Below are 55,806 nucleotides of genomic sequence, written 5' to 3' on the forward strand. Positions count from 1 at the left end.
CTCTTGCCAGAACCGGCTGGAATTCCCCAGGTGACGTGGTCGGTGCCCAATCCGTCGAGATTCGGCGGCGTGACGCTGATGGTCGGCCAGGTGCCGGAAGTGTTTACCGTGGTCATGCTGATGATCATGCACCGGGTCGGCGGCGGCGGTAATCCGCTGGACGGGGGACCGGAATTTTCTGGTATCGCCCTGCGACAGTGTGCCGTAGCGGCTATTCCCCGCGTGCTTCCGGGTGACGGGCTTACCCGTTCGGATCACTTCCCGCACAAATGCGTGGTGAACCGGTCGTCAGCATGTGTTGACGCCGCCATGCCGTCAGGCCGTGAGCAGGAGTGATTCCGATGTTCCGAGGTGACCATCCCGGACTCGACCAGGCGATCGGCCGCGCGGTCGGGCTCGAGGTGCGGCACGGTGATCCGGTCAAGCGCTACCGGCGGACCACGGGGCGTGCGGTGACGTCGTCGGCGGCCGGCCTGATCACCGGATAGCGGACCGAGGGGCCGGACCGCGCCCGGCCGATCCGGCACGCCGCGGCGGGCGGGTGTGGACGTGTCGGCGGATAACCGTTCGATGAGCACCGATAACATCTTCGGCAATAGCATCGCCCAGCCGAACCAGCCAGCCGAGGAGTCACCGTGTCCCAGCCGCGCCCCGCAGCCGCACTCGCCCCACCGCGCGTGGTGGTGCCGGCCGGGACCACCGCGGGCACGGCGGTCCGGGAGGCGGGCCTGCCGGGCAAGGGGCCGGACGCCGTCGTGGTGGTCCGGGACGCCGAAGGGCACCTGCGCGACCTGTCCTGGACGCCCCGGGTGGACGTCGAGGTGGAGGCGGTGGCCGCCGACACGCCGGACGGCCGCAGCGTCATCCGGCACTCTGCCGCGCACGTGCTCGCCCAAGCGGTCCAGCAGCAGTTCCCGGAGGCCAAGCTGGGCATCGGCCCGCCGGTCAAGGACGGGTTCTACTACGACTTCCAGGTCGAGAAGCCGTTCACGCCCGAGGACCTGCAGGCGCTGGAGAAGCGCATGAAGCAGATCATCAAGGGCGCGCAGCGGTTCGACCGGCGGGTGGTCGAGTCCGTCGACGCCGCCAAGCGGGAACTCGCGAACGAGCCGTTCAAGCTCGAACTGGTCGACCTCAAGAGCGACGTGGACACGGCCGAGGTCATGGAGGTCGGCGGCGGCGAGCTGACCATCTACGACAACCTGGACCCGCGTTCCGGCGAGCAGGTCTGGGGCGACCTGTGCCGCGGCCCGCACGTGCCCACGACCAAGCACATCCCGGCGTTCAAGCTGACCCGGGTGGCCGCGGCCTACTGGCGCGGCAACGAGAACAACCCGCAGCTCCAGCGCATCTACGGCACGGCGTGGGAGTCGCAGGAGGCGCTGGACGCCTACCTCGAACTGCTCGCCGAGGCCGAGCGCCGCGACCACCGCAAGCTGGGCGTCGAGCTGGACCTGTTCAGCTTCCCCGACGAGCTGGGCTCCGGGCTGGCCGTGTTCCACCCCAAGGGCGGCGTGATCCGCCGGGAGCTGGAGGACTACTCGCGCCGCCGGCACGAGGAGTCGGACTACGAGTTCGTCAACACGCCGCACATCAGCAAGAGCGGCCTGTTCCACACGTCCGGCCACCTGCCCTACTACGCCGACACGATGTTCCCGCCGATCGAGTTCGAGGGCGAGGACTACTACCTCAAGGCGATGAACTGCCCGATGCACAACCTGATCTTCAGGTCGCGCGGGCGGTCCTACCGCGAGCTGCCGTTGCGGCTGTTCGAGTTCGGCACGGTCTACCGGTACGAGAAGTCCGGCGTGGTGCACGGCCTCACCCGGGTGCGCGGCCTGACGATGGACGACTCGCACATCTACTGCACCAAGGAGCAGATGCCGGGCGAGCTGCGGTCGCTGCTCAAGTTCGTGCTCGACCTGCTCGCCGACTACGGCCTGAGCGACTTCTACCTGGAGCTGTCCACCCGCGACGACTCGCCCAAGTTCATCGGCGACCCGCAGGAGTGGGAGGAGGCCACCGAGACGCTGCGGCAGGCGGCCGAGGACTCCGGGCTCGAACTCGTGCCCGACCCCGGCGGCGCGGCCTACTACGGCCCGAAGATCTCCGTGCAGGCCAAGGACGCCATCGGCCGGTCGTGGCAGATGTCGACCATCCAGCTCGACTTCAACCAGCCCAAGCGGTTCGAGCTGGAGTACACCGCGCCGGACGGCTCCCGGCAGCGGCCGATCATGATCCACCGGGCGCTGTTCGGGTCCATCGAGCGGTTCTTCGGCGTGCTCACCGAGCACTACGCGGGCGCGTTCCCGGCGTGGCTGGCCCCGGTGCAGGTGGTCGGCATCCCGATCGCCGACGAGCACGTCGAGCACCTCCGGGAGGTGGCGGCGGCGCTGCGCGAGCACAAGATCCGGGTCGAGGTGGACGCCTCGGACGACCGGATGCAGAAGAAGATCCGCAACCACACCACGCAGAAGGTGCCGTTCATGCTGCTCGCGGGCGGCAAGGACGTCGAGTCCGGCGCGGTGTCGTTCCGGTTCCGGGACGGCACGCAGGTCAACGGCGTGCCGGTGGCCCGCGCGGTCGAGACGATCGTCGACTGGGTGACCCGCCGCGAGAACGCCTCGCCCACGGCGGAACTCGTCCAGTGACGCCCCGGTACGAGGAGCAGGACGGGGTCGGGGTCCACGACGCGTTGCAGCGGCTGTGGACCCCGCACCGCCTCTCGTACGTGCGCGGCGAGGGGAAGGCGGTCGGGGACGAGCCGGAGGGCTGCCCGTTCTGCCGGGTGTTCGGGCTGGACGACGACGAGGGCCTGATCCTGGCCCGCGGCGAGTCGGTGTTCGCGGTGCTCAACCTGTACCCGTACAACCCCGGCCACCTGATGGTGCTGCCCTACCGGCACGTGCCCGACTACACCGACCTCACGCCCGCCGAGACGGTCGAGTTCGCCGGGTTCACCCAGCGGGCCATGCGGGTGATCCGGGCGGTCGCGAGCCCGCACGGGTTCAACATCGGCATGAACCAGGGCGTCGTCGCGGGGGCGGGCATCGCGGCGCACCTGCACCAGCACGTCGTGCCCCGGTGGGGCGGCGACGCGAACTTCATGCCGGTGATCGGCCACACGAAGGTGCTGCCGCAGTTGCTGGGGGAGACCCGCCAGTTGCTCGCGGACGCCTGGGCGGAAATGGGCTGACCGGAACGGCCGGGTGCGATTCGCCCGCCTGCACGTGCATCGGGCCGTGCACCCCGGATACGTGCAGCGTGCGTGGGTTAGATCACCACACGGGCGGCACATGCACTGCCAGTATTCCCTGTGTGGCCGATCGTCACGGAGGGACTTCATCGATAACGTGCGTTTCATGACCGCACCTGAGCGTTCGCGGCTGGCCCGAGAACGGCTCTCGCGCGAGTTACGCAGGCTGCGCACGGAGGCCAAGATGACCGGCACGGCCACCGCGCGGGCGACCGGGATGAGCCAGTCCAAGTTGTCGAAGATCGAGAACGGCATGCTCCTCCCGTCCGTGACCGACGTGGAGCGCCTGGTGGCCGAGTTGTCGGCGACCAGGGAGACCAGGGTCGAGCTGGTCGAGTTGGCCCGTCAGCTACACGCCGAGGCGGAGACCCGCCGGGTGGTGCTGCACCGGGGGGCCCACCGGCACCAGCAGACCGTGGCGCGAATAGAGGCCCGTGCGACGACGAGCCGTTTTTTTCAGAACGCCGGGGTTCCGGCTTTATTGCAGAGTGAGAACTACTTACGAGTGGTGCTGAATGCCACTCCGGCGCACGAGCAGGACACCGCGATCGCGACACAGCGCAGCCGGCGGGCCCGGATGGACGACCTGGGCAAGCGGTTCGTGTTCCTGCTCGCCGAGGGCGCATTGCGGTGGCGCATGGGGTCGGCCGATCTCATGTGCGAGCAGATCGACCACCTGGTCCAGATCATGCGGAGACCGAACGTGCAACTGGGTGTCGTGCCGTGGACCGCGGACGCGAACCTGGTGGCGCTGCACGGCTTCCAGGTCTACGACGAGCGGGTGGTGACGCTGAGCGTGCTGACCGGCAACGCGACGATCACCGATCCGCACGACGTGCGGGAGTACTTGGCGCTGTTCGGCCGGCTGGAGCGGCTCGCCATGCGCGGTGAGCAGTTGGAGGACCTGTTGGAGGGGATCTCCAGGGACCACCGCAAGCTCGGCTGAGCTGGGTCGTTAGGCTGCCGGAGACCCAGTCGTCCCCCGCCGGTAGGTGCAGTCCCCGCCCCATGCTGAACATCTTCGCCCGCGCGTCGGTATCGCGCGTCACCGATCCGATCGGGGCGTGGCTGCTGCGCCGCGGCCTCACCCCGAACGCCGTCACGGTGCTGGGCACCGTCGGCTCCGTCGCCGCCTCGCTGTGGTTCATCCCGCGCGGGCAGTTGTTCGCCGGAGCGGCGGTGGTCACGGCGTTCGTGCTGTTCGACCTGGTCGACGGCGCGATGGCGCGTGCGCAGGGTGGCGGCACCCCGTTCGGCGCGGTGTTGGACGCGAGCTGCGACCGGATCGCGGACGGGGCGCTGTTCGCCGCGATCGCCTGGTGGTGCTTCGGCGCGGGGGAGCAGGGCCTCGCCGCCGCGACCCTCGTTTCGCTGGTCGGCGCCCAGGTCACTTCGTACGTGAAGGCGCGGGCGGAGGCGTCCGGGCTGTCCGCCGACGTGGGCGTGGCGGAACGGGCGGACCGGTTCATCGTCGCGCTGGTCGGCATCGGCCTGCACGGGCTGGGCGTGCCGTACGTCCTGCCGGTGGCGCTGTACCTGCTGGCGGCGCTCGTGGTGATCACCGTGGCGCAGCGCGTCCTGGCCGTGCGGCGTGCCGCGAAGGAGCTGTCGACATGAAGGACCGGCTGGCCGACCTCGGCTACGCGGCGGGTTGGCGGCTCGTGCGGCTGCTGCCGGAGAAGTGGGCGGTCGCGCTGTTCGACCAGGCCGCCGACTGGGCTGCCCGGCGCAACGGCGACGGCATCCAACAGCTACGGGCCAACCTGCGACGGGTCGTGCCGCGCGCCGGCGAGGCCGAGCTGGACGAGCTGGTGCGGCTGTCCGTCCGGTCGTACGCGCGGTACTGGCGGGAGGCGTTCCGGCTGCCGTCGATGGACCTCAAGGCCGTCTACGAGACGTGCGACCGGACGTTCACCGGGGTGGAGAACCTGGACGCGGCGCTGGCGGCCGGCAACGGCGCGGTGCTCGCCCTGCCGCACTCCGGCAACTGGGACATGGCGGGCGTGTGGATGGTCGGGCACGTCGGCCGGTTCACCACGGTCGCCGAGCGGCTCAAACCCGAATCGCTGTACCGGCGGTTCATCGCGTTCCGGGAGAGCCTGGGGTTCGAGGTGGTGCCGCTGACCGGTGGCGACCGGAACCCGGCCGTGGTGCTGGCCGAGCGGTTGCGCGCCAACGGGGCCATCTGCCTGCTCGCCGACCGCGACCTGACCGCCGGCGGCGTGCCGGTGACGTTCTTCGGCGAACGCACCATGATGCCCGCCGGCCCCGCGCACCTCGCCGCCACCACGGGCGCGGCGTTGCTGCCGGTCGGCTCGTGGTTCACCGAGGACGGCTGGGTGGTCCGCATCCACCCGCCGATCCGGGTCGCGGGCGTCAGCGGCGTCGGCCCGGCCACCCAGTCGCTGGCCGACGTGTTCGCCGCCGACATCGCGGCGCACCCCACCGACTGGCACATGGTCCAGCAGCTCTGGCTCGCGGACCTGCCGGAACGCCGGCGGAAGGTCCTGCAACGGGTGCTCGCCCGCAGGGGAGGCGCCGAGTGAAGGTCGGCATCGTCTGCCCGTACTCCTTCGAAGTCCCCGGAGGTGTGCAGGCGCACGTGGTCGACTTGGCGCGCGCGTTGCGTTCACTGGGGCACGAGGTGGAGGTGCTGGCCCCGGCCGACGACGACACACCCGTGCCGGAGTTCGTGACCTCCGCCGGCCGGGCCGTCGGCATCCCCTACAACGGGTCGGTGGCGCGGCTGTCGTTCGGGCCGGTGTCGTTCACGCGGGTGCGGCGGTGGATCGCCGAGCACGACTTCGACGTGCTGCACCTGCACGAGCCCACCGCGCCGTCGCTGTCCATGCTGGCGCTGATGGTGGCCGACGGGCCGATCGTGGCCACCTTCCACACGTCCACGCCGCGCTCGAAGATGCTGTCCGCGTTCCAGGTGGTGCTGCAGCCGTTCCTGGAGAAGATCACCGCCCGGATCGCGGTGTCGGCGCTGGCCCGGCGGGTGCAGGTGGAGCACCTGGGTGGGGACGCGGTGGAGATCCCCAACGGGGTGGACGTCGGGTTCTTCGCCGACGCCGAGCCGTTGGACGGGTACCCGCGCCCCGGCGGCACGGTCGGGTTCGTCGGGCGGTTCACCGAGCCGCGCAAGGGCATGCCGGTGCTGCTGGAGGCGGTGCGGTCGCTGGCGGACGTGCGGCTGCTGATCGTCGGCCGGGGTGACGAGGACGAGTTGCGCAAGGCCGCCGGGCCGGCGCTGGCGTCCCGGATGGACTTCCTGGGGATGGTCGACGACGAGACCAAGGCCCGTGCCCTGCGCAGCGTGGATGTGTACTGCGCCCCCAACACCGGCGGCGAGAGCTTCGGCATCATCCTCACCGAGGCGATGTCCGCCGGGACGGCCGTGGTGGCGAGCGACCTCGACGCGTTCCGGCGGGTGCTGGACGACGGCAAGGCCGGTGTGCTGACACCTGTGGGCGACTCGGCCGCGCTGGCGTCGGCGCTGCGGGGCCTGCTCGCCGATCCCGCGCGGCGGGCGGACTACGTGGACGCGGCACGGGAGCGGGTGATGACCTACGACTGGTCGGTGGTCGCCGGGCAGGTGTTCCGGGTGTACGAGAGCGCGATGGCCGCCGACCCCCGGCGGGTGGGGGAGGCGTGACCAGTTCCGGCGTGGCGTTGGCCTTCCTGGTGCTGCTCGGGCTGATCGTCCTGGTCGGACCGGGCATCCTCGGCACCGCGAACCGGCTCGACCGGCTGCACGTGCGCACCGACGCGGCCTGGGCGGCGTTGGACGCCGCGCTGGCCCGGCGCGCCGTGGTGACGCGGGCGGTCGCGGCGGTGTGCGGGGCTCCGGAACTGCGTTCGGCCGCCGACCGGGCGGAACGGGCCGCGCGCGGTGACCGTGAGACGGCGGAGAACGAGCTGAGCGGCCTGCTGGAGGATCTGGACCGGTCGGTGCTGGCCCCGGCGTTGGCGGCGGAGCTGTCGGACGCCGAGCAGCGGGTCGTGCTGGCGCGGCGGGTGCACAACGACGCGGTGCGCGACACGTTGGCGCTGCGGCGCTGGCGGCTGGTTCGCTGGCTGCGCCTGGCCGGTACCGCGCCGACGCCTTCGTATTTCGAGATCGCCGAGCCGCCGGCGGACGTGCCGACCCAGCGGGTGTCCGCGCGGGTGGTCCTCGCCGACCGGGACGACCGGGTGCTGTTGTTCGAGGGCTTCGACCCGGCGCGGCCAGAGGAGCTGTTCTGGTTCACCGTGGGCGGTGGGGTGGAGCCTGCCGAGGATCTGCGCGCGGCTGCGGTGCGGGAGGCGTTCGAGGAGACCGGGTTGCGGCTCGCGCCGGCGGACCTGGTGGGTCCGGTGTGGAAGCGGCGGGCGGTGTTCAGCTTCGACGGGCTGAGCTATGCGGCGGAGGAGTGGTTCTTCGTCAGCCGGACGGATCGGGCGGAGGTCGACACTTCCCGGTTCAACGATCTCGAACAGCAGACCATCCGCCGTCATCGGTGGTGGTCGGTGGACGAGCTGCGGGCCACCGAGGAGACCGTGTATCCCGTGCAGTTGGCCGAAGTGCTGCCGGAGGCGTTGACGGGGTGGGACGGCACTACGCGGTCCGTGCGGTGATGTTCGTCAGAGGATGAAGGTCGCGATCATCTGGCCCAGCAGGCGGACGTCGGCGTGGCCCCGGAACTCCAGGCGGACCTTGCCCAGTCCCGAGAACCAGAGGTCGAGTTCGGCGTCCATGTCGAAGGTGCCCGCCGTCTCGATCGAGAACGCCTGGACCCGGCTGTAGGGCAGGGACGTGAAGTCCTTCTTGCGGCCGGTCATGCCCTGCACGTTGACCGCGATCACCCGTTTGTTGGTGAACACCACGAAGTCGCGCACCGTCTTGAAGCACGACACGATCTGCTCGCCCTGGATCATGATCGGCGACACCTGCGGCGCGATGTCCTCCGGACGGCACGGCGCTAGTTTGAACACGGACGCTTTCTCGAAGTCGATCACGCATTCGACGGTAGCACCGGAACCTCGTTCCGGCCTCGGGGCTCAACCCCGGGAACTCGTCAGCGGTGGAACCGGAAGAGGTTGTCCGACGGGTCGACCACGACGTGGAGGCGGTTGCCCACCTCGTAGTGGGGCCGTCGCCGGTGGTCGGTGCTGTCGGCCTCGAACGGCGTCAGGCCGTTGCCTTCGACCCGCAGGCGGAGCTGGATACCCGAGCCATCGCCCAAGTCTACCTCCTTGATCGCGACGATCTCGGCTGTCGCCGGGATGCCGGATCGGTCCAGCCGGTCGTGTTGCGCCCTCGTCTCGGCTTTGACGGTGCGATCTCCGTTGTAGTCGGAGATGAGCACTGCGGCTGCGAGGGCGCCGATGCCGAACATGATCCAGCGCCCGTCCGTCGGGATGAACCAGGCGCCGATCATGAGCGCCGGGCCGATCAGCAGTTCGAACGCCGTGAACACGCGGCCTAGGGAGGTCAGGAAGCCCTGTTTTTGGCGGGGCCAGGCCTGTTTGCCTTCGGCTGGTTCGGGCGACATCGCATGATCCTAGGGTGCTCGGTGCTCGGGGGCCGGGGGCCGGGGAGCGACACGCGACTTGTGCAGGCCGAGGGGAGCGGTGGCTTGCGGCGTGTTGCGGCTGCGGCCGTCCCCGGCGGCCTCCAGGGTTTTTCGGTGATGTGGTCCCGTTTCGTAGTGTTCCGACTGCATCCCAGACCTGCGTAGGATGAGCGGCGGTGGCGTTGTGGTCACCCTTCTGCCGTCAAGCTGCGTAGAAACCGAACGCCAAAACGGGGGACCATCGTTCTTGGTGTTCTTGGTGTTCTTGGCGTTCTTGCGTTGGCGTTGGCGTTGGCGTGTCGGCGTTCGTGGTGCCTGCTGGTGGCGTGGCGGCGGCTCAGGCCCAGCCGGCGGCGTTCGTCGCTGTTTCGCGGGAGATGCCCGAGCCCGTGCCCGGGAAGCCGCCGAAGCGTTCCGCGTGCAAGTGGGCGAAGAAGTAGCACATGGCCTCGCACTCGGCGTCCGCCACGGCCACCCGCGGGTCGCGGGACACGGCCTCGTAGAACTCCTGCCCCAAGGCGACGATGAAGCCCCGCGCGTACAGGAAGCCGTCGTCCGAGCCGTCGGTGACCTCGTGCACGTCACGGCGGTCGATCTCGTGCAGCTTGCGCTCCACCACCCGGTCCAGAGCGGTCAGGTCCTCGCTGGACATGGTGGCGCACGTCTGCCGCAGGGACACCAGGACCCGGTCCAGGTGCTCCTCCAGCACGGCGGCCTCGTCGAAGGCCTCCTCGTCCAGGTCGCGCTTGGCCAGGGCCGCGCGCACCTCGTTCGCCTCGGGCCCCACACCGGCCCAGGCGTTCTCCAGCAGTGCCCAGAAACGGGCTTCGTCGTTCACGGAAGTCACACCGCACACGGTAGCGGGGTGGTCTGACAATCCACCCCGCTCAAGGTCGTGACCAGCGGAATCAGGTTTGGGGGATGATCTCGTTGCCGTACGCCGCGAGGGTCTTGTCCTTGTCGTCGTGCATCAGGTACAGGGCGAAGTTGTCCACGCCCAGCTCGCGCAGTTCCCGGAGCCGCTCGACGTGCGCGGACGCCGGGCCCACCAGGCAGAAACGGTCCACGATGGAGTCCGGCACGAAGTCGGTCGACCGGTTGCCCGCCTTGCCGTGGTGGGCGTAGTCGTAGCCCTCGCGGTCCTTGATGTAGTCCGTCAGCGCCTTCGGCACCGCGCCCGAGTCGCCGTACCGGGCCACCAGGTCGGCCACGTGGTTGCCGACCATGCCGCCGAACCAGCGCAGATTGTCCCGTTGGTGGGCCAGATCGTCCCCGACGTACGCAGGCGCGGCCACGCACATCGTGATGGCTTCCGGGTCACGGCCCGCCGCCACGGCCGCGTCCCGCACCGACCCGATGGTCCACCTGGCGATGTCCGGGTCGGCGGTCTGGAGGATGAAACCGTCCGCCTGTTCGCCGACGAGCTTCAGCGCGCGTGGCCCGTAGGCGGCCATCCACATCTCCAGCTTGCCGTCGCGCACCCAGGGGATGCGGACGGGTGTGCCGTGGTGGATGACCTCGCGGCCCTCGGCGAGGCCCTTCACCACGGCCATCGCCTCGCCGAGAGTGGCCAGCGAAGCCGGTTTCCGCCCGATCACGCGGCGGGCCGAGTCGCCTCGGCCGATGCCGCACACCGTGCGGTTGCCGAACATGTCGTTCAACGTCGCGAACAAGGACGCGAGGACCGACCAGTCACGGGTGCTCGGGTTGGTCACCATCGGTCCGACGATCAGGTCGTCGGTGGCGGCCAGCACCTGCGAGTAGATGACGAACGGCTCCTGCCAGAGCACGGTGGAGTCGAACGTCCACCCGTAGCGGAAACCGTTGTCCTCGGCGGCTTTCATCCCGGCGATCACGTCCCGCGCGGGCGGGTCCGTCTGCAACACCACACCGAAGTCCACGACGTGCCCCCTCAGACCAGGTACTGGTTCAGTTCGCGGGACAGGAACTTCCCGTGGCCGACCGCGCCGTGGAAGCCGTTGCCGTCCACCACGATCCGGCCGCGTGACAGCACCGTGTCCACCCGGCCGGTCAGCTCCATCCCCTCGTACGCCGAGTAGTCGACGTTCATGTGGTGCGTGGCGGCCGAGATGGTCTGTTGCGCGTTCGGGTCGTACACCACGATGTCGGCGTCCGCGCCGGGCGCGATGACACCCTTGCGCGGGTGCAGGCCGAACATCCGGGCGGGTGTCGTGGAGCTGATCTCCACCCACCGCTCCAGGCTGATCTCGCCCTTCACCACGCCCTGGTGCAGCAGGTCCATCCGGTGCTCGACACCCGGCATCCCGTTGGGGATCTTCGAGAAGTCGCCGCGGCCCAGTTCCTTCTGGTCCTTGAAGCAGAACGGGCAGTGGTCGGTCGACACCACCGACAGGTCGTTCGTGCGCAGGCCCCGCCACAGCTCCGACTGGTGCTCCTTGGGCCGCAGCGGGGGAGAGGCCACGTACTTCGAGCCCTCGAAGTCCGGCCTCGCCAGGTCCTCCAGCGACAGGTACAGGTACTGCGGGCACGTCTCGGCGAACACGTTCTGCCCGGTGTCGCGCGCCTTCGTGACCGCGTCCAGCGCCTGCGCGGCGGACAGGTGCACGATGTAGAGCGGCGAGCCGGTCACCTTCGCCAGGGTGATCGCCCGGGACGTGGCCTCGCCCTCCAGTTCGGGCGGGCGGGTCAGCCCGTGCTCCACCGGGTCGGTGCGGCCCTCGGCGAGCGCCTGGGCGACGAGTTGGTCGATCGCGATGCCGTTCTCGGCGTGCATCATGATCGTGGAGCCGGTTTCGCGCGCCTTCCGCATGGCGCGCAGGATCTCGCCGTCGGTGGCGTAGAAAACGCCGGGGTAGGCCATGAACATCTTGAACGTGTTCACGCCCGCCTCGACGCAGGATTCCATCTCCTTCAACGAAGTGTCGTTGACGTCGGACACGATCATGTGGAACCCGTAGTCGACCGCGCAGTTGCCGTCCGCCTTCGCGTGCCACTTGTCCAGGGTGGACAGCAACGAAGTTCCCTTGGCCTGCACCGCGAAATCGATGATCGTCGTGGTGCCGCCCCACGCCGCCGCCGTGGTGCCGGTGGCGAACGTGTCGGCGGAGAACGTGCCGCCGAACGGCATCTCCATGTGCGTGTGCGCGTCGATGCCGCCGGGGATCACGTACTTGCCGGTGGCGTCGACGACCTCGTCGGCGTCGAGCGGGAAACCCGGCGCCAGCAGCGCGGCGATCCGCTCGCCGTCCACCAGCACGTCGGCGGGGACGGCCCCGGTCGCGTTGACGACCAGACCGCCCTTGATCAGCAGGCTCACGGCGTCACCAGCGATTCGTACGAGTCGGGGCGGCGGTCGCGGTAGAACGCCCACAGGTCGCGCACCTCGGCCAGCCGGTCCATGTCCAAATCCCGCACGACGACCTCCTCCTCGGTGTCGGAGGCCGCCTCGCCGACCAACTGCCCACGTGGGTCCACGAAGTACGACTGACCGTAGAAGTCGTTGTCCCCCAGTGGTTCCACGCCGACCCGGTTGATCGTCCCGACGTAGTACTCGTTCGCCACGGCGGCGGCGGGCTGCTCCAGCCGCCACAGGTACTCCGACAGCCCCCGCGACGTCGCCGAGGGGTTGAACACGATCTGCGCGCCACCCAGCCCGAGCGCCCGCCAGCCCTCGGGGAAGTGCCGCTCGTAGCAGATGTACACGCCGACCTTGCCCACCGCCGTGTCGAACACCGGATACCCGAGGTTGCCGGGCCGGAAGTAGAACTTCTCCCAGAACCCCTTCACCTGCGGGATGTGGTTCTTGCGGTGCTTGCCCAGGTAGGTGCCGTCGGCGTCGATCACGGCGGCGGTGTTGAAGTACACGCCGGGCTGCTCCTGCTCGTACATCGGCACCACCAGCACGACGCCGTGCTGCTCGGCGACCTCGCACATCAGCTCGGTGGTCGGGCCGTCCGGGATGCCCTCGGTGTAGGAGTAGTAGTCCGCGTCCTGCACCTGGCAGAAGTACGGCCCGTAGAACAGCTCCTGGAGGCACACGACCTGGGCGCCCTGCGATGCGGCGGTGCGGACCGCCTCCACCGCGTTGGCGGTCATCGACTCCTTGTCGCCGGTCCACTTCTGCTGGACCAGACCCGCTCGGACGATGCTCACGCGTTCTCCCTCCGGGGCGTCAGCGCCAGGTGGACGAGCAACCCGCCGACCAGGCCGACCACCCAGTTGTAGTCGTAGAGCGGTTTGAGGAACGGGATCAAACCGTCGGCGGGGAACGGCCCGCCGTACGCGCCGCCCACCGCGAGCACGGAGCCGACGGCGGTCGCGAGGACCGCGCGCCAGTTCCAGCCCGCCCGGAACCAGTAGGCGCCGCCCCCGGACAGGTACAGGTCCGCCAGTTCCAGCTTGGCACGGCCGACGACCCAGTACCCGGCGACGAGCACACCCGCCACCGACGCCAGCAGGCCGCCGTAGAAGCCCAGCCACGCGAAGATGTAGATGCCCGGGTCGGAGATCAGCCGCCACGGTTGCAGCACGATGCCGATCACCCCGGTGATCAGGCCGCCCAGCGCGAACGTGATCCTCTTCGGGAACGCGTTGGAGAAGTCGTAGGACGGGCTCACCACGTTCGCCGCGAGGTTCGCCGAGATGGTCGCCAGCACCAGCGCCACCAGCGCGACCAGCACCACGGCGGTGTTGTCGAACCGGCTCGCCAGCTCCGCCGGATCCCAGATCGCCTCGCCGTACAGCGCCGTCGCGCCGGACGTGGTCAGGATGGCCACGATCGCGATGAACGACATCGTGGTGGGCAGGCCGAGGAGCTGGCCGAGCGCCTGCTTGCGCTGGCTGCCGCCGAACCGGGTGAAGTCCGGCATGTTCAGCGACAGCGTGGACCAGAACGCGATCATGCCCATCAGCGCCGGGAAGAACACCTTCCAGAAGTCCGCGCCCCAGCCGAGCTTCGACGGCTCGGACAGGATCGGCCCGAACCCGCCCGCCTTGACCGCCACGTACGCCAGCAGGACCAGGAACCCGACCGACACCAGCGGCGCGGTCCAGTTCTCGAACCGGCGGATCGCCTCCATGCCACGCCAGATGACCAGCATCTGCACCACCCAGAAGCCCAGGAAGCACAGCCACAGCGTCCACACCTGGCCCAGCACCACGGGCGCGTCCACCCACCCGTCGCCGGCGAGCCTGCCGACGATCACGTGCAGCGCCTTGCCGCCCACCCAGGTCTGGATGCCGAACCACGCGCACGCGATGAACGCCCGCAGCAACGCCACCAGGTTGGCTCCGCGCACCCCGTAGAAGGCGCGGGCGAACACCGGGAACGGGATGCCGTACTTGGTGCCCGCGTGGCTGTTGAGCAGCATCGGCCCCAGCACGATGAGGTTGCCCAGCGTGATGGTCGCGAACGCCTGCACCCAGTCCATCCCGAGCGCCACGAGCGAGGCGGCCAACGTGTAGCTGGGGATGTTGTGCGCCATGCCCATCCACAGCGCGAAGAAGTTGTAGGTCGACCAGGTGCGCCGCTCCAGCGGCACCGGGGCCAGCTCGGGGTTGTAGTAGGGGCTGTGCGCGATCCCGGAGTGGTCGCGGAGTTCCACGCGACCGTCAGGACCGGAGGCGACCTGCGCCGCGGAGTCGAAGGCCATCCGTCACTCCCCTGTTAAGCTCGTGAAACACCCCTCAGGTTCGGTGCTTCGGCGCGATGTCCATCCGGGCATCCTCGGGTCGCCCGGCCTGCGCTGGGCAGTGTCGAAGTGTCCACGCTTGCCATGATCAGCGCACACTGTGTCCATCGCCGACCCGTTCCGCCTGTCGGGGCTATAAGGATTTGCCCTCTACTCGGCGTTAGACCCCTCGACTGACCGTTCACAGTGACCTACCGTCGGTTGGATGAAGCTCGAACTGCGACACCTGCGGGTGGTCTGCGCGATCGCCGACGCGGGCAGCCTGTCGAAAGCGTCCTCCATGCTGGGCCTCGCGCAACCCGCGCTGACCGCTCAGCTACACCGGATCGAGGGCCTGCTCGGCGGCAAGCTGTTCGAGCGCGACCACAAGGGCGCCCGGCCCACAGTCCTCGGCGAACTGGTGCTCGAACGTGCCAGAGTCCTCCTGCCCGCGTTCTCCCGTTTGCAGGAAGACGCCTTGCGCCTGGTGGACGACGACCTGCCCACCGACCGGTACCGGGTGGGCGCGGTGAACGGGCCGATGCTCGGCGGGCTGGTGCACCGGCTCACCGAGGCGCATCCGGGGGCGCACGTCAGCACGCACGCCTCCTGGTCGAACGAGGAGCTGGCGAAGTCGGCCGCCCAGGGGCGCCTGGACTACGTGCTGGTCGGCGTCTGCGGCGACGCGCCGCCGCCGACGGAGTACGGGCTGACGTGGCAGGTGATCGCGATCGACCCGGTGTTCGTGCTGCTGCCGGAGGACCACCCGTTCACGGCGAAGGAAGAGGTGGAACTGGCGGAGCTGAAGGACATGCAGTGGGCGGTGGTGCCCGGCGACGGGTGCTTCGGCGACTGCTTCGTCGCGGCGTGCAGCCGTTCCGGCTTCACCCCGCGCACCATGTACGAGGTGGACATCAATAGCTGCATCGACCTGGCGCAGTCCGGTGACGTGGTCGCGCTGTGCCAGCCGACGTTCCGCCGCGCGCCGGGCGTGGTGGCGATGCCCATCGCGGGCGTGCCGCTGCGGTGGCGGCACCTGATCGGCTGGGATCCGGACAGCCCTGCGGCGGCGTTCGGGGCGCAGGTCCTCCGGTACGCGGGCGAGGCCTACCGCGAGACCTCCGAGCGCAACCCCCGCTACACCTCGTGGCTGCCGACCCACCCCGATTACGGCGTGGTTCAGCACCATGCGACTGTGTCATGACCACACGATGGTCCGATTGCCGTTCCATCACACGGACTTATGACCTAAGCAGTATTACCGCGATCGGCCGGGTCGACTTACTTTTCACGGGGAATCCCTGCCCTCCGTCAAGGAGAAATCCCCATGTCAAGACTGTTGAGACCGCTGGCGCTGGCCGCGGCGCTGGTGACCGCCGGCACCCTGTCAACGACCGCGCAAGCGGCGCCCGCGGACCAGGACACCCAGATCCTCGCCGCCATCCAACGCGACCTCGGCCTGACCGCCGAGCAGGCGCGGGACCGGCTCTCCGCCGACCAGACCTCCAGCGAGACGGCGCGTGACCTCCGCAAGCGCCTGAACGACCGCTTCGGCGGGGCGTGGATCGACCCGTCCGGCGCCCTCACCGTCGGCGTGACCACCAACGCGGACCTCGACCAGGTCGGCCGCGGCCGGGGCAAGCTCGTGCCGCGCAGCGAAGCCGACCTGGACGCGGTCAAGTCCACTTTGGACCGCCACGTCGCGAAGGCGCCCCGGTCGGTCCCCGGCTGGTACGTCGACCTGCCGACGAACACCGTCGTGGTCAAGTCGCAGCCGGGCAAGCTGTCCGCCGCGCGTGCCTTCGTGGCCGCCAGCGGCGTCGACGCCGCCGCGGTGCGGTACGTGCCCACGAACGAGTCGCCGCGCCCCCTGATCGACGTCATCGGCGGCAACGCCTACAACATCGGCAGCGGCAGCCGCTGCTCGGTCGGCTTCTCCGTCAACGGCGGCTTCGTGACCGCCGGGCACTGCGGCACGACCGGCGCGTCCACGTCCGGCCCGAGCGGCACGTTCCGGGGCTCCAGCTTCCCCGGCAACGACTACGCGTGGGTGCAGGTCGCGGCCGGCAACACGCCGCGCGGCCTGGTGAACAACTACTCGGGCGGCACCGTGTCGGTGGCCGGCTCGCAGGACGCGCCGGTCGGCGCGACCGTCTGCCGCTCCGGCTCCACCACGGGCTGGCACTGCGGCACCATCCAGGCCCGCAACTCGTCGGTGAGCTACCCGCAGGGCACGGTCACCGGCCTGATCCAGACCACGGTGTGCGCGGAACCCGGCGACTCGGGCGGCTCCCTGCTGGCGGGCACCCAGGCGCAGGGCGTGACCTCCGGCGGCTCGGGCAACTGCCGGACCGGCGGCACCACGTACTTCCAGCCGGTCAACGAGATCCTCCAGGCCTACGGCCTGACCCTGATCACCGGCGGTGGCGGCACCCCGAACCCGCCGACCGGCTGCGCCACCTCCGAGGTCCGCTACAACGGCTCGCTGTCCTCGGGCGGGCAGGCGTACCAGCCCAACAACAGCTACTACCAGTCCACGACGTCCGGCGCGCACGTCGGCTGCCTGGTCGGCCCGAGCGGCGCCGACTTCGACCTCTACCTGGAGAAGTGGAACGGCAGCGCCTGGGCGGTCGTGGCCAAGGGCGACAGCCCGGCCGCGAACGAGACCGTCAACTACAACGGCACCGCCGGTTACTACCGGTTCCGGGTGCACGCGTACAGCGGCTCGGGCAGCTACACGCTAGGGGTCACCAACCCCTAGTCCCTGGGGGATGAAAACCCGTCGCGGGTCCGTGCCGAGTCTCCCCGGCACGGGCCCGCGCGGGCATGCCAGACCAGTGCGGGCGACCGGACCGTTCCCTCGATCGAGGTTGAGCGACACGGAGCGTCAGTCACCCCATCGAGCGGGTGTGGTGGGGCGGGGATCGTGCCGATGTCGGAGAGGTCAGCCGTACAGGTCCCCAACCAGGTTAGGAACATCGTGTCTGCACACCGCACCCGCGGACTTCTGCGTGCCGCCGTCCTGCTCGCCGTCGGCGCGTCGCCGCTGCTGGTCGGCGCTGCTTCGGCCACCGAGCAGCCGTTGGACGTCGTGGACGGCAAGCTGCCCGACGTGCCCAAGGTCGACTCCGACGCCGCGAAGCAGGTGCCCGACCTGCTCAGCGGCAGGGCGCTGAAGCTGCCCGTCCCGCCCCTGGCCCCACTGCCCGCCGTGCCCGGACTGCCCGGGGCGTCCGAGCTGCCGACCGCGCCGCAGGCCCGCGACCTGCCGGCCGGCGTGCAGGCGCCGGCGGCCCCGGAGCTGCCGGGCGTGCTCGACCTCCAGCCGCCGAACCTGGCGAAGCCCGCCCTGCCGACCGTGTCCGAGCCGGCCGAGTCGCCGCTCCGCCTGCCGAAGCTGGGCTGACGGAGTCGCCGCTCCGCCTGCCCAAGCCGGGCTGTCGGGTCGCTGCCGGATCGTCCCAAGTCGGGCGGTCCGGCGGCGGCTCAGTTGTCGCCCATCTCCTGCACCAGGAGCGCGACGTACAGCGAGAGCACGGACTCCGGGTCCTCCAGCGACACTCCCAGCACCTGCTCGATCCGGCCAAGCTGCTGGTAGTAGGCGGTCCGCGACAGGTGGGCGGCAGCGGCGGCGGCCGACTTGTTGCCGCCCTGCTCGCAATAGCAGCGCAGCAGCTCCACCAACCGGCTGCCCTGGCTGTCGTCCCGCGTGATCAGCGGCCCGAGTTCACGGTCCGCGAACGCACGCACCCGCTCGTCCTCGCGCAGCAGGTGCAGCAGCCCGCGCAGCCGCACGTCGTCCAACCGGTGGTAGAGCTTGCTGCCCGGCGAGCGCAGCGCCGCCCCGGCGATGTGCGCGGCCTCGCCGAGGCTCCGCCGCACGTCGGACAGGGCGGACACGGTCGTCCCCACCGCGATCACGACCGGCAGCGCGTGCTGCGTCGTGGCGGCCGTCCGGTGCACCTCGCGGGCCAGCCGGCGCAGCACCCCGTCCAGGCCGGCGGCGGGCGGCAGCGACAGCAGCGCCCGCACGCTCGTGTCGTCCACGACCCCGACCAGCGCGGGCACGGTCACCCGGCGGGTCGCCAGGGCCGTCGCCTCGGCCAGGTCGCGCAGCACCTCCTGGGTCGCGAGCGCCTGCGCGGGCGCGGTGGCCGTGCCGGGCCGGATCGCGACGCCGACGAGCTGCCGCCGTTCGAGCGGCACGCCCAGCGCCGCCGCCCGCGCGGGCAGGTCCTGCGGCGGGCGGGCGAGCAGTTGGGTGAGCAGGGTGCGGTGGGTCTGGCGTTCCAGCGACTCCCGGTCCCGCGCCACCAGCCGGTGCACGGCCAGCGCCGACGCCGCGCGTTCGGCGACCACCACGTGCCGGTGCGGCGGCGGCTCGGGGGACAGCAGCACCAGCCGGCCCCAGTCGGCGCCCCGCGCGCCGACGACGGTCACCAGCCAGCCCGCCTGCTCGTGGTACGCCGTCCGCTCGGGCAGGGTCACCGCCTCCGACCGCCGGACCCAGTCCGCCAGCAGGGACGTCGGGTCCTGTCCCGCCGCGTCGTAGGCCAGCACCTCGTGCCCCAGCGTCTCCAGGACGACCGGCAGGCCGGAGGTCCGCGCCACCTCGCGCAGCACCTCGGCGGGCTCGGCCCCCGCGACGGTCAGCGCCGTGAACGTCTCGTGCACCAGCTCGGCGGCGCGCAGCTCGGCGAGCTGCGCGTCCACGATCAACGCCACGACTGCCTCGGTCACCGACACGAACCGGGTTTCGCGCGCCAGCGTCACCAGCGGCAGCTCGTGGTGCTCGGCGGCGGCCACCAGCGCGCCCGGCACCTCGTCGCTCCACCGCCGCACCAGCTCCACGACCAGCCCGGCCGCGCCCACCGACGCCAGGTCGGCGACGTACTTCGCCAGCCCCGCCGGGTCCTCGGGGAGGGCGATGCCGGTGGTCAACACCAGTTCACCGCCGCGCAGCAGGTGGGCGATGTCGGCGATCTCGGCCACGTGCACCCAGCGCACCCGGCGCTGCATGCCGGCGGCGCCCGCGATGACATGGGGCTTGGCGCGGCGGATCACCGGCAGGGCGAGGGCTTCGGCCACCGTGGGGTACATGGACACAACGTAATGGGAATTGCCGAAATGCGGTACAGGTTGTGCATGGCGGCGCGGCACGGTCCCGACCAGACTTCCGCACCAGGGACGCCCCTTGAGGAGGACGCGATGGCACTCAACGACGGCGGGTCGGGAGCGGGCGGGCACGGCGAGCTGCTGGCCCGGCACCGAGCGGTGATGCCCGACTGGCTGGCGCTGTACTACCAGCAGCCGATCGAGCTGGCGAGCGCCGGCGGGCGGCGGGTCACGGACCGTGAGGGCCGCACGTACCTGGACTTCTTCGCCGGCATCCTGACCAACGCGATCGGCTACGACGTCGCCGAGATCAGCGACGCGATCCGGGCCCAGCTCGACACCGGCGTGCTGCACAGCTCGACGCTCTACCTGATCCGGTCCCAGGTCGAGCTGGCCGAGAAGATCGCGGAGCTGTCCGGCATCCCGGACGCCAAGGTGTTCTTCACCAACTCCGGCACCGAGGCCAACGAGACCGCGCTCATGCTGGCCACCCAGTACCGCCGCAGCGACCAGGTCCTGGCGCTGCGCAACTCCTACCACGGCCGGTCGTTCGCGAGCATGGCGATCACCGGCAACCGGGGCTGGTCGGCGTCCTCGCTCAGCCCGGTGAAGGTGAGCTGGGTGCACGGCGGCTACCGGTTCCGCAGCCCCTTCAAGGACTTCTCCGACGCCGACTACATCAAGGCGTGCGTCGCGGACCTGCGCGAGGTGATCGAGACGACCACGGCGGGCGACGTGGCGTGCATGCTGGTCGAGCCGATCCAGGGCGTGGGCGGCTTCTCCACCCCGCCGGACGGGCTGTTCGCGGCCTTCAAGGAAGTCCTGGACGAGTACGGCATCCTGCTGGTCTCCGACGAGGTGCAGACCGGCTGGGGCCGCACCGGGGAGCACTTCTGGGGCATCCAGGCGCACGGCGTGACGCCGGACGCGATGACGTTCGCCAAGGGGCTGGGCAACGGCCTCGCGATCGGCGGCGTGGTCGCGCGCGGCGACCTCATGGACTGCCTGACCGCCAACTCGATCTCCACGTTCGGCGGCAACCCGGTGTCCACGGCGGGCGCGCTGGCGACGCTGGACTACCTGCTGGACAACGACTTGCAGGCGAACGCGGCGAAGATGGGCGATCGGCTGACCGACGGCCTGCGCGCCATCGCCGAGGACCGGCCGGGCGTGGGCGACGTGCGCGGCAAGGGCCTGATGGTCGGCATCGAGCTGGTCGGCCCCTCCGGCGAGCCGGACCCGAAGGCGGCGGCTGCGGTGCTGGAGGGCACCCGTGAACGCGGCCTGCTGGTCGGCAAGGGCGGCTTGTACGGCAACGTGATCCGGCTGGCGCCCCCGATGACCGTGACCGAGGACGAAGTGGAGGAAGCGTTGGGCATCCTGGGAGACGTGCTGTGAGGATCACCCACCGGATCGGCGGAAAGCCCTGGGACGGCGTCGCTTCGCGCAGCGGGGACGTCTACGACCCGGCCACCGGGCGGGTCGCGGCGCAGGTCGACTTCGCCTCGACGTCCACCGTGGACGAAGCGGTGGCCTCGGCGAAGGCCGCGTTCTCCGACTGGCACAACGTTTCCCTGGCGCGGCGGGTGACCGTGATGTTCGCGTTCCGCGAGCTGCTCAACGCGCGCAAGGACGAACTCGCCGCGATCGTGACCGCCGAGCACGGCAAGGTGCTGTCCGACGCGGCGGGCGAGGTCCAGCGAGGGCTGGAGGCGGTGGAGTTCGCCTGCGGCATCCCGCACCTGCTCAAGGGCGGCTTCAGCGAGAACGCCTCCACCAGGGTGGACGTGTACTCCATCCAGCAGCCGCTCGGCGTGGTCGGTGTCATCTCGCCGTTCAACTTCCCGGCCATGGTGCCGCTGTGGTTCGTGCCCAACGCGATCGCGTGCGGCAACACCGTGGTGCTCAAGCCGTCGGAGAAGGACCCGTCGGCGTCGGCGTTCATCGCGGACCTGTTCGCCGAGGCCGGGCTGCCGGACGGCGTGCTCAACGTGGTCCACGGTGACAAGGAGGCGGTCGACCGCATCCTGGAGCACCGCGACGTGAAGGCGGTGTCGTTCGTCGGCTCCACGCCCATCGCCCGGTACGTCTACGAGACCGGCACCCGTCACGGCAAGCGCGTGCAGGCGTTGGGCGGAGCCAAGAACCACATGGTCGTGCTGCCTGACGCGGACCTCGACCTGGCCGCCGACGCGGCCGTGTCGGCGGGCTTCGGCTCGGCGGGGGAGCGGTGCATGGCGATCTCGGTCGTGGTCGCCGTCGACCCCGTGGGCGACGAACTGGTGTCCAAGATCAAGGACCGGATCGCCCGCCTGCACGTGGGCGACGGCCGCCGCCCCGGCTGCGAGATGGGCCCGTTGGTGACCGGCGCGCACCGGGACAAGGTGCTGTCCTATGTGGACGCCGGTGTGTCCGAAGGTGCCGAGCTGGTGGTTGACGGCCGAGGTCACCCGATCGACGGCGAGGCGGAGGGTTTCTGGCTGGGCCCAACGCTTTTCGACCACGTGGGCGCCGACATGTCGATCTACCAGGACGAGATCTTCGGTCCGGTGCTGTCCGTGCTGAGGGTTTCGTCGTACGACGACGCGGTGGACGTGGTCAACGCCAACCGGTACGGCAACGGCACGGCCATCTTCACCAACGACGGCGGCGCGGCGCGGCGGTTCCAGAACGAGATCGAGGTCGGCATGGTCGGCGTCAACGTGCCGATCCCGGTCCCGGTGTCGTACTACTCGTTCGGCGGGTGGAAGGACTCCCTGTTCGGCGACTCGCACGCCTACGGACCGGAAGGCGTGCACTTCTACACCCGGACGAAAGTGGTCACCGGCCGCTGGCTCGACCCGTCCCACGGCGGAGTGAACCTGGGCTTCCCGCAGAACACCTGAGGAATGCGGTCCACCGGTTCTACGCCGACGCGTGGAACCGGTGGGACGACTACGCGAGGGCGGCCTTCTCCATGTCCGGGACGGCTTGCCGACCAGCGCGTGGGTGCCGGGAGACCCGGCGCACCCGGCCGGGTCGAGTCCGCCTCCGGATGCCGGGACCGCGCTCGGCGGGGCTCGCGGGCCCGGCACGGGGGCAGGTCAGGACGACCGGGCCGCCAACGCCTGCGGCAACGGGTCGTAGCGGCAGAAGCGCCGGGTGTACGTGCCGGTGCCGGAGGTCAGGGAGCGCAGCTCGATCGCGTATCTGAGCAGCTCCGTCGCCGGCACCTCGGCCCGGATCACGGTGTAGCCGGCGGTGTCCGCCTCGGTGCCGAGCACCCGCCCGCGCCGACCGGACAGGTCGCCCAGCACCGTACCCAGGTGGTCGTCGGGCAGCCGGATGGTCACCTCGTCCATCGGCTCCAGGAGGGCGGTCTTGCCGTTGACCGCCGCGTCCTTCAACGCCATCGACCCGGCCGTCTGGAAGGCCGCGTCGGAGGAGTCCACCGAGTGCGCCTTGCCGTCCACCAGCGTCACGCGCACGTCCACCACGGGATAGCCGGACTGGAGCCCACGCTCCAACTGCGCCCGGACACCCTTCTCGACACTGGGGATGAACTGGTTCGGAACAGCGCCACCGACGATCTTGTCCACGAACTCGAACCCGACGCCACGCGGCAACGGCTCGACGACGATGTCGCACACCGCGTACTGCCCGTGCCCGCCGGACTGCTTCACGTGCCGCCCGTGCCCCTTGGACTGCGCGGCGAACGTCTCCCGCAGCGCGACCCGGACCGGCTCGGTGTCCACCTCCGCCCCACCCGCGCGCAACCGGGCCAGGACGACGTCGGCGTGCGCCTCACCCATGCACCACAGCACGAGCTGGTGGGTCTCGGCATTGCGCTCCAACCGCAACGTGGGATCGCCCGCGACCAGCTTGCCCAGGTTGCGAGCGAGGTTGTCCTCGTCACTACGACTACGCGGCACCACCGCGACCGGCAGCAGCGGTTCCGGCATCTCCCACGGAGCCACCAGAAGAGGCTTGTCCGGCGCGGACACCGTGTCACCGGTCTCGGCAGAACCCAGCTTGGTCAACGCGCACAGATCACCCGCCACGCAGTACGGCACCTCACGCAGGTTCGCACCCAACGGCGAGTACACGTGCGCGACGCGTTCGTCCACGTCGTGGTCCTCATGTCCCCGGTCGGCCATCCCGTGGCCGGACACGTGCACCGGACGTTCCGGCCGCAACGTCCCGGAGAACACCCGCACCAACGACACCCGACCGACATACGAGTCGACGGCGGTCCGCACCACCTCCGCCACCAACGGCCCGTTCGGATCGGCGGCGAGCCGAGGATGGGGAATCCCGTCCACCCCCGTGACTTCGGGCAACAGGTGCTCCAACGGCGAGGGAAACGCCCGCGCCACCCCGTCGAGCAACTCGGGCAACCCGACGCCGGTCATCGCGCACACCGGCATCACCGGGTGGAATGAACCGCGCGCGACGGCAGTCTCCAGATCGGCGATGAGCGTGGCCTGGTCGATCTCCTCACCACCGAGGTACCGGTCCATGAGGGTCTCGTCCTCGCTCTCGGCGATGATGCCCTCGATCAACGCGTTGCGCTGGTCCTCGTACCGAGGATCGTCAGTGGTCAACAAGTTGACGAGCCCGTCGTCACCGGGCAGGTAGAGCGGAACGACCCCGGCCCCGAACGCCTCCTGGCAGGAGGCGATCTCGGTGGCCACATCAGCCCGGTGGTGATCGGTACGAGCAACGACCACGGCACGCGGCATCCCAACCGCCGCGCACTCCTCCCACAAAGCAACGGTCGTGGCGTCCACCCCTTCGGCGGCACTGACGACGAACAAGGCGGCATCAGCAGCCCGCAACCCGGCCCGCAACTCACCGACGAAGTCCGCATACCCCGGCGTGTCAATGAAGTTGATCTTCACATCCCCGTGCCGAACGGGCGCGACAGCAAGCCCGACGGACCGCTGCTGCCGCACGGCGGCAGGATCATGATCACAAACAGTGTTGCCCTCGGTAACCGACCCGGCCCGCGTGAGCACGCCGGTACTGGCAAGCAGGGCCTCGGTGAGCGTCGTCTTGCCAGACCCGGAAGGCCCGACGAGGACGACATTGCGGACCTTGGCCGGGTCATCCACAGCGACCGCGCCTGCCGAGTGGCCGTTATCGGAGCTCTTGGTTCCCATGGGGACCACCCTCCACAAGTGTTTAGTGTTCGATCTCACACCCGAAGGGCCAACGGGACAACCCCAACCCCGACACCCAACCCGGCAGGAGGAACCCAGAGGAGAACCCCCGGGACCACCCACACCGGACCCACCACACGCACCGTGACGACACCACCCACTCAGCCCGGAGGAGCAGACCCCCGAAGCCCCTCCAGGAACCGCCGCTGATCCGCCAAATACCCGTCCACGAACAACGACCGAGGCGCAACCACCGCCACCACGGCATCCCAGAACGAACCCCGAGTCATGTCATGCGCCGCATCCGGATAACGCACCACCCGCACCCCGGGAACCAACCGCAGGTACCGAGCCTCGGTATCGGCGACATCCACGTTCACATCCCGCCCCCCGAGCACAAGCAGCACCGGCACCCGAACCCGGGCAAGATCCGCCGAAGCGTCCGACAGGTGATTGGCCGACACGAACTGCCACCGATCCGCCGTCATCCCCGCATCCCGCACTACGGCATCCCCCACGGCCGTCCGGTACTCCTCGAACGAAGATCCCCGCCGCAAGTGCGACAACGTCGTCTCCCGCCGAGCCAACGCCGCAGCGACCTCCTCATCGGACGCCCCACGAGCCTCCAACGAAGCAAGCAGGTTGAACCGCCCCTGCTGATGCCAGTTCACGGCAGGCGACACGGCGATCATGAACTTCACATCCGGATGCCGAGCAACGGCCGGCACCACCCACCCGGCCTGACTGGCGCCCCACACCCCGATCCGCTCGGGATCGATCTCCGGCCGCCCCCGCGCCCAAGCCACCGCGTCCAACGTCTCCCGAACACGATCACCCATGGTCTGCCACAGCCAGTTCCCCGGCGCACCGTTGATCCCGGGCTTGTCCCACGACAGCGAGGCGTACCCGGCTCGGGCAAAGGCCTCCCACAGAGGCCGGTAGAAGGTCGAGTGAGTCGCGTCGATCGGCCCGTCACCGTGCACGAACACCACCAACCCGTGCCGAGCCCCGCTCTCCGGAAGCGCGAGCACCCCACGCAGATCCCCGATCTCCACGCGCTCCTCGCGGACCGAGTAGGAGTGCTGGTAGACGACCCACCCCCCGGAGACGACCACCAACACCAACACCGAAGCCAGCACCCGCACCCACTTCACGGCAACCTCCGAACTATCGTTCCTAGTACGAACGTAGTAGATTTGAGCACATGAACGTGGAGGTGCCCACCAGGACGGTGGTCGAAGCCCTGGTGCGGACGGACGGCAAGGTCGACGCGGCCGAGTTGTACGAGGTGGCGGACGCGCTCGGCATGTCCGACCAGCAGGTGCGCCTGTGCATAAAAAGACTGGTGGCGGAAGGGAAGTTCACCGTCGAGGGTCGAGGCCGCCGAGCCGTGCTGAGCATGACGCCACAGGCGCGGCGGGCCGCCGAACCGGACATCGAGTTCGTCCGGTTCATGTACCGCCAGGACGCGGGGGAGGCGCAGTGGGACGGCATGTGGCACCTCGTGGCGTTCGCGGTGCCGGAATCCCAACGACCCGCACGCGACGCCCTGCGGGACGCGATCGTGCGGCTGGGCGGGGCGGCGCTGCACGGCGGCCTCTACGTCTCGCCGCACGACTGGGAGGACCTGGTCGAACGCGAGGCCGTCCACCTCGGCGTGCTGCCCTCCGTCACCTTCCTGACCAGCACGGACCTGCGCATCGGACGCGAACGCGTACCCGCGGCCCTGGCCGCGCGCCTGTGGCCGCTGGACGAGATCGCCGCGCGTCACCAACGCCTGGCCGAGGTCGCGCGGGTCCGGCTGCGGCGGCTGACGGAGGGCGTGTCGCGGACCGACCTGCTGCGGATCGCGGTGGAACTGGCCGCCGAGTTCACCCGTGCCGTCGAGCCCGACCCGCTGCTCCCGCCCGTGCTGCTGCCGCAGCCGTGGATCGGCACGCAGGCCCGTGCGCTGGTCGCCCGGTGCTGGGAGGCGCTGGCCGCGCACGCCTCAGAGCTGCCCGCGCTGTTCCGCATGTACGACGACGCCGTCGACGTTCTCCGATAAGGGGGCGCGCCGCTCGAACAGGCGACCCGGCGCGGGCTGCCTGGGGTCCGCCGCGTGCAGGCACACCAAGGGTGGCGTAGGCCACTACCTGCGGTTGTGTGTCGAGTGGCCTGCTGAGAACGTGCCGGATTGGCCTGCTTGGGCGGTCCACGTGCGCCGTACCATGAGAGTGTCGTGCACTCACTCGAAAGGTTGGCCGTGACCACTTCACCCGACTCCGGTACGCCCGTCACCGGTACCGCCCGCGTCAAGCGCGGCATGGCCGAGATGCTCAAGGGCGGCGTGATCATGGACGTGGTCACCGCCGAGCAGGCCAAGATCGCCGAGGACGCGGGCGCGGTGGCCGTCATGGCGCTGGAGCGCGTGCCCGCAGACATCCGCGCGCAGGGCGGCGTGTCCCGGATGAGCGACCCGGACATGATCGAGAGCATCATCTCGGCGGTGTCGATCCCGGTCATGGCGAAGGCCCGGATCGGGCACTTCGTCGAAGCGCAGGTGCTCCAGTCCCTGGGCGTGGACTACGTCGACGAGTCCGAGGTCCTGACCCCGGCCGACTACGCCAACCACATCGACAAGTGGCAGTTCACCGTGCCGTTCGTGTGCGGCGCGACCAACCTCGGCGAGGCCCTGCGCCGCATCACCGAGGGCGCGGCGATGATCCGCTCGAAGGGCGAGGCCGGCACCGGCGACGTCTCCAACGCGACGACCCACATGCGCAAGATCCGCGCCGAACTCCGCCGCCTCCAGAACCTCCCGGCCGACGAGCTGTACGTGGCGGCGAAGGAACTGCAGGCCCCGTACGAGCTGGTCCGCGAGGTGGCGGAAGCGGGCAAGCTGCCCGTCGTGCTGTTCACGGCCGGCGGCATCGCCACCCCGGCCGACGCGGCGATGATGATGCAGCTCGGCGCCGAGGGCGTGTTCGTCGGCTCGGGCATCTTCAAGTCCGGCAACCCGGCGCAGCGCGCGGAGGCCATCGTGAAGGCGACCACCTTCCACGACGACCCGGACGTGATCGCGAAGGTGTCGCGCGGCCTGGGCGAGGCGATGGTCGGCATCAACGTCGACGAGATCCCCCAGCCGCACCGACTGGCCGAGCGCGGCTGGTAGAAGTCTGTCCACGACGGCCCCGCGGGTGAACACCCGCGGGGCCGTCGCGCTTGTCAGGACACCGGATAGACCTCGATGTCGACCTGATGGCCATTCGAGCCCGCCAGCCTCGCGTCACAGGTGACGAGCGGGACGCCGAGTTCTTCGGCGAGCGCGACGTAGAAGGCGTCGGCGGCGTGGATGGAGTGCCGCAAGCCCCATGCCCGCTCGATCAAAGGGCGGTGCGGAACCCGGTTGATGGGCGCGGCTTGGACCATGGTCAACGCGGTCGTCGCCTCATCGCGGGACAGCGCTTTCCTGGACTCCAGGCGGCGCAGCACACCCATCGCCTCGACGTCGATGAGTTCCGGCGCGGCGGCGCCGATGGCGGTGGAGAGCCTGTGGAGCAGCTCCCGGTCGGGGACTTTTCCGGCGACGACCTCGATGAGTGCCGAGCAGTCGACCACGATGCTGACGTTCACCGGGCGTCGAACTCCTCTCGGACCTCACGGAAAGCCTGGTGGACAGCCTCGCGGTCGACACCCCAACCGCGGTTGGTCGCCGACTCGACCCACTCCGCCATCGTCGGCTTGTTCGCCATCTCGATGAACACGTTGCGGAGGTAGGCGGTCAGCGACATGCCGTGCGCGTTGGCCCGGGACTGGAGGACCGCGACGACCTCGGCAGGCACGTCGCGGACGTGGACGGGCTTGGTCTCGCGTTCCTTGCTCATGGGTTCGACCCTAGGTGGTGCGGTAGCTGTTTGCATGCACCGTCTATCGGTCGATTCCCCATAAGATCGAGATCGCTCGAACGGGTGTTCTACACGTGCTCCATCACCAGCACGACCGACGTGCCCTGCTCCAACGCCGCGCACGTGTGCGGCAGATCTCCCGGGTACAACAGGTAATCCCCGGGCCCCAGCTCGATCGGCTCGTTCTGCGGCCCCGCCAGCACCCGCCCGCGACTGACGATCATGTGCTCCACGGTCCCCGCCATGTGAGGCTCCGACTCCCGGGGATTCCCCGGCTCCAGGTCCAACACGTAGATGTCCCGCCGAGCCCCGGGTGGGCAGGAGGCCAGCAGGGTCGCCGTGTAATGGGCCCGCTCGGAGTAGATCGCCGGCCCCTCGCCGGCCCGGATCACCTGCACCCGCGCCACCGGCGGATCGACCAGCCGGCTGAACGGCACCCCCAGGGCCACGCCCAACGCCCACAAGGTCTCGACGCTCGGGTTCCCGCTGCCCGCCTCCAGTTGCGACAGCGTCGACTTCGCGATGCCCGCGCGCTTGGCCAGTTCGCTCAGCGACAGCCCGACCCGCTCCCGCTCCCGCCGCAACGAAGCGGCGATGACCTCCAGTGGCGCGCCTGTGTTCGACATAACAGTCCAATCGTTCGCCTTGACGAACAGTCCCGCACTGTTCATCGTGGAAGACGATGCGTTCGATATGGCGAACTCTAGACCCCCAGCTACTGCGTGACGTCGCCGCGGTGGCTGCCGGCGCCGCGGTCAACGGCGCCTCGTTCGGCGCGATCTCCGTCGCCGCCGGCCTCCCGTGGTGGCTGCCCGTCGTCATGTCGCTGCTCGTCTTCGCCGGCGGTTCGCAGTTCATGGCGGTCGGCATCATCGCGGGTGGCGGCAGTCCGGCGGCTGCCGTGTTGGCCGGGCTGGTGCTCAACTCCCGGCACCTGCCGTTCGGGTTGGCGGTCGGCGACGTGCTCGGGCGCGGGCTGGTCGCCCGGCTGGTGGGCAGCCACCTGCTGGTCGACGAGACGGTCGCCTTCGCGTTGGCCCAGCGCGACCCGGCCAGGGCCCGCGCCGCCTACTGGTCGTGCGGCATCGCGTTGTTCGGCGCGTGGAACGTCGCCGTCGTCGCGGGGGCGTTGGTGGGACAGGCGATCGGCGACCCCGCCGCGTTCGGGCTCGACGCGGCGTTCCCGGCGGCGCTGCTCGCGTTGACGTTGCCCGCGTTGAAGGATCGTCGGACGCGGCACGCCGCGCTGCTCGGGTCGGCGATCGCGCTCGCCACGACACCGTTCCTGCCCGCCGGGCTGCCGGTGCTGCTGGCGTTGGGCGGCCTCGTGGTCGCGTTCGGCAGACAGGAGGTCCGGGCATGACGTTGACCGCCGTCCTGGTGCTGGCGGTCGGGACCTACGCGTTCCGGCTCGCCGGGCCCCTGCTGCGGGACCGGTTCACGCTGCCCGCCAAGGCCAACGAGCTGATGTCGATGTCGGCCACCGTGCTGCTGGTCGCGCTGATCGCCACGTCGTCGCTCACCAAGGGTCAGGGTTTCGCCGGGTGGGCGTTGCCGATCGGTGTCCTGGTCGGCGGGCTGGCCGCGTGGCGCAAGGCGCCGTTCGTGGTCGTGGTGATCCTCGCCGCCGCCACCACGGCCGGACTCCGGTTCCTCGGCGTCTAGACGTCCAGAACAAGGCACAACGCACACTCAGAACATCGCGTACGGGCGCAGGCGCACGGCCAGCACGCTCCGGTCGCCGCCCACGGTGGGTTCGGTGCTGCCGCGCTTGCCCGCCAGCACGTCCTTCACGAACCGCGCCACCGTGCGCGGCGGCGGCACGACCGGGACACCCAGGTGGGCCAGCACGACGGGAGGCTCGGCGGGCGCCGTCTCCACCGCGATCGACCATCCGTGCGTCTCGCTCCACAGCAGCATCAGGTCGCGGCCGGTGCCCTCGGCGAGCGCCAGGTACGCGGTCGCGGTGTCGCTGACCTCGTACTCGGTTCCCTCGGTCGGCACGCCGACCTGTGCCGCGACCGCGCGCACGTATCCGGCCAGTCCCGCGGTCAGCTCGTCCATACGGACCATTCTGGACCTGTCACGTGATGATCGGTGCCCCCAGCCAGCCCTCGGGTATGCCGAACGCGTCCACCAGACGCCGCGCGTGCGGTCGCAGACCGGCGCACAAGTCGTTCACCGCCTGCGTCACCGCCTTGGCCCGCGCCGGGGTGAGCCTGCCGTGTTCCAGGAACCAGGCCCGGTCCGCCTCGATCGTGCTCAGCGCGTACAAATCGCACACCTGGTCCAGCAACGCGGCGGTCGCGGCGTCCTCGCACCGGCCCACCGCCGCCACGAAAGCCTCCAGCACCACCCGGTCCACGTGCGCCCGCGCGGCATGCAGCACGTGGTCCTGCGCGGCGTTGAACACGTCGAACGCGCTCTCGGGCGTCGCCCGCCGCAACCGCCGCGCCAACCCCTCCACCACGTGCCGCTCGCGGTCCTCGAACTGCCGCACCTGCCAACCCCGGTCCAGCAACGCATCGGAGCTGCCGCTCACCAGCCGGTCGATGATCGCTCGCGCCGCCGTGCGCTCGATGACCACGCCCACGAACTGGTCGGCCACGAACCGCGCCATGCCCCACGGGTCCAGGTCGCCGACGTGGTCCCGGTAGCTGGTCAGCAACCCCTTCGCGACCAGTTGCAGCAGAACGGTGTTGTCGCCCTCGAACGTCGTGAACACGTCGGTGTCCGCCTTCAACCCCGCCAACAGGTTCTCGGACAGGTACCCGGCTCCGCCACACGCTTCCCGACACGTCTGGATCGTCGCCGTCGCGTGCCAGGTCGCCACCGCCTTCAGCCCCGCCGCCCGCGACTCCAACTCCCGCTGCCCGCGGTCGTCCGCCACGTCGTGCAACGCCGACACCAGCTCCTCCTGCGCGAAGTGCAGCGCGTAGGACGTGGCCAACGCGGGCAGCAACCGCCGCTGGTGGGCGAGGTAGTCGAGCACCACCACCTCTTCGCCGGAGTCCGGCCGGGTGAACTGCCGCCGCGTGAGTCCGTACCGGACCGCGATGGCCAACGCCTTCTTGGTGGCGCTGCCCGCGCCGCCCGCGACACTGATCCGCCCTCGCACCAACGTGCCGAGCATGGTGAAGAACCGCCGTCCGACACCCTCGATCGGGCTGGAGTACTCGCCGTCGACGGACACCGACCCGTACCGGTCCAGCAACGCGGACCGCGGCACCCGCACGTGGTCGAACGTCAGCCGCCCGTTGTCGACACCGTTCAACCCGGCCTTCGGCCCGCAGTCCTCGATCCGCACGCCCGGCATCGGCGCGCCCGACGCGTCCCGGATCGGCACCAGCAACGCGTGCACGCCGTGCGCCTCGCCGCCGGTCACCAATTGCGCGAAGACCACGGCCAGCCGTCCGTCACGGGCGGCGTTGCCGATGTAGTCCTTGCGCGCCCCCACATCCGGCGTGTGCACGACGAATTCCCGCGCCGCCGGATCGTAGGTCGCGGTGGTGCGCAGGTGCTGGACGTCCGAACCGTGCCCGGTCTCCGTCATCGCGAAGCAGCCGGGCAACTCCAGACTCATGATCGCCGGCAGGTACTCGTCGTGGTGCGCTTGAGTCCCCAACGCCTGCACGGCCCCGCCGAACAACCCCCACTGCACGCCCGCCTTGACCATCAGCGACAAATCGCCGAACCCGAGGACTTCGAACGCCACCACCGAGCCGCCGACGTCGTCCCGCCCGCCGTACGCGGCGGGGAACCCGATCAGCGGGTGCCCCGCCGCGGCCAACGCGCGCAACTGCTCGAACACCCACGCCTGGTACTCCTCGCGGCCCAGGTCGCGCACCGGCTCCAGTTTCCCGAGCAGGTCCGACGAGTTGCGGCGCAACGCCGCCCAACGGCCGTCGAGCAGATCACCGAGTGCATCACGCATGTCCATTGCCTAACACACCGCGAACCGCGCCGCCGAGTGATCGTCCGGCCGTCACGATCACAAGTCCCGGCTTTCGCCGGCCGGTGGCACGGTGGGCTTGCGCACGTGCTGGAACAACAGGTTCCTCCTGGTCGGTCCGGGGGTGCACGCGCCGCCGATCGACCTGTCGACCACCTACCCGGTCCCGGACCGTGCCGACGGCGGGCTGGCGCGGCAAGCCCTCGCCGATCTGTGGGACGACCTCGACCAGGCCCTTTCCGCGCATGGTGAGCGCGATTACATCAAACCTTCCTCAAGTGGATCGCGACTGCTCGCCGGGAGCCACTAACGTCCGGCCACCATGAAGGAGCAGAGGGCAACGGAGCCGGACGCCGACGGCTACACCAAAGCGCTGTCCAAGCGCCAAGTGCAGATGATCGCCATCGGTGGCGCCATCGGTGTGGGCCTGTTCCTGGGCGCCGGCGGCAGACTCGCCCAAGCCGGTCCCTCGCTGGTCTTCGCCTATGCGGCCTGCGGTATCGCGGCGTTCTTCGTGATGCGCGCATTGGGCGAACTGGTGCTGCACCGGCCCACCGCGGGCAGTTTCGTGGAATACGCCCGCGAGTTCATCGGACCGTGGGCCGGCTTCACCTCCGGCTGGATGTACTGGGTGAACTGGGCGATGACCGGTATCGCCGAAATCACCGCCGTGGCGATCTACGTGCACCGCTGGCTGCCCGACCTGCCGCAATGGGTGACCGCGCTGATCGCGCTCGGCGCGCTGGTCGCCATCAACCTGCTCTCGGTGAAGCTGTTCGGCGAACTGGAGTTCTGGTTCTCGGTCATCAAGGTGACCGCGATCGTCGTCTTCCTCTTCACCGGCGCCGCGCTCGTCATCGGCAACGCGGACGTCGGCGGCCACGAGGCCGGCGTGCACAACCTGTTCGGCAACGGCGGCATGTTCCCCGCCGGCGTGGGCATCGCGCTCATGACGCTCCAGGCGGTCATCTTCGCGTACTCGGCGATCGAACTGGTCGGCATCGCCGCCGGCGAGACCGCCAACCCGCGCGAGGTGCTGCCCAAGGCGATCAACGGTGTCGTCTACCGGATCGGCGTGTTCTACGTCGGGTCGGTCCTGCTGCTCGCCATGCTGCTGCCGTGGAACCTGTACAGCGGCGCGGAAAGCCCGTTCGTCACGGTGTTCTCCGCACTCGGCGTCGCCGGCGTCGGTGACGTGATGAACGCCGTCGTGCTGACCGCCGCCCTGTCGTCGTGCAACTCGGGCCTGTACTCCACCGGCCGCATCCTGCGGTCGCTGGCCCAGAAGGGCGAGGCCCCGGCGTTCACCGGCCGGATGAACTCCCGGCACGTGCCTTACGGCGGCATCCTGTTCACGTCCCTCGCCTACCTGGCCGGTGTGGTGCTCAACTACATCGTGCCCAAGGCGGCGTTCGACATCGCCATCGCGATCGCCTCGCTGGGCGTGGTCGCGACCTGGGCGACGCTCATCTTCTGCCAGCTCCGACTGCGGAAAGCCGCACTGCGCGGCGAGCTGGTCCGCCCGTCCTACCGGATGCCCGGCGCCCCTTACACCGGGTACGCGACCTTGGCGTTCCTCGCGCTGGTCATCGTGCTGATGGCGTTCGCGGGCACCGCCGAGCGGATCGCGTTCTGGTCCATCCCCGTGCTCGCCGTGGTCCTGTTCGTCGGCTGGCGAGCCATCGAGTCCCGCCGTTCGAAGGCCCACCAGGCTTCCGGACGTGTCGCGGTGGGCGACTAGCCCCGCCCGTCGCCAGGCGGTCCCGGCCGGGCCGGACGGATGCCACGAGCACCCCGTCCGGCCCGGTCACCTAGGCTGGTGGGAGCTACCAAGGAGGAAAACCAGCCGTGTCCGTCGTCGGTGTCCTCGCCCTCCAGGGCGACGTCCGTGAACACCTCGTCGCCTTGGCCGAGTCCGATGTCCTGGCCCGCCCGGTTCGCCGCCCGGAGGAACTGGCCGAGGTGGACGGCGTGGTGCTGCCCGGCGGTGAGTCGACGACCATCAGCCGGCTGCTGGCCACGTTCGACCTGCTGGAGCCGCTGCGCGCGCGGATCAAGGAGGGCATGCCCGCCTACGGCTCGTGCGCCGGCATGATCCTCCTCGCCGACCGGGTCCTCGACGGCCGACCCGACCAGCACCAGCTCGGCGGGCTGGACATCGTGGTGCGGCGCAACGCGTTCGGCAGGCAGGTCGATTCGTTCGAGGCGGAACTGGACTTCACCGGAGTGGGCGAGGTGCACGCGGTGTTCATCCGCGCCCCGTGGGTGGAAAGCGCGGGTGACGGCGTGGAGGTGCTCGCCGAGGTCCCGGATTCCCCCGAGGCGGGAGACGCCGCCGGTAGGATCGTCGCGGTTCGGCAGGGGCACGTGCTCGCCACCTCGTTCCACCCGGAACTGACCGGAGACGGGCGCGTGCACCGCTATTTCGTGGACATGGTCCGTGCCGCGGGCTGAGTATCAGACGGAGGAGAAATGAGCGGCCACTCAAAGTGGGCGACCACCAAGCACAAGAAGGCCGCAATCGACGCCAAACGCGGCAAGCTCTTCGCGCGGCTCATCAAGAACATCGAGGTGGCGGCCCGCACCGGCGGCAGCGACCCGGACGGCAACCCGACGCTCTACGACGCCATCCAGAAGGCCCGGAAGAACTCGGTGCCCCTGGACAACATCGAACGCGCCCGCAAGCGCGGCGGCGGTGAAGAGGCCGGCGGAGCGGACTGGCAGACCATCATGTACGAGGGCTACGGCCCCAACGGCGTGGCAGTCCTGGTCGAATGCCTCACCGACAACCGCAACCGAGCGGCCTCCGAGGTCCGCACCGCGATGACCCGCAACGGCGGCAGCATGGCGGACCCGGGCTCGGTGTCCTACATGTTCGCCCGGAAGGGTGTCGTCATCGTCCCGAAGAACGACCTGTCCGAGGACGACGTCCTGATGGCAGTGCTGGACGCCGGCGCGGAAGACGTCAACGACCTCGGCGAGAGCTACGAGGTCGTGAGCGAGGCCGGGAACCTGGTCGCGGTCCGGAAAGCACTTCAGGACGCGGGCTACGACTACGAGAGCGCGGAAGCCAACTTCCTGCCGTCGGTGTCGGTACAACTGGAAGCCGAAGGCGCACGGAAGATCTTCAAGCTCATCGACGCCCTCGAAGACTGCGACGACGTGCAGAACGTCTACGCCAACTTCGACGTGTCAGACCAGGTAATGGCCGAGGTAGACGCCTAGGCACCGACGCCTCTCTCTGAACGGGGGCGCGCTCCGCGCTTTTGCCGGGGCGCGCTCCGCGCTTTGCTCTGGCGCGCTTCGCGCTCTTGCCGTGGCGCGCGCAGCGCGCACACCCCCAGGTGGGCTGCGTGTCATCCCCGTATGGCCCAATGCCACTAACTTAAGCTTTCCGCTGGTCAGGGCCAGGTTCGTCCGCCGAACAGGCCGGATGACACTACGAAAGATTGTCCACTTAGGACATAGTTGCATCGCGCAGGCGCAGATCCCCAGGTCGCCTCTCGCCCCAACGAGTCCGGGATGGCCCGGATCCGGTCGAGCTGAACGTCCTCTGGATCGATCTGAGCTGTGAAAACGTGGCTAAAGTTAGTGGCATTGCCGTATGGCCTGCCCGCAGGGAACCGCGCTTTTCCTGGGAATGCAAGCACGCTTTTCGCTTGCATTCCCAGGAAAAGGGTGGTTGTCTTTTGACCAGGTCATGCGGGGATGACACGACGCCCGAGTCTTGCTTTTGTGATCATCCTTGGCGGCCTGCCTGTCCGGCGAGGACGCTTGTAGCTCTTCGTCGAAGCGCGATCGCGACCGCCTCAAGACCAAAGATCAAAAGCGGGCGCTCGCCGCTGGGCAGGCCTCCGGGGAGGAAGGGCAAGGCGTCGTGTTCTCCCCGCATGACCTGTCAAAGACCACCACCCTTGTCCAGGGAGCGCAAGCGAAGAGCGTGCTTGCGCTCCCTGGACAAGCGCGGTAGCCCTGCGGGCAGGCCATACGGGGAGAACACGAGGCCCCTTCTTTGTGCTCGCGCGAGCCTCGGGCTGTTGTGCTCGCGCAGCGCTCTCGCTGCTGCGGTGCTTGCGCAGGGCCGGGTTGGGCACATCTGAGGAGAGGGCACAATGGGGCTGTGTCGAGTCCTGCGCTGAACCCCCACGAAGAGAAGCTCCGAGACTGGCTGTTCGACCAGGCCGAGCGCTTCGGCCACGCCGTCGTCACCGTCCCGGAGGACGCGGAGGGTGCTCAGTACGCCTTCTCCGTGGGAGCGTGGCGCAGGTTCGGGGTAGCCGAAGCGGTCGTGATCGGGTTGCCGCCGGAGATGGCGGAAGCGCTCATCAGGGCCTACGTCTCGCGGGCCAGTCAAGGGGAGCGGTTCGTGCCCGGGAAGCTCTACCACGACTTCTTCGACGGTGTGCCGGTCACCTTCGAGCGCGTCTTCAAGGGCTTCTACCCGGAGTTCTTCGGCAGCGCCTTCCTCCTCTACGGCAAGGGCGACTTCGCGGCCGTCCAGATCATCCTGCCCACCACGGACGGCCACTGGCCGTGGCAGCCGAGCGCCCCCGAGGGGTTCGCGGACTGGCAGCTCGTCCTCACCGAGAGTGGCCGGCCGGAGAGCTGGACCCCCGGTCACAACGGTCCGTGACGCCGCGTCGCCTGCCCCACCCGTGTCCTTCAAAAGCGTGTGACCTGCTCTTGTCCGCGAATTAAGACAGCCCTGCCACGCTCCTGGGACGACCACCCACCCGGTGCCGACGTCGATCCCAGGTCCGTCCGGCGCCCGTCGGGCCCCGCCGCACGCCTGCGGCGGGGCCCGACGTGGTTGTCCGGCAAACGTTGTCAGGTGTAAGTCCGCCGACACCTGACAACCGCAACGGGCTATCACAGTGGGGTGCGAGGCAAGCTCGGGGGTTCCCGCACATGGTAAGGGGGAGCACGTCCCGCCCCGTGCATACGGGAGCTGCGCGGGGTGGGACGCGCGTACTTGACTTGGTCACGGGGGCCCCGCCCGGACCAAGGAATAGGTCATGGGGGGAACTCCGGATGAGTTCCCCCCATGACAACAACTTCCGGTGGGAATCCTTCTCGATGAGCGCGGCAGGGAAGCCGGCCACAGCGGCGTCAGGGCGTCCGACCCAGCAAGGCGATCAGCCGGTCCTGGTCGGAGGCGTCATCGGGCACCGGTACAGGAGGACCGAACACGCCGCTGTCCTGGAATTCCGCCGCGTGCTCCGACGCGTACGCCGACAGCGTCCGCGCCAGCTCCGGATCGATCCGGTCATCGGCCCCGATCGCCCGCGCCAGGTCCCACGCGTGCACACCGAGGTCCAGGGTCATCTGCCACCCGTACTCGACGGCCGTCGCCTTGCCCCAACTCAGGTGCACGGGTCGCAGCAGGGCCTTCGGCGAGATCCACGCCTCGCGGGCGGCAGCCGCCGCGAGCACCCACGCGTGCAGCGGGTCGGCGCCCAACTGGTCGCCCTCGAACCGGTCCCCGACCTGCTCGACCGTGCAGCCCGCCAACAGCTCGGGGGCCCAGAGCTGCTCGTGCACCAGGTGGTTGACCAGGTCGTGGACCGACCACTCCTTGCACGGTGTGCCAAGTTGCCACTGGTCGGGGCGCACCCGGCGCACCCGCGAGTCGAATTCCGTCATCGCGCGTCCGTGAGCCTCGATCAGATCCACCCCACGAGTGCACCAAAGGTTGCGCCGGACCGCACCCCGAACGTGTGCGTTGGGCCACCGGAGCGCGCGTCGATTTCATCCAGTACGCCCGTACGGCGTAACGTGAGCCGGAACGCCGTGGGTGACATCGTTGACACCAGGAGGAACCAGTGAGCGCCACGAGCGCGGTTTCCGCCCCGCAGCGGGGCTTCTTCGGACACCCCCGAGGACTGTCCACGCTGTTCTTCGCCGAACTGTGGGAGCGCTTCTCCTACTACGGCATGAAGGCAATCCTCGCCTACTACCTCTACCGCTCCACGGCGGAAGGCGCGTTGGGCCTGGACAAGAGCTTCGCCCTCAGCCTGGTCGCCATCTACGGCGCGTCGGTCTACATGTCCGGCGTCGCGGGCGGCTGGCTGGCCGACCGGGTCCTCGGCGGGCAGCGGTCCGTCTTCTACGGCGGCGTGCTGATCATGTTCGGGCACATCGCGCTCGCGCTGCCGATCGGCATCGCCGGCGTGTACACCGGGCTGATCCTGATCGTCCTGGGCACGGGCCTGCTCAAGCCGAACATCTCCACCGTCGTCGGCGGCCTCTACGCGCAGGACGACCCGCGCCGCGACTCCGGTTTCACGATCTTCTACATGGGCATCAACCTCGGCGGCTTCCTCGCCCCGCTGGTCTGCGGCACGCTGGGCGAGAAGGTCGACTGGCACCTCGGCTTCGGCGCGGCGGCGGTCGGCATGGCGCTGGGGCTGATCGCGTACCGGTTCGGGCGGCGCAACCTCGGCTCGTCGGCCGCCGTGCCGCCGAACCCGCTGCCCGCCGAGGAGCGCGGCGGGGTGCTGGCCCGCATCGGCGGCGTGACGCTGGGCGTGGTGGCCGTCGTGGTGATCCTCGTGCTCACCGGCGTGCTGGGGGCCGAAGGCGTGATCAACCTGATCAGCGTCGCGTCCGTGCTGCTGCCCATCGGGTACTTCGTGGTGATGATGCGCAGCCCGAAGACCACCCCGGTGGAACGGTCCCGGCTGACCGCCTACATCCCGCTGTTCATCGCCGCCGCCATGTTCTGGCTGCTGTTCGAGCAGAGCGCGACGGTGATCGCGGCGTTCGCCGACACCCGGCTGGACCGGAACTTCCTCGGCCTGGAGATCCCGCCGTCGTTCATCCAGTCCATCAACCCGGTGATGATCATCCTGTTCGCGCCGCTGTTCGCCCTGCTGTGGGTGAAGCTCGGCAAGCGCCAGCCGGCGACGCCGCGCAAGTTCGGGTACGCGCTGCTGCTGGTCGGCGTGTCGTACGTGCTGATGATGATCGCCAGCCAGGGCGACCCGGCGGTGCGGGCGAGCTTCCTGTGGATCATCGCCATGTACGCGGTGATGACCTCCGGCGAGCTGCTGCTGTCCCCGGTGGGCCTGTCGGTGACCACCAAGCTCGCGCCGCGCGCGTTCGCCTCGCAGACCATGGGCCTGTGGTTCCTGGCGTCGGCCGCCGGACAGGGCGTGGGCGCGATCGTCGTCCGGTTCTACAGCGACGAGAACGCCGTGGCGTACTTCGGCGTGCTCGGCGGGCTGTCGATCCTGCTCGGCGTGCTGCTCGTCCTGGGCACCAACAACATCAGGAAGCTGATGCAGGGAGTCGGCTGACGCGGGTCCGCGCCGGCGGCAATGGAAATCCGCATTGATGCGGAAAAGGAGAAGCGCGGGCGACCCGCCGCGGCGGCGGTGCGGCGGGTCGCCCACGCGTGTTCCAGGATGCCTTACATTCCTGTGAATCACCTGATGGTTTCCACGATTGAGCGATCTTTTGCCAATCCGGTGCTCACCGGGAACCGCGCCGCGCCCCGGATCACCCGCGACGGACGCCGGCGCACCCGGCCCGCCGCCCGCAGATCCGGGAACCGCCGGAACAGCCCGCGCAATGCCGCCGCCCCCTCCATCCGCGCCAGGCCCGCGCCCAGGCAGTAGTGGATGCCCGACGAGAACGCGAGGTGCTCGCGTCCGTCGGCACGGCCGGGCGTGAAGCGGTGCGGGTCGGCGAACACCGCCGGGTCGCGGTTGGCGGCGGCCAGGAGCAGCATGACCGGCGTGCCCTTCGGCACCCACGTGCCGCCGATCTTCGTGCTCTTGAACGGGAACCGCACCGTGTACTGCACGGGCGGGTCGAGCCGCAGCGTCTCCTCGACCACCGCCTCGGCGTGATCGGGGTCCTCCACCAGCCGCTCCCGCACCTCCGGGTGCGCGAGCACGGCCAGCACCGAGTTGCCGATCAGGTTGACCGTCGTCTCGAACCCGGCCACCAGCAGCAGCTCCGTGGTCGCGATCAGGTCCTCGCGGGTGAGGTCCTCGTGCTTGACCAGCGCGCTGACGATGTCGTCGCCGGGATGCGCGCGGCGGTGCGCGATCAGGTCGTCCAGGAACGCCTCGAACTCGCGCAGCCCGTTGTGCAGCGCCCGCAGCTCGCCCAGGTCGCGGACGCCGTCCAACGCGTTGACCAACGCGCTTCCCCAGCGGGCGAACGACCGGTGGTCCGCGCCGGGCACGCCCAGCAGGTCCGCGACCACCTGGATCGGGACGCGCGCGGCGAAGTCGCCGACCAGGTCGAACGTCGGGCGCCCGGCCACCTCGTCCAGGTACTCCTCGACCACCCGCGCCACGGTCGCCGCCTGCTCGCGCAGCCCGCGCGGCGTGAACCACGGCGCGACCAGCCGCCGCAGCCGCGTGTGGTCGGGCGGGTTGAGCACCAGGAACGATTCCTCGACCGGATTCACCAGCCGCCGCCCGCCGACGTAGGCGGCCGAGTCGACCGGCGAAAACTCACCCGCCGGCAGCGTGCCGAAACCGGGATCGCGCAGTAGCGAGTTGCACAACTCGTGCGACGCGGTGAGGTAGAGGCCCATTCTGCTCTTCACCAGCGGACCGCGTTCGCGCACGGATTCATAAGCGGGATATGGATCGCGCGCGGGACTCATCCCGAACAGCCTCGCGGCCGGATCACCGAGCAGGGCCTGAGCCCGGACGACGGTGCGCCCCAGGAACAGCAACGTCGCGTTCTTCACCGTGGACGGCATGTGTCCACGGTGACGCGGATGCGAAAAAGTCTCAAGGACAGAACCGATCACCTCCGGCGGGCAGGTCGACGTCAACGGCCACTGCCGGGCGTCACAGGGTGACCGGCAGCGACGCGAGCCGCCAGGTGCCGCCGTCCGGGGCGCGTTCCGGCGTGCCGGCCGGCGCGAGGTCCGGGAACCGGGTCAGCAGCGCCGACAGCGCCACCTCGGTCTGGGTCCGGGCGAACGCCGCGCCCAGGCAGAAGTGCGGCCCGTGGCCGTAGCCGAGGTGCCCGGCCTCCGCGCGGGTCACGTCCAGGCGGTCGGGATCGGTGAACACGCGCGGGTCGCGGTTGGCGGCCACGATCGCCACGGTGACCGGCTCGCCCTGCCGGACGACCACGCCGTCGAAGTCCACGTCCTCCTTCGCGTAACGGGGGGTGGTGAGCAACTGCGGGCCGACCCAGCGGGTCAGCTCCTCCACCGCGCGTGGCAGGAGGGACGGGTCGGCGCGCAGCGCGGCGAGCTGTTCGGGGTGGTCGAAGAGGGTCGCCACGGCGTTGGCGATGAGGTTGGTCGGGGTCTGGCCGGCCAGTACCAGGTGCCAGACCAGGGTGACCAGCTCGGCGTCCGAGTAGCGGTCGTCGTCACCGTGCAGGAGGTCGGAGATCAGGTCGTCGCCGGGCTCCTCCTTGCGGCGCGCGACGGCGGCCAGGGCGCCTTCGACGATGCGGGGGACGGCGTCCAGGAACGCCTGGCCGAACCCGCCCACCACGGCCGCGCCGTACTCCCTCCACTGTGGACGGTCGAACTCGGGGATGCCGACCAGTTCGCAGATCACGTCCATCGGCAAGGGGCGGGCGAACCGGGCCAGCAGGTCGACTTCGCCGGACGGGAGGGCGTCGAGCAGGTCCCCGACGATCCGTTCGACGCGAGGCCGGAACGCGGCGGCGCGCCGGGCGGTGAACGCCGGCGCGGCGAGGCGGCGCAGCCGGACGTGCTCCGGGCCGTCCATCTCGGACATCGTGCGCAGGTACCGGAGGCAGTGCTCGGGGATGCCCGGCAGGCGCGGGTAGCTCGACGCGTTCGGCGCGAACCGCGGGTCGCCCAGCACGGCCTTGGCGTCCTCGTGCCGCGTGACGATCCACATCTTGCCCATGCCGGGTAGCTGCATCCGGGCCAGCGGGCCTTCCTCACGGGCCTTGTCGTAGGCGGTGAACGGGTCGAGCAGGACGGAGGGGTCGGTCGGATCGATCTCGTACACGGTCATGTGCTCACTCCAGATGTTCTAGTCAGATGTTCTCATCATCTGAATGGCGACGATATCGTGGATCACGGTCGGGCGGCAACGAGGGGGCGGGGAGAGAGCCGGATGGCGCGGGTGAGCAGGGCCGAAACCCAGGAGCGCAACCGCGTGAAGGTGCTCACGGCCGCCCGTGACGAGTTCGCGGAGCGCGGGTTCCGGGAGGCGAAGATCGACACGATCGCCGAGCGGGCCGGGTTGACCAGGGGAGCGGTGTACTCGAACTTCCCGGGCAAGCGGGCGCTGTACTTCGCGGTGCTGGCCGACCAGGCGGAACGCGCCTACCCGTCCACGAGCCAGACGGGTGCGTTCGCGGAGCCCGGACCGGAGGGCGGCGCTTTCGCGCACCACTCGCCGGAGGGCGACCGAGGCGCAGTCGCTCGCACCGGCGACTCAGCGGCGAACGGCGCTCCGGTCGACGTCCAGCAGGACCTGCGGAGCGTGCTGGGCGCGTTGGCGCTCGCCTGGGTCCGTCCGCTGACCGGGGACGACTGGCTGGGCCGCGACCTGCTGCCCGAACTCCTCGCCGAAGACCTGCGCCACCCCTACACCCAGCTCCTCGAACTCGACGCCCTGCTCCTCGGCCTCGCCATGACCCGCCTGCGAGGCGCGCCGGCCGCCGGCGGCGCGGTACCCCGCCTGGTCCGCCAAGCGGAGGTCATCCTCGGCACCCTGCACGGCGCGCACCAGTTGGCCGCCGCCGCCCCCGGCTTCCTGGAGCCCTACGACGTGGTCAGCGCATGTGAACGGCTGGCCGGTCTCGCCCTCAACGACTGGTGGTCGCCACTCCCGCCCGCTCCGCCCGTGCGCTCCGCCGACGAAGCCTGGACGCCACCACCGGCCGTCGACCTGGTGCGTGGCGAACCCGTCACCCGGCGGGACGGTGTGGTGGCGATCCTCGGCCTGAACCGGCTGGTGTCCGCCGAACAGGCCGTCCGCTCCGGCGCGCCCACCACCGTTGTGATGGTGACCAGCGCTCCCCAGGAACTCGCGCCGCTGTCCAGGCTCACCGTCGCCCAGCTATGCGGGCCGCTGCGCCAGTCCTTCCCGGTCCACGCCTGGCCGGACGTGCAGGTCGTGTCCGACGAGTCGGGCACGTTCGCCAAGGCCGCCGGTGTGCCGGCGGTGAGTGACGAGACCGAGACCGCCGTCGAGGTCCGGAACGGGCGGATCGTCCGGCGGGCCGACGGGTACGCCGCCTGCCACGCCGTCTCCGCGCCGTCCTAGGCCACTGCCCGCGTGCGTCGGCGGCTAGCGCTTCACCGGCCGCCGTGGTTCGAAGAGGCGGCGGAAGTCCTCCGGGATGGGCGTGCTGCGCAGTTCCGGTGTCCCGAACGACACGTAGCGGTTCCAGCCGGTCGCCACCGCGGTGCCGTCCACGTCCGCGTCGAAGCCCATGGTCAGCGTCGTGGTGCCGAGCGTGCGCACCCGGACGTTGATCCGCAGCAGGTCGTCGAACCGCGCGGGGTTCAGGTAGCGGATGGACGTCTCGGCCATCACGAAGTCGATGCCGTGCTTCTCCAGCTCCCGGTACGAGCCGAGCAGCGAGCGCAGCGTCTCCACCATCGCGGCCTCGAAGAACACCGGGTACCGGGAGGCGTGCACGATCCCCTGGCGGTCGCAGTCGACCGGGCGCACCCGCACCCGGTGCACGTGGGCAGGTCGCGGGTCAGCCATGTCGGTGATCCTATGGGGTCACCCGAAAGGCTTTCGACGGACGGGCCGCGATTACTCCGAGCGTGGCGGCGACCCCCTGCGCCGCCGCGACCAGCAAGATCACCACGGACGGGTCGAACCTGGCCACCAGCACCCCGCCGACGGCGGCCCCGATCGCGAAACCACCCAGCTTGAGGCTCGCGCCGGTGGTCGACACCTGCCCGAGCAGTTCGCCGGGCGTGTACCGCTGCCGCGCGGTGATCGTGGACGCCAGCGTCGGCCCCTGCACGACACCGCTCAGCAACGCCAGACCGAGCAGCACCGGGAAGCTCGACGCCAACGGCCAGGTCGCCACCGCCACCCCGTACAGCGCCACCGCGCCGAACACCACCCGCTCGGGACGCCACCGGGGCAGGTGTCGGCGCAACGCGAGCAGCCCGGCCACGCAGCCGACCTGGATCACCGCCCACACCAGCCCGGTATAGCCCTCCACGACGCCGAACGACATCACGTACACCGGCAGGACGGGCGCGAACATCCCGATCGCCCCGTACGCCAGCACGGACGCGACGGTCGCGCCGCGCAGCGGGGGAGTGGTGGCCAGGTGTCGCAGTCCCCGCCGCATCGCGGCCGTCAACGACGGATGCGCCACGTGCACCGGCGGCACCCGCAGCCCGCACGTCCACAGACCGCCGACGAGAGCCAACACGCCCAACGTGATCACCGCCGACGCCGGCCCCCACACGGCGTTGAGCACCCCCGCCAACGCCGGCCCGCCGATCGCGGACACATTGAACAGCAAGGCGTCGGACGCCGTCGCCCGCTCGACATCGGTGGCCAGCCGAGGCACCAGGCTGGTGAACCCGCCGCTCGTCATCGGCAGCGTGATGCCCGCCAGGAACGCCAGGCCGAGCAGCAGTGGCACGTCCGCACCGGCCAGCACCAGTCCGCACGCCACCGCGGCCAGCACGAACTGGTTGCCCGCCAACGCGGTTACCGGCCGCCGCGTCCGGTCCAGCCACGCACCCAGCAACGGTCCGGAGAGGATCGACGGCACCGTGTACGCGGCGACCACCGCGCCGGACAGCGCCGCCGAGCCCGTGCGGGCGAACACCAACAGCACCACGGCCACGCCCACCATCTCGTCCGCGAACCGGGCGAGGCCCGCCGCGAGGAGATAGCGGCCCATCACCCGGACCGGCGGTGTCGGCGGACCGACTCCTCCACCAGGTCGAGCACGGGCTCCAGGTCGTCGGCGGGCAGCCCCATCGCGAGGTGCGACACGAGGCCTTCCAGCACCAGTTCCAGGAACGACGTCAGCACGTCGATGTCCACGTCGTCGCGCAGGTTCCCGGCCTCGCGCTGGCGCACCAGCCGCTGCCGGGTGGCGTCGGTGAGCTGCTGCGACCGCTCCGCCCAGCGACCGCGGAACTCGTGGTCGGTGCGCAGCCGGCGGGACACCTCCAGCCGGGTGCCGAGCCAGTCCGCCGGGTGCTCGGCGTCCGGCTCCGGCGCGGCCAGCAGGTCGCGCATGACCTGCACGAGACCCTGCCGGGCCACGACGTCGGCCATCCGGAGCGCGTCGTCCTCGGCGAGGGCGAGGAACAGCGACTCCTTGTCCCGGAAGTGGTGGAAGATCGCTCCCCTGGACAGGCCGGTAGCCTCTTCCAGGCGGCGCACGGTCGCTCCCTCGTAGCCGTAGCGCGCGAAGCACGCACGCGCGCCGTCCAGGATCTGGCGGCGGCGGGCGTCGAGGTGGTCCTGGCTCACCCTGGGCACCGGTCGATGTTGCCAGGGCGGGCCCCGGAAATCCAATCAGTACGTACGGATTCAATGCATTCCACTATGGAGTGATCTTGCGGTGGCCGGCTCGAACCGGCGGGTCGGCCGCACTACGGTGGCGCACCGTGAAAGACATCCGGTTGGGGCGGCTCTCGCAGGTGGACGGCGTGCGGAGGGGGATCGACCTGATCGACCTGGTCCGGCTCGCGCACTACGACCACGCCGATCCGGACGGCCCGGAGGCGTTGCGCGCGGCCGAACGCAGGGCGACGGAGATCGTGTCGTACGACACGTTGGCCGTCCCGGCGCTGCTCCAGACCTCGGCGTACGCCCACGGCCTGGGCGGGGACGTCGACCGGCAGGACGTCCTGCGCCGCCACCTGCCGCCCACGTGCGAGTTCTTCGTGCACGAGGCCGCGTTGCACACGTGGGCGGGCGACCCGGAACCGCTCCGCACGCAGTTGCACCGCCTCGCCGAGCGCCGCGACGTCCGTCTGGTGCCGTTCACGGCGGGAAACCGGCCCGAGTTCCGCAACCCGTTCACCCTGCTCGACTTCGCCGTCGGCGGCCCCGCCGTGCACACCGGGACGCTGACCGAGCGGTTCGACGTGGTGGCCCGCCACCAGGAGGCGGCGGACGTGCTGCGGCGGTGCGCGCTGACCGTGGACGACTCCCGTGACAGCTTCGCCACCCGGGCGGAGTGCCTGCGGTAGGCCGGTTTCGGCGGCAAGGGCGTGCAGGTGCCGACACGCCCCGACGACGAACCGGTCGGCCCCGATGTCCGGCGGTGGAAGCGACTACTTCATGGCGGCGATCTGGATCAGGTTGCCGCAGGTGTCGTCGAAGACGGCGGTGACCACCGGACCCAGGTCGGTCGCGTCCTGGGTGAACTCGACGCCCAGCCCCTTGAGCCGCTCGACCTCGGCGTACACGTCGCCGACGGCGAACTGCGTGAACGGGATGCCGTCGTCGACCAAGGCCTTCTTGAACGGGCCCGCCGCCGGGTGGCCGTCCGGCTCCAGCAGCAGTTCCACGCCGTCCGGGTCGGCGGGGGAGACCACGGTGAGCCAGCGGGCTCCGCCGGCGGGCTCGTCGGTCTTCTTGATGAACCCCAGTTTCCCGGTGTAGAAGTCCAGCGCCTTGGCCTGGTCGTCGACCAGGACGCTGGTGATGTTGATGCGGATCACGGGTTCGGTGCCTCTCTGTCGATGGGCCACCGCTCGAAGATCGAGCGCAACGGGCCCGTGTCGAGGTGGTGGAACTTGTACCGGCCCTGTCGCCGGGTGCGCACCAGGCCGGCCTGTTCGAGCACCGCGAGGTGCTGCGAGATGGCCTGGCGCGAGGAGGCCAGACCGTGCTTCATGGTCAGCCTGCCGCAGAGTTCGAACAGCGTCTGACCGTCCCGGTCGGTCAGCTCGTCCAGGATGGTGCGTCGCGTCGCGTCGCCGATGGCCTTGAACAGGTCGGGGTCCGCGTCCACGGGAACAGTTATAGGCAAGTCGTCGCTTGCCTGTCAAGCGGGGTGGGCGACGGTCACCTGTCCAGGTCGTCCCAACTGTCCGGAACTACTCCGCGTACCGGCGGAAACAGCAAGATGGCGGGTTCCCCCAACGGTTTGGAGGACGTGCTTCTGTCGGTACCCCCGTGTAGCGTCGAATCGAAGGAAATTGATCACCGGGAGTACACAAAGTGACTGCTGTCCGTAGTGCCCCGGCACCGGGGCCGACGCCGGCGGTGTTCCGGGACCGCCAAGAGGCTGAGGCGTACGTCGCCTCGGTCTGCTTCAAACACGGCCCACCAAGGCTGTTCGGCGTCGAACTGGAATGGACCGTCCACCACCGAGAAGACCCGGCCAAGCCGCTCGATCGGCACGCCCTCGCCGCGGCACTGGGCAAACACGCACCACCCACGCTCGTCCCCGACAGTCCTCAACAGCCGCTGCCGGGCGGCACGCCGCTCACCGTCGAACCGGGCGGCCAGGTCGAGATCTCCACCCCGCCGATCGGCTCGCTGACCGAGTTGCTCAAGACCGTCGCGGACGACATCGACCACCTCACCGGCCTCTTGGCGCCGGCGGGCCTCGTGCTCGGGCACCGCGGTGCGGATCCGCACCGGCCTCCGCGTCGAATGCTCCAAGTCCCCCGTTACGCGGCCATGGAGCACGCCTTCGCGCCCGTCGGGCCGGAGGGCATCACGATGATGTGCAGCACCGCCGGGCTCCAGGTGTGCCTGGACGTCGGCCACGAGCAGGACCTCGCCGCCCGCTGGGCCGCCGTGCACGCGCTGGGCCCCGTGCTCGCCGCGCTGTTCGCGAACTCGCCCGGTGTCGGCGGCAGGCGCACCGACTGGGCCAGTGCCCGGATGCGCACGCTCTACGCCACCGATCCCGTGCGCACCCGCCCCGCGGCCGTGTGCGCGGAACCGGCGAAGGCGTGGGCGCGGCGGGTGCTCGACGCACCGGTGATCGTGGTGCGAAGACCGGGCTCTAGCTGGCTGCCGCCGCGGCGCCTCACGTTCGCCGACTGGATCGACGGCGCGCTGGAGACGCGGCCCACGGCCGACGACCTGGACTACCACCTGACGCTCCAGTTCCCGCCGGTCCGCCCGCGCGGGTACCTGGAGGTCCGGTACCTGGACACGCCGCCGGACGGCCGGTGGCTGCCGCCCGTGGTGCTGCTGGCCGCGTTGTTCAGCGACCGGTCCGTGGTGGACGCCGTGCTGGCGGTCACCGAGACCGCGGCGGGCCGCTGGCTCGCCGCCGCCCGTTACGGCCTGGACGACCCGGTGCTCGCCCGCGCGGCGCGCGATGTGGTCGAACTGGGCTGTGCGGCGCTGCGCAACACCGACCTGTCGGTCGGCCAGGCCGACGCGATCGCGGAGGAACTGCACCGCACGCTCGCTGAGAAGACCGGAGGGGGCCGCTCATGACCAGCATCGACCGCGAGACCGGGATCGAGGACATCCGCGACCGCGTCGCCGCCCAGCTCACCAGGGCACGGCAGCGCAGCGCCGCGCTGACCGACGCCGTGGACGACCACGACCTCGTGCGCCAGCACTCCAGGCTGATGTCCCCGCTGGTGTGGGACCTCGCGCACATCGGCAACCAGGAAGAGCTCTGGCTGGTCCGCGACGTCGGGGGACGCGAGCCGGTGCGGCAGGACATCGACGAGCTGTACGACGCGTTCAAGCACGCCCGCTCCGCGCGGCCGGAGCTGCCCCTGCTCGGTCCCGGTGAAGCCCGCAAGTACGTGGGCGAGGTGCGGGACAAGGTGTTCGACGTGCTGGAGACCAGTCCGCTGGAGGGCCGCCGGCTGCTCGACGGCGGGTTCGCCTTCGGCATGATCGTGCAGCACGAGCAGCAGCACGACGAGACCATGCTGGCGACCCACCAGCTCCGCGTCGGCCCGCCCGTGCTGGACGCGCCCCCGCCGCCGCCCGGCGGACCGGTCGGCCCGGCCGAGGTGCTGGTGCCCGGCGGCCCGTTCACCATGGGCACCTCCACCGAGGTGTGGGCGCTGGACAACGAACGGCCCGCGCACCAGGCGGTCACCGAGCCGTTCTTCATCGACACGGCCCCGGTGACCAACGGCGCGTACGCCGCGTTCATCGCCGAAGGCGGGTACCGCGACCCGCGCTGGTGGTCCGAGGCCGGCTGGGCGCACGTCCAGAAGGCGTCGCTGGTCGCCCCGAGGTTCTGGGGGCGCGAGGGCGACCAGTGGCACCGGACGGCGTTCGGCGTGACCGCGCCGGTCGACCCGGGCCAGCCCGTCGTGCACGTCTGCTACCACGAGGCCGAGGCCTACGCGAAGTGGGCGGGCAAGCGGCTGCCGACCGAGGTGGAGTGGGAGAAGTCCGCCCGGTTCGACCCGGCCACCGGCCGTTCCCGGCGCTACCCGTGGGGCGACGGGGAGCCGACCGAGGCGCACGCCAACCTCGGTCAGCGGCACCTGTCGCCCGCGCCGGTCGGCGCGTACCCGGCGGGCGCGTCGCCGCTGGGCGTGCACCAGTTGATCGGCGACGTGTGGGAGTGGACCAGCTCGGACTTCCACGGCTACGGCGGGTTCGAGGTGTTCCCGTACGCCGAGTACTCGCAGGTGTTCTTCGGACCCGACTACAAGGTGCTGCGCGGCGGGTCCTTCGGCACCGACCAGGCGGCGGTGCGCTCGACGTTCCGCAACTGGGACTACCCCATCCGGCGGCAGATCTTCGCCGGGTTCCGCTGCGCGCGGGACGCGGCGCCGGAGGAGCGGGCCTGACGTGTGCCGCCATCTAGGTTACCTGGGCCCCGCCGTGCCTATCGCGGCGCTGGTCCACGATCCGCCGCACTCGCTGCTGCGCCAGTCGTACCAACCGCGGGACATGCGCGGCGGCGGCACGGTGAACGTCGACGGCTACGGCGTGGGCTGGTACCCCGCGCCGGGCGGTCCCGCGGTGCGCTACCGCCGGACCGGGACGCTCTGGTCGGACGAGAACCTGGCCGCGCTGAGCCGGGTCCTCGTCTCCGGCGCGGTGCTCGCCGCCGTGCGGTCGGCCACCGTCGGGATGCCGGTGGTGGAGACCGCGTGCGCGCCGTTCACCGACGGGCGGTGGCTGTTCAGCCACAACGGCCGGGTCGCCGGCTGGCCGGGCTCGGTCGCCGACCTCGCCAAGGCGCTGCCGGTCGCCGACCTCCTCACGCTGGACGCGCCCACCGACTCGGCCCTGCTGTGGGCACTGGTCAGGGCGCGCCTGGCCACCGCGCCGCCGGCCGCCGTGCTGGCGTCAGTGGTGTCCGAAGTGGCCGCCGCCGCGCCCGGATCGCGGCTGAACCTGTTGCTCACCAACGGAACCGTGCTCGTCGGCACCACGTGGACGCACTCGCTCTGGGTGCGTTCCGGCGACGGCGCGGTGACGGTGTCCTCCGAGCCGCTGGACGACGACCCGCGCTGGCGGGAGGTGCCCGATGGGCACGTCGTCACGGCCGACCAGACCACAGTGGACGTTCAACCGATGGGACGACGATGACCGAGCCGCAGCTCGACGTGCACCTGACACCGGAGGACGCGGTGGTCGCGCTCCGGGCCGAGGCGAAGGCCGGCCTCACCGCCCGGCCCAAGTGGGTCTCGCCGAAGTGGTTCTACGACGCCGTGGGCAGCGACCTGTTCGAGGAGATCACCCGGCTGCCCGAGTACTACCCGACCCGGTCGGAGCGGGAGATCCTGCTCGCCCGCGCGGACGAGATCGCCGCGACGACCGGCGCGCACGCGTTGGTGGAGCTGGGTTCCGGCTCGTCGGAGAAGACCCGGCTGCTGCTGGACGCGCTGCGCGCGCACGGGACGCTGTCCGAGTTCGTGCCGCTGGACGTGTCGTCCAGCGCGTTGAGCGAGGCGGCCAAGCAGATCCTGGCCGACTACCCCGGCCTGGAGGTGCACGGCGTGGTCGGCGACTTCACCGAGCACCTGGGACTGCTGCCGGGCGCGTCGCCCCGGCTGGTGGCGTTCCTCGGCGGCACCATCGGGAACCTGATCCCGGAGGAGCGGGACAAGTTCTTCGCCTCCGTGCGGGACGTGCTGGAGCCGGGGGAGTGGCTGCTGCTGGGCACCGACCTGGTGAAGGACCCCGAGGTGCTGGTGCGGGCCTACGACGACGCGCGCGGCGTCACGGCCGAGTTCAACCGCAACGTGCTGCGGGTGCTCAACCGGGAGCTGGGCGCGGACTTCGACCCGCTGGCGTTCCGGCACGTCGCGCTGTGGAACGCCGAGGAGGAGTGGATCGAGATGCGGCTGCGCGCGTCCCGCGCGGTGCGCGCCCGCGTGGCGGCGTTGGAGCTGGAGGTGGAATTCGCCGAAGGCGAGGAGTTGCGCACCGAAGTCTCGGCCAAGTTCCGGCGTGAGGGCGTGGCCCGGGAGCTGACGGCCGCCGGTTTCGAACTCCACCGCTGGTGGACCGACTCGGAAGGGCGGTTCGCCTTGTCGCTGGCACGGGCGGTGGGCTGACCCACCGCAGGGAATTCATCCGTTCTGCGGGTGTACTGCTACCCGTACGGGTGAGAGCCTCGCGCGACGGCGCCGTGGAATGACGACGAGGGTCGGCGCCGGAGACGTGAGGAGCGCTACCCGTGAAGCTTGGCAGCAGAGCGCTGGTCGTCGCGATGGTCCTGGGCACCGCCGTGTCCGGCCTCGCGGCGACCGGCACCGCGAACGCCCAGGAAGCGCAGGGCGCCGCGCCCGTGCAGTGGGCCCAGTGCGCCGACGACGTGTTGAAGCAGATCCCCGCCGCGCAGCGGGAGAGGGTCCGCTGCGCCAACCACCCGGTCCCGCTGGACCACCGCAAGCCGCGCGGCGAGAAGATCACCGTCGCGCTGATGAAGTCACCCGCGACCGACCAGGCCAACAAGATCGGCTCGCTGTTCATCAACCCCGGCGGCCCCGGCGGCGCCGGCCTGATCTACTCCGCGTACGGCAGCTCGTTCTTCCAGCCGGAGATCATGAAGCGGTTCGACCTGATCGGGTTCGACCCGCGCGGCGTGGGCCGCAGCTCGCCGCTGCGCTGCTTCAAGACCGAGGAAGAGGCCAACGAGGTCTTCGGCCGCATGTCGTCCATCCCGGTCACCCGCACCGAGATCCGCGACACCATGGACGCCACCGAGGACTACACCGAGGCGTGCAAGCGCACCGCCGGCCCGCTGCTCCGCCACATGTCCACCGAGGACGTGGCACGTGACCTCGACCTGTTGCGGCAGGGCGTGGGCGACAAGGAGCTGACGTTCGTCGGCTTCTCCTACGGCACGCTGCTCGGCGCGACCTACGCCAACGTCTTCCCCAAGAAGTCACGGGCGCTCGTGCTGGACGGCAACGTCGACCCGGCGCTGCGCACCTCCAACGGCGCGGAGTACGACCGGCAGCGCGCGCAGGGCTTCGAGCTGGCCTTGGACGCGTTCCTCAAGCGGTGCGACGCCGAGGGCGTCAAGTGCGCGTACAGCGAGGGCAACCCGCGCGCCAAGTTCGACGAGGTGCGCGACGCGCTGCGCAAGGCGTCGATCACCCTGCCGACGGGCGAGGTCGTCACGTACGCGGGCTACATCGGCCGGGTGACCGGCGACCTGTACGCGCCGACCCGGTTCAAGGCGCTGGCGACCTGGTTGCAGGCCATCTACCAGGTGCTGCACCCGTCGGCCGCGCTGACCGTGCAGCAGGCCCCCGTGCTGGAAGCCCCGCTGGCGAACAAGCACGGTCTCGCCGACGTCCGCGCGGGCGTCGCGGGTGACGCCGAGTACCTGTCCGACGACTCGTACTACGGCGTGAACTGCACCGACAAGCCGTTCCTGCGGGTGCCGGGGCTGTTCCCGTTCCTGGCGGCGAAGTGGGAGCGCGAGTCGCCCACGTTCGGCCGCCAGCAGGCCGCGTCCGACCTGCTGACGTGCGCGTCGTGGCCGGTGCCGCGCCCCGACCGGTACGCGGGGCCGTGGAACAAGCACACCAAGAACCCGGTCGTCGTGGTGGGCAACTACTACGACCCGGCGACGCAGTACAAGTTCTCCGAGCGGATGGCCCGCCAGTTGGGCAACGCGCGGCTGATCAGCGTCGACTCGTTCGGGCACTGCATCCTCGGTGACAGCGCGGGCGCGGACACCGCGGTGACCGACTACCTGGTGAACCTGAAGGCTCCGGCGAACGGGCAGGTCTTCCAGCCCAACGCCCAGCCGTTCTAACGGGTGCGGGCGCGGCTGTCGCGGGTGAACGCGACAGCCGCACCGGCCAGGACCACCACTTCCGGGTACTCCGGCGCCAGGTGCCAGGCGGCGGCCAGGTAGCCCGCGGCCGTGGCCACGACCAGGAAGTTCTTCGCCCGCCACGCCCAGACCGCCAGCCCGACGGCGACCGCCACGGCAACGGCCCGGGTGAAGTGCAGGTCGGCGGACGGGTCGAACGCGATCGCCACGGCGCTGGTCATCTCGTCCGACTGGAGCGTCGCGTAGTAGCCGGTGGTGGACCTGGACCCGTACGTGACGGGCGGCGGGCCGACCACCCAGTAGTCGGCCAGTTTCGCGGTGAGCACACCGAGACCCGTTGCCAGCAGAGGGAACCAGACGCCGGGCCTGCGCGCGTGCAGGTCGTGGGCGGCCAACAGGAGCGCGGCGGCCACCGCCACGACGGCCGGGAACGGTTGCGGCTCGACGAGCGCGGCCACCGCGTACACCGCCGTCGCCGCCGCGAGCCGCAGACTGCGCAGGTACCCGGCCACGACCACCAGCACGGCGACGCCGACCAGCGATCCGTACTCCCAGAACGGACCGGACAGCCCCACCACGATCAACGGCAACCACACCGGCCGCTTCTCGTCGGGCGCACGCATCGTCGTGAACGCCACCGCCGCGCCGATCAGGAGGACCAGTTCGGGGTGAGGCTGCGTGAAGGGGTCGGCGTACTGCTCCCGATCGGTCCACCCCATCGCCGGTTGCGGTTCGGGCAGCAGGAGCCACGCGGCGACCAGGTACCCGGCGGCAGTGACCGCGACGACAGGACTCCGCGCCTGCAACGCCCAGATCCCCAGCCCCGAGGCGACGGCGAAGGCGGCGACCAGGACTCCCACGTCGACGTAGGAACCGTCATCCGGCCACCACGAGATCGTGGTGATCTGGGTAATCGTCCGCGAATCCTCCTCAGGGGAGCGGGCCGGCCACGGCACGGACCGCAGCCACACCATGCCGAGCGAGGTCGTGAACAAGCCCAGACCTGTTGCCAGCAAAGGGAACCAGACGCCGGGCCGGCGGGCGTGCAGGTCGTGCGCGGCCAGCACCACCGCGGCGGCGACCGCCACGACCGTCGGGAACGGCGGCATCCCGTAGACAGCGGCCAACGCGAACACCAGGACCGCGGCGACAAGTTGAAGACTCCTTTGCCACCACGCGACACTCAGCAACACGCCGATGCCCGCGAGCGGACCGTGGTCCCACAACGCGCTGAGCAGACCGACCAGGACCAGTGGCAGCCACACCACCACGCCTCACCCCCTGAGGGGCCACACCCTAGCGAGGCCGGCGTTTGGGGGTGACGCGGACCGGACCTGGCGCCGTCGAGCCCCGGTTCTACGCTTGCCCCATGGCTGTCGAACCCCAGTGGCCCTACGTCCCCGCGCGAGGCTGGACAGCCGCTGATCTCGATCACATCGGCCGGGAAGGCCCCTACGGCGAGCTTGACGTGTTGAAGCACATCGAGCTGGTCGACGGAGAACTCATCATCATGGACCCTCGGAGTGAGTTCCACGTGTCGGTTGTCGACGGGCTGCTTTGCGAACTCCGGCGGCAAGCGCCCGGCGGGCTCACCGCAGTTCGCGAGATGGATGTCGTTCTCGGGCCGAAGCAGCGGCCTTGTCCGGATGTTTCGGTGGTGTCCGAGGCCTCGGCGGCGGACCTGGATCGCACCTACTACGAGCCCGGTGACGTGCTGTTGGTTGTCGAGGTGGTCTCGCCGTCGTCGGAGATCCGTGATCGGGAGACGAAGCCGAAGCGCTACGCGCAGGGTGGTATCAAGCACTTCTGGCGGGTGGAGAACAGCGACGGCTTGCCGGTGGTCTATGTGTACGAGCTGGACCCGGCGGCGAGCGTGTACGCGCTCACCGGCATCTTCCACGACCGGTTGAAGACCCGGGTGCCGTTTCCGTTGGATATCGGGTTGGACGTCCTGGTTCGTTGACGTGGCGGACGAAGGGGCCGCCCACTGGTGGGCGGCCCCTGGTCGTGGTGTCTAGCTGCGGACCATCTTGCGGAGTACGTAGTGCATGATGCCGCCGTTGCGGTAGTAGTCGGCTTCGCCGGGGGTGTCG

The 55,806-nt window shown here is 70.3% G+C and carries 58 protein-coding genes (2 of these 58 only partly in view); 32 read left to right on the forward strand and 26 right to left on the reverse strand.

Annotated elements, in window-relative coordinates; all coding sequences use genetic code 11:
- A protein-coding gene (locus ACQPZF_RS17740) for a choice-of-anchor K domain-containing protein (RefSeq protein ID WP_433272941.1) crosses the window boundary here: on the reverse strand, positions 1–50 show its beginning. It extends 748 nt beyond the left edge of the window; the window shows 50 of its 798 coding nt (coding positions 1–50); the start codon lies at positions 48–50; its stop codon lies beyond the left edge, outside the window.
- A 19-nt stretch (positions 51–69) separates the two neighbouring features.
- Here ACQPZF_RS17740 and ACQPZF_RS17745 point away from each other — a divergent pair, with 19 nt between their 5' ends.
- The 9 genes from ACQPZF_RS17745 to ACQPZF_RS17785 all read left to right on the forward strand — a co-directional run bounded on the left by ACQPZF_RS17745 (position 70) and on the right by ACQPZF_RS17785 (position 7,876).
- Positions 70–336 carry a hypothetical protein gene (locus tag ACQPZF_RS17745; protein ID WP_433272943.1) on the forward strand — a complete coding sequence of 89 codons (267 nt, stop codon included), beginning with the start codon at positions 70–72 and terminating at the stop codon, positions 334–336.
- A gap of 5 nt (positions 337–341) precedes the next feature.
- Positions 342–488: a hypothetical protein gene (locus ACQPZF_RS17750; protein WP_433272945.1), complete on the forward strand. Its 147-nt coding sequence runs from the start codon at positions 342–344 to the stop codon at positions 486–488.
- 147 nt (positions 489–635) lie between these two features.
- The gene (gene thrS, locus ACQPZF_RS17755) at positions 636–2,651 is read left to right on the forward strand and encodes a threonine--tRNA ligase (protein ID WP_433272947.1); all 2,016 of its coding nucleotides are present in this window, start codon (positions 636–638) and stop codon (positions 2,649–2,651) included.
- A complete protein-coding gene (locus tag ACQPZF_RS17760) occupies positions 2,648–3,196 on the forward strand; it encodes an HIT family protein (protein WP_433272949.1) in 549 nt (182 codons plus the stop codon). The genes thrS and ACQPZF_RS17760 overlap by 4 nt, the downstream gene beginning before the upstream one ends.
- Before the next feature lie 166 nt (positions 3,197–3,362).
- Positions 3,363–4,202 carry a helix-turn-helix domain-containing protein gene (locus tag ACQPZF_RS17765; protein ID WP_433272951.1) on the forward strand — a complete coding sequence of 280 codons (840 nt, stop codon included), beginning with the start codon at positions 3,363–3,365 and terminating at the stop codon, positions 4,200–4,202.
- 62 nt (positions 4,203–4,264) lie between these two features.
- On the forward strand, positions 4,265–4,873 hold the full coding sequence (gene pgsA / locus ACQPZF_RS17770) for a phosphatidylinositol phosphate synthase (RefSeq protein WP_433272953.1): 609 nt from the start codon (positions 4,265–4,267) through the stop codon (positions 4,871–4,873).
- Positions 4,870–5,802, forward strand: coding sequence for a phosphatidylinositol mannoside acyltransferase (locus tag ACQPZF_RS17775; RefSeq protein ID WP_433272955.1), 933 nt, complete (start codon positions 4,870–4,872; stop codon positions 5,800–5,802). The genes pgsA and ACQPZF_RS17775 overlap by 4 nt, the downstream gene beginning before the upstream one ends.
- Positions 5,799–6,914, forward strand: coding sequence for a glycosyltransferase family 4 protein (locus ACQPZF_RS17780; protein ID WP_433272957.1), 1,116 nt, complete (start codon positions 5,799–5,801; stop codon positions 6,912–6,914). The genes ACQPZF_RS17775 and ACQPZF_RS17780 overlap by 4 nt, the downstream gene beginning before the upstream one ends.
- A complete protein-coding gene (locus ACQPZF_RS17785) occupies positions 6,911–7,876 on the forward strand; it encodes an NUDIX hydrolase (protein ID WP_433272959.1) in 966 nt (321 codons plus the stop codon). The genes ACQPZF_RS17780 and ACQPZF_RS17785 overlap by 4 nt, the downstream gene beginning before the upstream one ends.
- A gap of 6 nt (positions 7,877–7,882) precedes the next feature.
- On the opposite strand, the gene ACQPZF_RS17790 is transcribed toward ACQPZF_RS17785, so the two are convergent.
- The 7 genes from ACQPZF_RS17790 to ACQPZF_RS17820 all read right to left on the reverse strand — a co-directional run bounded on the left by ACQPZF_RS17790 (position 7,883) and on the right by ACQPZF_RS17820 (position 14,447).
- On the reverse strand, positions 7,883–8,257 hold the full coding sequence (locus ACQPZF_RS17790; RefSeq protein WP_433272962.1) for a PH domain-containing protein: 375 nt from the start codon (positions 8,255–8,257) through the stop codon (positions 7,883–7,885).
- Positions 8,258–8,316: 59 nt separating this feature from the next.
- On the reverse strand, positions 8,317–8,793 hold the full coding sequence (locus ACQPZF_RS17795; protein WP_433272964.1) for a hypothetical protein: 477 nt from the start codon (positions 8,791–8,793) through the stop codon (positions 8,317–8,319).
- Positions 8,794–9,151: 358 nt separating this feature from the next.
- Positions 9,152–9,661 carry a DUF4240 domain-containing protein gene (locus ACQPZF_RS17800; protein WP_433272966.1) on the reverse strand — a complete coding sequence of 170 codons (510 nt, stop codon included), beginning with the start codon at positions 9,659–9,661 and terminating at the stop codon, positions 9,152–9,154.
- 61 nt (positions 9,662–9,722) lie between these two features.
- Positions 9,723–10,715 carry a TIGR03842 family LLM class F420-dependent oxidoreductase gene (locus ACQPZF_RS17805; RefSeq protein ID WP_433272968.1) on the reverse strand — a complete coding sequence of 331 codons (993 nt, stop codon included), beginning with the start codon at positions 10,713–10,715 and terminating at the stop codon, positions 9,723–9,725.
- 11 nt (positions 10,716–10,726) lie between these two features.
- Positions 10,727–12,112: a dihydropyrimidinase gene (hydA, locus tag ACQPZF_RS17810; RefSeq protein WP_433272970.1), complete on the reverse strand. Its 1,386-nt coding sequence runs from the start codon at positions 12,110–12,112 to the stop codon at positions 10,727–10,729.
- Complete coding sequence (locus ACQPZF_RS17815; protein WP_433274593.1) at positions 12,109–12,891, reverse strand: nitrilase-related carbon-nitrogen hydrolase; 783 nt, start codon at positions 12,889–12,891, stop codon at positions 12,109–12,111. Before ACQPZF_RS17815 ends, hydA begins: the two co-directional genes overlap by 4 nt.
- Positions 12,892–12,944: 53 nt before the next feature.
- Positions 12,945–14,447, reverse strand: coding sequence for an NCS1 family nucleobase:cation symporter-1 (locus tag ACQPZF_RS17820; RefSeq protein WP_433272972.1), 1,503 nt, complete (start codon positions 14,445–14,447; stop codon positions 12,945–12,947).
- A gap of 244 nt (positions 14,448–14,691) precedes the next feature.
- Here ACQPZF_RS17820 and ACQPZF_RS17825 point away from each other — a divergent pair, with 244 nt between their 5' ends.
- The 3 genes from ACQPZF_RS17825 (at position 14,692) to ACQPZF_RS17835 (ending at position 17,871) form a co-directional block, all read left to right on the forward strand.
- Positions 14,692–15,669 carry a LysR substrate-binding domain-containing protein gene (locus ACQPZF_RS17825; protein WP_433272974.1) on the forward strand — a complete coding sequence of 326 codons (978 nt, stop codon included), beginning with the start codon at positions 14,692–14,694 and terminating at the stop codon, positions 15,667–15,669.
- 123 nt (positions 15,670–15,792) lie between these two features.
- Positions 15,793–17,226: a S1 family peptidase gene (locus ACQPZF_RS17830; RefSeq protein ID WP_433272976.1), complete on the forward strand. Its 1,434-nt coding sequence runs from the start codon at positions 15,793–15,795 to the stop codon at positions 17,224–17,226.
- Positions 17,227–17,445: 219 nt separating this feature from the next.
- Complete coding sequence (locus tag ACQPZF_RS17835; RefSeq protein WP_433272978.1) at positions 17,446–17,871, forward strand: hypothetical protein; 426 nt, start codon at positions 17,446–17,448, stop codon at positions 17,869–17,871.
- Between the two features lie 80 nt (positions 17,872–17,951).
- On the opposite strand, the gene ACQPZF_RS17840 is transcribed toward ACQPZF_RS17835, so the two are convergent.
- A complete protein-coding gene (locus ACQPZF_RS17840) occupies positions 17,952–19,565 on the reverse strand; it encodes a PucR family transcriptional regulator (RefSeq protein WP_433272980.1) in 1,614 nt (537 codons plus the stop codon).
- Positions 19,566–19,673: 108 nt separating this feature from the next.
- Between ACQPZF_RS17840 and ACQPZF_RS17845 the strand changes: the two genes are divergently transcribed.
- Positions 19,674–20,978 carry an aspartate aminotransferase family protein gene (locus ACQPZF_RS17845; RefSeq protein WP_433272982.1) on the forward strand — a complete coding sequence of 435 codons (1,305 nt, stop codon included), beginning with the start codon at positions 19,674–19,676 and terminating at the stop codon, positions 20,976–20,978.
- Positions 20,975–22,465, forward strand: coding sequence for a CoA-acylating methylmalonate-semialdehyde dehydrogenase (locus ACQPZF_RS17850; protein ID WP_433272984.1), 1,491 nt, complete (start codon positions 20,975–20,977; stop codon positions 22,463–22,465). Before ACQPZF_RS17845 ends, ACQPZF_RS17850 begins: the two co-directional genes overlap by 4 nt.
- 198 nt (positions 22,466–22,663) lie before the next feature.
- Here the strand turns inward: ACQPZF_RS17850 and ACQPZF_RS17855 are convergent, their stop codons facing one another.
- On the reverse strand, positions 22,664–24,721 hold the full coding sequence (locus ACQPZF_RS17855; RefSeq protein WP_433272986.1) for an elongation factor G-like protein EF-G2: 2,058 nt from the start codon (positions 24,719–24,721) through the stop codon (positions 22,664–22,666).
- Positions 24,722–24,882: 161 nt separating this feature from the next.
- Positions 24,883–25,875 (reverse strand): alpha/beta hydrolase family protein, encoded by a 993-nt coding sequence (locus tag ACQPZF_RS17860; protein WP_433272988.1) that lies wholly within the window; start codon positions 25,873–25,875, stop codon positions 24,883–24,885.
- Positions 25,876–25,925: 50 nt separating this feature from the next.
- Here ACQPZF_RS17860 and ACQPZF_RS17865 point away from each other — a divergent pair, with 50 nt between their 5' ends.
- Both ACQPZF_RS17865 and pdxS read left to right on the forward strand, forming a co-directional pair.
- Entirely contained in the window at positions 25,926–26,768 is an 843-nt protein-coding gene (locus tag ACQPZF_RS17865) for a PaaX family transcriptional regulator C-terminal domain-containing protein (protein WP_433272990.1), read from the forward strand.
- A 198-nt stretch (positions 26,769–26,966) separates the two neighbouring features.
- Positions 26,967–27,875, forward strand: coding sequence for a pyridoxal 5'-phosphate synthase lyase subunit PdxS (gene pdxS / locus ACQPZF_RS17870; RefSeq protein ID WP_433272992.1), 909 nt, complete (start codon positions 26,967–26,969; stop codon positions 27,873–27,875).
- Positions 27,876–27,928: 53 nt separating this feature from the next.
- Here the strand turns inward: pdxS and ACQPZF_RS17875 are convergent, their stop codons facing one another.
- From ACQPZF_RS17875 to ACQPZF_RS17885, 3 genes are all read right to left on the reverse strand, one after another.
- Entirely contained in the window at positions 27,929–28,336 is a 408-nt protein-coding gene (locus tag ACQPZF_RS17875) for a type II toxin-antitoxin system VapC family toxin (RefSeq protein ID WP_433272994.1), read from the reverse strand.
- The gene (locus ACQPZF_RS17880) at positions 28,333–28,587 is read right to left on the reverse strand and encodes a FitA-like ribbon-helix-helix domain-containing protein (RefSeq protein WP_433272996.1); all 255 of its coding nucleotides are present in this window, start codon (positions 28,585–28,587) and stop codon (positions 28,333–28,335) included. The genes ACQPZF_RS17875 and ACQPZF_RS17880 overlap by 4 nt, the downstream gene beginning before the upstream one ends.
- Positions 28,588–28,676: 89 nt before the next feature.
- Positions 28,677–29,234, reverse strand: a complete 558-nt coding sequence (locus ACQPZF_RS17885; RefSeq protein ID WP_433272998.1) for a helix-turn-helix domain-containing protein — start codon at positions 29,232–29,234, stop codon at positions 28,677–28,679.
- Between the two features lie 56 nt (positions 29,235–29,290).
- Here ACQPZF_RS17885 and ACQPZF_RS17890 point away from each other — a divergent pair, with 56 nt between their 5' ends.
- A complete protein-coding gene (locus tag ACQPZF_RS17890; protein WP_433273000.1) occupies positions 29,291–29,971 on the forward strand; it encodes an AzlC family ABC transporter permease in 681 nt (226 codons plus the stop codon).
- Positions 29,968–30,273, forward strand: a complete 306-nt coding sequence (locus tag ACQPZF_RS17895) for an AzlD domain-containing protein (RefSeq protein WP_433273002.1) — start codon at positions 29,968–29,970, stop codon at positions 30,271–30,273. Before ACQPZF_RS17890 ends, ACQPZF_RS17895 begins: the two co-directional genes overlap by 4 nt.
- A gap of 27 nt (positions 30,274–30,300) precedes the next feature.
- On the opposite strand, the gene ACQPZF_RS17900 is transcribed toward ACQPZF_RS17895, so the two are convergent.
- Positions 30,301–30,672 (reverse strand): DUF6292 family protein, encoded by a 372-nt coding sequence (locus ACQPZF_RS17900; RefSeq protein ID WP_433273004.1) that lies wholly within the window; start codon positions 30,670–30,672, stop codon positions 30,301–30,303.
- A 19-nt stretch (positions 30,673–30,691) separates the two neighbouring features.
- Positions 30,692–32,542, reverse strand: a complete 1,851-nt coding sequence (locus ACQPZF_RS17905) for an acyl-CoA dehydrogenase family protein (RefSeq protein ID WP_433273006.1) — start codon at positions 32,540–32,542, stop codon at positions 30,692–30,694.
- A gap of 91 nt (positions 32,543–32,633) precedes the next feature.
- On the opposite strand from ACQPZF_RS17905, the gene ACQPZF_RS17910 reads away from it, so the two are divergent.
- The 5 genes from ACQPZF_RS17910 to ACQPZF_RS17930 all read left to right on the forward strand — a co-directional run bounded on the left by ACQPZF_RS17910 (position 32,634) and on the right by ACQPZF_RS17930 (position 37,193).
- Entirely contained in the window at positions 32,634–32,870 is a 237-nt protein-coding gene (locus ACQPZF_RS17910; protein ID WP_433273008.1) for a hypothetical protein, read from the forward strand.
- A 12-nt stretch (positions 32,871–32,882) separates the two neighbouring features.
- Entirely contained in the window at positions 32,883–34,301 is a 1,419-nt protein-coding gene (locus ACQPZF_RS17915; protein ID WP_433273010.1) for an amino acid permease, read from the forward strand.
- A gap of 107 nt (positions 34,302–34,408) precedes the next feature.
- On the forward strand, positions 34,409–35,014 hold the full coding sequence (gene pdxT, locus ACQPZF_RS17920; protein ID WP_433273012.1) for a pyridoxal 5'-phosphate synthase glutaminase subunit PdxT: 606 nt from the start codon (positions 34,409–34,411) through the stop codon (positions 35,012–35,014).
- Between the two features lie 18 nt (positions 35,015–35,032).
- Positions 35,033–35,785: a YebC/PmpR family DNA-binding transcriptional regulator gene (locus ACQPZF_RS17925; protein ID WP_433273014.1), complete on the forward strand. Its 753-nt coding sequence runs from the start codon at positions 35,033–35,035 to the stop codon at positions 35,783–35,785.
- Positions 35,786–36,680: 895 nt separating this feature from the next.
- On the forward strand, positions 36,681–37,193 hold the full coding sequence (locus tag ACQPZF_RS17930) for a DUF4262 domain-containing protein (protein ID WP_433273016.1): 513 nt from the start codon (positions 36,681–36,683) through the stop codon (positions 37,191–37,193).
- Between the two features lie 476 nt (positions 37,194–37,669).
- Here the strand turns inward: ACQPZF_RS17930 and ACQPZF_RS17935 are convergent, their stop codons facing one another.
- Positions 37,670–38,203, reverse strand: a complete 534-nt coding sequence (locus ACQPZF_RS17935; protein ID WP_433273018.1) for a TIGR03086 family metal-binding protein — start codon at positions 38,201–38,203, stop codon at positions 37,670–37,672.
- Positions 38,204–38,382: 179 nt separating this feature from the next.
- Between ACQPZF_RS17935 and ACQPZF_RS17940 the strand changes: the two genes are divergently transcribed.
- Positions 38,383–39,858: a peptide MFS transporter gene (locus tag ACQPZF_RS17940; RefSeq protein WP_433273020.1), complete on the forward strand. Its 1,476-nt coding sequence runs from the start codon at positions 38,383–38,385 to the stop codon at positions 39,856–39,858.
- A 128-nt stretch (positions 39,859–39,986) separates the two neighbouring features.
- On the opposite strand, the gene ACQPZF_RS17945 is transcribed toward ACQPZF_RS17940, so the two are convergent.
- Both ACQPZF_RS17945 and ACQPZF_RS17950 read right to left on the reverse strand, forming a co-directional pair.
- Positions 39,987–41,282, reverse strand: coding sequence for a cytochrome P450 (locus ACQPZF_RS17945; RefSeq protein WP_433273022.1), 1,296 nt, complete (start codon positions 41,280–41,282; stop codon positions 39,987–39,989).
- Between the two features lie 91 nt (positions 41,283–41,373).
- Entirely contained in the window at positions 41,374–42,531 is a 1,158-nt protein-coding gene (locus ACQPZF_RS17950) for a cytochrome P450 family protein (RefSeq protein ID WP_433273024.1), read from the reverse strand.
- Positions 42,532–42,633: 102 nt separating this feature from the next.
- On the opposite strand from ACQPZF_RS17950, the gene ACQPZF_RS17955 reads away from it, so the two are divergent.
- Positions 42,634–43,791: a TetR/AcrR family transcriptional regulator gene (locus ACQPZF_RS17955; RefSeq protein WP_433273026.1), complete on the forward strand. Its 1,158-nt coding sequence runs from the start codon at positions 42,634–42,636 to the stop codon at positions 43,789–43,791.
- A 24-nt stretch (positions 43,792–43,815) separates the two neighbouring features.
- Here the strand turns inward: ACQPZF_RS17955 and ACQPZF_RS17960 are convergent, their stop codons facing one another.
- Genes ACQPZF_RS17960 through ACQPZF_RS17970 form a run of 3 tightly spaced genes read right to left on the reverse strand, consistent with a single transcriptional unit; the run spans position 43,816 to position 45,999 of the window.
- Positions 43,816–44,241 (reverse strand): acyl-CoA thioesterase, encoded by a 426-nt coding sequence (locus ACQPZF_RS17960; RefSeq protein ID WP_433273028.1) that lies wholly within the window; start codon positions 44,239–44,241, stop codon positions 43,816–43,818.
- A 10-nt stretch (positions 44,242–44,251) separates the two neighbouring features.
- Positions 44,252–45,409, reverse strand: a complete 1,158-nt coding sequence (locus ACQPZF_RS17965) for an MFS transporter (protein ID WP_433273030.1) — start codon at positions 45,407–45,409, stop codon at positions 44,252–44,254.
- Complete coding sequence (locus ACQPZF_RS17970) at positions 45,409–45,999, reverse strand: TetR/AcrR family transcriptional regulator (protein ID WP_433273032.1); 591 nt, start codon at positions 45,997–45,999, stop codon at positions 45,409–45,411. Before ACQPZF_RS17970 ends, ACQPZF_RS17965 begins: the two co-directional genes overlap by 1 nt.
- Before the next feature lie 128 nt (positions 46,000–46,127).
- Between ACQPZF_RS17970 and ACQPZF_RS17975 the strand changes: the two genes are divergently transcribed.
- Positions 46,128–46,715 carry a DUF5753 domain-containing protein gene (locus ACQPZF_RS17975; RefSeq protein WP_433273034.1) on the forward strand — a complete coding sequence of 196 codons (588 nt, stop codon included), beginning with the start codon at positions 46,128–46,130 and terminating at the stop codon, positions 46,713–46,715.
- Between the two features lie 84 nt (positions 46,716–46,799).
- On the opposite strand, the gene ACQPZF_RS17980 is transcribed toward ACQPZF_RS17975, so the two are convergent.
- The gene (locus tag ACQPZF_RS17980; protein ID WP_433273036.1) at positions 46,800–47,189 is read right to left on the reverse strand and encodes a VOC family protein; all 390 of its coding nucleotides are present in this window, start codon (positions 47,187–47,189) and stop codon (positions 46,800–46,802) included.
- Positions 47,186–47,482 (reverse strand): ArsR/SmtB family transcription factor, encoded by a 297-nt coding sequence (locus ACQPZF_RS17985; RefSeq protein WP_433273038.1) that lies wholly within the window; start codon positions 47,480–47,482, stop codon positions 47,186–47,188. Before ACQPZF_RS17985 ends, ACQPZF_RS17980 begins: the two co-directional genes overlap by 4 nt.
- 209 nt (positions 47,483–47,691) lie before the next feature.
- Here ACQPZF_RS17985 and ACQPZF_RS17990 point away from each other — a divergent pair, with 209 nt between their 5' ends.
- The 5 genes from ACQPZF_RS17990 (at position 47,692) to ACQPZF_RS18010 (ending at position 53,692) form a co-directional block, all read left to right on the forward strand.
- Positions 47,692–48,930, forward strand: a complete 1,239-nt coding sequence (locus ACQPZF_RS17990; RefSeq protein WP_433273040.1) for a glutamate-cysteine ligase family protein — start codon at positions 47,692–47,694, stop codon at positions 48,928–48,930.
- Positions 48,927–50,258, forward strand: a complete 1,332-nt coding sequence (egtB, locus tag ACQPZF_RS17995; protein WP_433273042.1) for an ergothioneine biosynthesis protein EgtB — start codon at positions 48,927–48,929, stop codon at positions 50,256–50,258. Before ACQPZF_RS17990 ends, egtB begins: the two co-directional genes overlap by 4 nt.
- Position 50,259: 1 nt before the next feature.
- Entirely contained in the window at positions 50,260–51,006 is a 747-nt protein-coding gene (gene egtC / locus ACQPZF_RS18000; protein ID WP_433273044.1) for an ergothioneine biosynthesis protein EgtC, read from the forward strand.
- Entirely contained in the window at positions 51,003–51,977 is a 975-nt protein-coding gene (gene egtD, locus ACQPZF_RS18005; RefSeq protein WP_433273046.1) for an L-histidine N(alpha)-methyltransferase, read from the forward strand. The genes egtC and egtD overlap by 4 nt, the downstream gene beginning before the upstream one ends.
- 155 nt (positions 51,978–52,132) lie before the next feature.
- Positions 52,133–53,692 (forward strand): alpha/beta hydrolase, encoded by a 1,560-nt coding sequence (locus tag ACQPZF_RS18010; RefSeq protein WP_433274595.1) that lies wholly within the window; start codon positions 52,133–52,135, stop codon positions 53,690–53,692.
- On the opposite strand, the gene ACQPZF_RS18015 is transcribed toward ACQPZF_RS18010, so the two are convergent.
- The gene (locus tag ACQPZF_RS18015; RefSeq protein ID WP_433273048.1) at positions 53,689–54,981 is read right to left on the reverse strand and encodes a hypothetical protein; all 1,293 of its coding nucleotides are present in this window, start codon (positions 54,979–54,981) and stop codon (positions 53,689–53,691) included. The two genes, ACQPZF_RS18010 and ACQPZF_RS18015, sit on opposite strands and share 4 nt — an antisense overlap.
- A gap of 203 nt (positions 54,982–55,184) precedes the next feature.
- On the opposite strand from ACQPZF_RS18015, the gene ACQPZF_RS18020 reads away from it, so the two are divergent.
- On the forward strand, positions 55,185–55,676 hold the full coding sequence (locus tag ACQPZF_RS18020) for a Uma2 family endonuclease (protein WP_433273050.1): 492 nt from the start codon (positions 55,185–55,187) through the stop codon (positions 55,674–55,676).
- A 51-nt stretch (positions 55,677–55,727) separates the two neighbouring features.
- Here the strand turns inward: ACQPZF_RS18020 and ACQPZF_RS18025 are convergent, their stop codons facing one another.
- Positions 55,728–55,806 carry the end of an aconitate hydratase gene (locus tag ACQPZF_RS18025; RefSeq protein ID WP_433273051.1) on the reverse strand. It continues 2,789 nt past the right edge of the window, so the window shows 79 of its 2,868 coding nt (coding positions 2,790–2,868); the start codon falls outside the window, past its right edge — the gene reads right to left on this strand; it ends in the stop codon at positions 55,728–55,730.

It is taken from the genome of Actinosynnema sp. CS-041913 (assembly GCF_050942485.1).
In the GTDB taxonomy this organism is placed as follows: domain Bacteria; phylum Actinomycetota; class Actinomycetes; order Mycobacteriales; family Pseudonocardiaceae; genus Actinosynnema.

Excerpts from the sequence above, each read along its gene's own strand:
- ACQPZF_RS17895 (WP_433273002.1), top strand. The coding sequence starts at position 29,968 with ATGACGTTGACCGCCGTCCTGGTGCTGGCGGTCGGGACCTACGCGTTC.
- ACQPZF_RS17840 (WP_433272980.1), bottom strand. The coding sequence starts at position 19,565 with ATGTACCCCACGGTGGCCGAAGCCCTCGCCCTGCCGGTGATCCGCCGC.
- ACQPZF_RS17915 (WP_433273010.1), top strand. The coding sequence starts at position 32,883 with ATGAAGGAGCAGAGGGCAACGGAGCCGGACGCCGACGGCTACACCAAA.
- egtD (WP_433273046.1), top strand. The coding sequence starts at position 51,003 with ATGACCGAGCCGCAGCTCGACGTGCACCTGACACCGGAGGACGCGGTG.
- ACQPZF_RS17845 (WP_433272982.1), top strand. The coding sequence starts at position 19,674 with ATGGCACTCAACGACGGCGGGTCGGGAGCGGGCGGGCACGGCGAGCTG.
- ACQPZF_RS17825 (WP_433272974.1), top strand. The coding sequence starts at position 14,692 with ATGAAGCTCGAACTGCGACACCTGCGGGTGGTCTGCGCGATCGCCGAC.
- ACQPZF_RS17775 (WP_433272955.1), top strand. The coding sequence starts at position 4,870 with ATGAAGGACCGGCTGGCCGACCTCGGCTACGCGGCGGGTTGGCGGCTC.
- ACQPZF_RS17765 (WP_433272951.1), top strand. The coding sequence starts at position 3,363 with ATGACCGCACCTGAGCGTTCGCGGCTGGCCCGAGAACGGCTCTCGCGC.
- ACQPZF_RS17945 (WP_433273022.1), bottom strand. The coding sequence starts at position 41,282 with ATGCCGTCCACGGTGAAGAACGCGACGTTGCTGTTCCTGGGGCGCACC.
- ACQPZF_RS17750 (WP_433272945.1), top strand. The coding sequence starts at position 342 with ATGTTCCGAGGTGACCATCCCGGACTCGACCAGGCGATCGGCCGCGCG.
- ACQPZF_RS17955 (WP_433273026.1), top strand. The coding sequence starts at position 42,634 with ATGGCGCGGGTGAGCAGGGCCGAAACCCAGGAGCGCAACCGCGTGAAG.
- ACQPZF_RS17905 (WP_433273006.1), bottom strand. The coding sequence starts at position 32,542 with ATGCGTGATGCACTCGGTGATCTGCTCGACGGCCGTTGGGCGGCGTTG.
- ACQPZF_RS17880 (WP_433272996.1), bottom strand. The coding sequence starts at position 28,587 with ATGAGCAAGGAACGCGAGACCAAGCCCGTCCACGTCCGCGACGTGCCT.
- ACQPZF_RS17830 (WP_433272976.1), top strand. The coding sequence starts at position 15,793 with ATGTCAAGACTGTTGAGACCGCTGGCGCTGGCCGCGGCGCTGGTGACC.
- ACQPZF_RS17795 (WP_433272964.1), bottom strand. The coding sequence starts at position 8,793 with ATGTCGCCCGAACCAGCCGAAGGCAAACAGGCCTGGCCCCGCCAAAAA.
- ACQPZF_RS17935 (WP_433273018.1), bottom strand. The coding sequence starts at position 38,203 with ATGACGGAATTCGACTCGCGGGTGCGCCGGGTGCGCCCCGACCAGTGG.
- ACQPZF_RS17925 (WP_433273014.1), top strand. The coding sequence starts at position 35,033 with ATGAGCGGCCACTCAAAGTGGGCGACCACCAAGCACAAGAAGGCCGCA.
- ACQPZF_RS17890 (WP_433273000.1), top strand. The coding sequence starts at position 29,291 with ATGCGTTCGATATGGCGAACTCTAGACCCCCAGCTACTGCGTGACGTC.
- ACQPZF_RS18010 (WP_433274595.1), top strand. The coding sequence starts at position 52,133 with ATGGTCCTGGGCACCGCCGTGTCCGGCCTCGCGGCGACCGGCACCGCG.
- ACQPZF_RS17865 (WP_433272990.1), top strand. The coding sequence starts at position 25,926 with ATGAACGTGGAGGTGCCCACCAGGACGGTGGTCGAAGCCCTGGTGCGG.
- ACQPZF_RS17885 (WP_433272998.1), bottom strand. The coding sequence starts at position 29,234 with ATGTCGAACACAGGCGCGCCACTGGAGGTCATCGCCGCTTCGTTGCGG.
- pgsA (WP_433272953.1), top strand. The coding sequence starts at position 4,265 with ATGCTGAACATCTTCGCCCGCGCGTCGGTATCGCGCGTCACCGATCCG.
- ACQPZF_RS17960 (WP_433273028.1), bottom strand. The coding sequence starts at position 44,241 with ATGGCTGACCCGCGACCTGCCCACGTGCACCGGGTGCGGGTGCGCCCG.
- ACQPZF_RS17950 (WP_433273024.1), bottom strand. The coding sequence starts at position 42,531 with ATGACCGTGTACGAGATCGATCCGACCGACCCCTCCGTCCTGCTCGAC.
- egtB (WP_433273042.1), top strand. The coding sequence starts at position 48,927 with ATGACCAGCATCGACCGCGAGACCGGGATCGAGGACATCCGCGACCGC.
- ACQPZF_RS17815 (WP_433274593.1), bottom strand. The coding sequence starts at position 12,891 with ATGACCGCCAACGCGGTGGAGGCGGTCCGCACCGCCGCATCGCAGGGC.
- ACQPZF_RS17965 (WP_433273030.1), bottom strand. The coding sequence starts at position 45,409 with ATGGGCCGCTATCTCCTCGCGGCGGGCCTCGCCCGGTTCGCGGACGAG.
- ACQPZF_RS17820 (WP_433272972.1), bottom strand. The coding sequence starts at position 14,447 with ATGGCCTTCGACTCCGCGGCGCAGGTCGCCTCCGGTCCTGACGGTCGC.
- ACQPZF_RS17855 (WP_433272986.1), bottom strand. The coding sequence starts at position 24,721 with ATGGGAACCAAGAGCTCCGATAACGGCCACTCGGCAGGCGCGGTCGCT.
- ACQPZF_RS17900 (WP_433273004.1), bottom strand. The coding sequence starts at position 30,672 with ATGGACGAGCTGACCGCGGGACTGGCCGGATACGTGCGCGCGGTCGCG.